The organism is Pseudomonas sp. SWRI68, from assembly GCF_014269165.1.
Taxonomy (GTDB): domain Bacteria; phylum Pseudomonadota; class Gammaproteobacteria; order Pseudomonadales; family Pseudomonadaceae; genus Aquipseudomonas; species Aquipseudomonas capeferrum.
Map to the genome: position 1 here is coordinate 1 of NZ_JABWRU010000019.1, position 57,671 is coordinate 57,671.

The 57,671-nt window shown below is 63.3% G+C and carries 51 protein-coding genes, 1 tRNA gene and 1 riboswitch (1 of these 53 running past the window's edge); of the genes, 22 read left to right on the forward strand and 30 right to left on the reverse strand.

Features of this window, described 5'->3' with window-relative positions; all coding sequences use genetic code 11:
* The coding region (locus HU770_RS21580) for a S24 family peptidase (RefSeq protein ID WP_273028596.1) at window positions 1-462 on the forward strand (462 nt) is incomplete at its 5' end.
* A 287-nt stretch (window positions 463-749) separates the two neighbouring features.
* On the opposite strand, the gene HU770_RS21585 is transcribed toward HU770_RS21580, so the two are convergent.
* Complete coding sequence (locus HU770_RS21585; RefSeq protein WP_238347504.1) at window positions 750-3,689, reverse strand: TonB-dependent receptor; 2,940 nt, start codon at window positions 3,687-3,689, stop codon at window positions 750-752.
* 188 nt (window positions 3,690-3,877) lie between these two features.
* Here HU770_RS21585 and HU770_RS21590 point away from each other — a divergent pair, with 188 nt between their 5' ends.
* The 8 genes from HU770_RS21590 to HU770_RS21625 all read left to right on the forward strand — a co-directional run bounded on the left by HU770_RS21590 (window position 3,878) and on the right by HU770_RS21625 (window position 12,542).
* On the forward strand, window positions 3,878-4,417 hold the full coding sequence (locus HU770_RS21590; protein WP_033703427.1) for a sigma-70 family RNA polymerase sigma factor: 540 nt from the start codon (window positions 3,878-3,880) through the stop codon (window positions 4,415-4,417).
* Window positions 4,410-5,354 (forward strand): FecR domain-containing protein, encoded by a 945-nt coding sequence (locus HU770_RS21595; RefSeq protein ID WP_186665473.1) that lies wholly within the window; start codon window positions 4,410-4,412, stop codon window positions 5,352-5,354. Before HU770_RS21590 ends, HU770_RS21595 begins: the two co-directional genes overlap by 8 nt.
* A 30-nt stretch (window positions 5,355-5,384) precedes the next feature.
* Window positions 5,385-6,275, forward strand: coding sequence for an alpha/beta hydrolase (locus tag HU770_RS21600; protein ID WP_186665475.1), 891 nt, complete (start codon window positions 5,385-5,387; stop codon window positions 6,273-6,275).
* A 162-nt stretch (window positions 6,276-6,437) separates the two neighbouring features.
* A riboswitch (FMN riboswitch) is annotated at window positions 6,438-6,579 on the forward strand.
* A gap of 80 nt (window positions 6,580-6,659) precedes the next feature.
* The gene (ribB, locus tag HU770_RS21605; RefSeq protein WP_047583482.1) at window positions 6,660-7,310 is read left to right on the forward strand and encodes a 3,4-dihydroxy-2-butanone-4-phosphate synthase; all 651 of its coding nucleotides are present in this window, start codon (window positions 6,660-6,662) and stop codon (window positions 7,308-7,310) included.
* 114 nt (window positions 7,311-7,424) lie between these two features.
* A complete protein-coding gene (locus HU770_RS21610; RefSeq protein WP_033703432.1) occupies window positions 7,425-7,667 on the forward strand; it encodes an exodeoxyribonuclease VII small subunit in 243 nt (80 codons plus the stop codon).
* On the forward strand, window positions 7,664-8,551 hold the full coding sequence (gene ispA, locus HU770_RS21615) for a (2E,6E)-farnesyl diphosphate synthase (RefSeq protein WP_033703434.1): 888 nt from the start codon (window positions 7,664-7,666) through the stop codon (window positions 8,549-8,551). The genes HU770_RS21610 and ispA overlap by 4 nt, the downstream gene beginning before the upstream one ends.
* Before the next feature lie 96 nt (window positions 8,552-8,647).
* Window positions 8,648-10,543, forward strand: coding sequence for a 1-deoxy-D-xylulose-5-phosphate synthase (dxs, locus tag HU770_RS21620; protein ID WP_033703435.1), 1,896 nt, complete (start codon window positions 8,648-8,650; stop codon window positions 10,541-10,543).
* 124 nt (window positions 10,544-10,667) lie between these two features.
* Entirely contained in the window at window positions 10,668-12,542 is a 1,875-nt protein-coding gene (locus tag HU770_RS21625) for a TonB-dependent receptor (protein ID WP_186665476.1), read from the forward strand.
* On the opposite strand, the gene HU770_RS21630 is transcribed toward HU770_RS21625, so the two are convergent.
* The 12 genes from HU770_RS21630 to nrdR all read right to left on the reverse strand — a co-directional run bounded on the left by HU770_RS21630 (window position 12,520) and on the right by nrdR (window position 21,253).
* Complete coding sequence (locus HU770_RS21630) at window positions 12,520-13,332, reverse strand: cobalamin-binding protein (RefSeq protein ID WP_186665479.1); 813 nt, start codon at window positions 13,330-13,332, stop codon at window positions 12,520-12,522. The genes HU770_RS21625 and HU770_RS21630 overlap by 23 nt on opposite strands.
* Window positions 13,332-13,751, reverse strand: coding sequence for a hypothetical protein (locus HU770_RS21635; protein ID WP_047583478.1), 420 nt, complete (start codon window positions 13,749-13,751; stop codon window positions 13,332-13,334). Before HU770_RS21635 ends, HU770_RS21630 begins: the two co-directional genes overlap by 1 nt.
* Window positions 13,748-14,365, reverse strand: a complete 618-nt coding sequence (gene ribA / locus HU770_RS21640) for a GTP cyclohydrolase II (protein ID WP_033703440.1) — start codon at window positions 14,363-14,365, stop codon at window positions 13,748-13,750. The genes HU770_RS21635 and ribA overlap by 4 nt, the downstream gene beginning before the upstream one ends.
* 160 nt (window positions 14,366-14,525) lie before the next feature.
* Entirely contained in the window at window positions 14,526-15,269 is a 744-nt protein-coding gene (locus HU770_RS21645; protein ID WP_186665481.1) for a transporter substrate-binding domain-containing protein, read from the reverse strand.
* Between the two features lie 16 nt (window positions 15,270-15,285).
* Window positions 15,286-15,789 (reverse strand): phosphatidylglycerophosphatase A, encoded by a 504-nt coding sequence (locus HU770_RS21650; RefSeq protein WP_033703443.1) that lies wholly within the window; start codon window positions 15,787-15,789, stop codon window positions 15,286-15,288.
* On the reverse strand, window positions 15,786-16,754 hold the full coding sequence (gene thiL, locus HU770_RS21655) for a thiamine-phosphate kinase (RefSeq protein ID WP_186661107.1): 969 nt from the start codon (window positions 16,752-16,754) through the stop codon (window positions 15,786-15,788). Before thiL ends, HU770_RS21650 begins: the two co-directional genes overlap by 4 nt.
* Window positions 16,755-16,772: 18 nt before the next feature.
* Window positions 16,773-17,273: a transcription antitermination factor NusB gene (gene nusB, locus HU770_RS21660; RefSeq protein ID WP_033703445.1), complete on the reverse strand. Its 501-nt coding sequence runs from the start codon at window positions 17,271-17,273 to the stop codon at window positions 16,773-16,775.
* A complete protein-coding gene (ribE, locus tag HU770_RS21665; RefSeq protein ID WP_003255395.1) occupies window positions 17,270-17,746 on the reverse strand; it encodes a 6,7-dimethyl-8-ribityllumazine synthase in 477 nt (158 codons plus the stop codon). The genes nusB and ribE overlap by 4 nt, the downstream gene beginning before the upstream one ends.
* 91 nt (window positions 17,747-17,837) lie before the next feature.
* Complete coding sequence (gene ribBA / locus HU770_RS21670) at window positions 17,838-18,929, reverse strand: bifunctional 3,4-dihydroxy-2-butanone-4-phosphate synthase/GTP cyclohydrolase II (RefSeq protein WP_033703446.1); 1,092 nt, start codon at window positions 18,927-18,929, stop codon at window positions 17,838-17,840.
* 18 nt (window positions 18,930-18,947) lie between these two features.
* Entirely contained in the window at window positions 18,948-19,613 is a 666-nt protein-coding gene (locus tag HU770_RS21675; RefSeq protein ID WP_033703448.1) for a riboflavin synthase, read from the reverse strand.
* 42 nt (window positions 19,614-19,655) lie between these two features.
* Complete coding sequence (gene ribD, locus HU770_RS21680; protein WP_186665483.1) at window positions 19,656-20,786, reverse strand: bifunctional diaminohydroxyphosphoribosylaminopyrimidine deaminase/5-amino-6-(5-phosphoribosylamino)uracil reductase RibD; 1,131 nt, start codon at window positions 20,784-20,786, stop codon at window positions 19,656-19,658.
* A gap of 2 nt (window positions 20,787-20,788) precedes the next feature.
* A complete protein-coding gene (gene nrdR, locus HU770_RS21685) occupies window positions 20,789-21,253 on the reverse strand; it encodes a transcriptional regulator NrdR (protein WP_016393425.1) in 465 nt (154 codons plus the stop codon).
* Between the two features lie 105 nt (window positions 21,254-21,358).
* On the opposite strand from nrdR, the gene HU770_RS21690 reads away from it, so the two are divergent.
* From HU770_RS21690 to trxA, 3 genes are read left to right on the forward strand one after another with little or no spacing between them, the layout of a single operon-like run.
* Entirely contained in the window at window positions 21,359-21,811 is a 453-nt protein-coding gene (locus tag HU770_RS21690; RefSeq protein WP_186665485.1) for a YbaY family lipoprotein, read from the forward strand.
* Window positions 21,812-22,471, forward strand: coding sequence for a 50S ribosomal protein L11 methyltransferase (locus HU770_RS21695; RefSeq protein WP_186665487.1), 660 nt, complete (start codon window positions 21,812-21,814; stop codon window positions 22,469-22,471).
* Window positions 22,472-22,502: 31 nt separating this feature from the next.
* Window positions 22,503-23,375 carry a thioredoxin gene (trxA, locus tag HU770_RS21700; protein ID WP_186665489.1) on the forward strand — a complete coding sequence of 291 codons (873 nt, stop codon included), beginning with the start codon at window positions 22,503-22,505 and terminating at the stop codon, window positions 23,373-23,375.
* Between the two features lie 77 nt (window positions 23,376-23,452).
* On the opposite strand, the gene HU770_RS21705 is transcribed toward trxA, so the two are convergent.
* Window positions 23,453-23,794: a hypothetical protein gene (locus HU770_RS21705; RefSeq protein WP_186665491.1), complete on the reverse strand. Its 342-nt coding sequence runs from the start codon at window positions 23,792-23,794 to the stop codon at window positions 23,453-23,455.
* 133 nt (window positions 23,795-23,927) lie between these two features.
* Here HU770_RS21705 and HU770_RS21710 point away from each other — a divergent pair, with 133 nt between their 5' ends.
* From HU770_RS21710 to HU770_RS21730, 5 genes are all read left to right on the forward strand, one after another.
* Window positions 23,928-24,497 carry a DUF2796 domain-containing protein gene (locus HU770_RS21710; protein ID WP_186661123.1) on the forward strand — a complete coding sequence of 190 codons (570 nt, stop codon included), beginning with the start codon at window positions 23,928-23,930 and terminating at the stop codon, window positions 24,495-24,497.
* A complete protein-coding gene (locus HU770_RS21715; RefSeq protein WP_186661124.1) occupies window positions 24,498-25,208 on the forward strand; it encodes an ATP-binding cassette domain-containing protein in 711 nt (236 codons plus the stop codon).
* Complete coding sequence (locus tag HU770_RS21720) at window positions 25,208-26,473, forward strand: ABC transporter permease (RefSeq protein ID WP_186661126.1); 1,266 nt, start codon at window positions 25,208-25,210, stop codon at window positions 26,471-26,473. The genes HU770_RS21715 and HU770_RS21720 overlap by 1 nt, the downstream gene beginning before the upstream one ends.
* A 68-nt stretch (window positions 26,474-26,541) precedes the next feature.
* Entirely contained in the window at window positions 26,542-27,054 is a 513-nt protein-coding gene (locus HU770_RS21725) for a DUF3299 domain-containing protein (RefSeq protein ID WP_186665520.1), read from the forward strand.
* 109 nt (window positions 27,055-27,163) lie between these two features.
* Complete coding sequence (locus tag HU770_RS21730) at window positions 27,164-27,847, forward strand: OmpW family outer membrane protein (RefSeq protein ID WP_014589498.1); 684 nt, start codon at window positions 27,164-27,166, stop codon at window positions 27,845-27,847.
* On the opposite strand, the gene HU770_RS21735 is transcribed toward HU770_RS21730, so the two are convergent.
* Window positions 27,835-29,058 (reverse strand): MFS transporter, encoded by a 1,224-nt coding sequence (locus tag HU770_RS21735; RefSeq protein WP_186665493.1) that lies wholly within the window; start codon window positions 29,056-29,058, stop codon window positions 27,835-27,837. The genes HU770_RS21730 and HU770_RS21735 overlap by 13 nt on opposite strands.
* 99 nt (window positions 29,059-29,157) lie before the next feature.
* On the opposite strand from HU770_RS21735, the gene HU770_RS21740 reads away from it, so the two are divergent.
* Window positions 29,158-29,601 carry a helix-turn-helix domain-containing protein gene (locus tag HU770_RS21740; protein WP_095065405.1) on the forward strand — a complete coding sequence of 148 codons (444 nt, stop codon included), beginning with the start codon at window positions 29,158-29,160 and terminating at the stop codon, window positions 29,599-29,601.
* A gap of 35 nt (window positions 29,602-29,636) precedes the next feature.
* Here HU770_RS21740 and HU770_RS21745 read toward each other — a convergent pair whose 3' ends face one another.
* The 3 genes from HU770_RS21745 to HU770_RS21755 all read right to left on the reverse strand — a co-directional run bounded on the left by HU770_RS21745 (window position 29,637) and on the right by HU770_RS21755 (window position 32,375).
* Window positions 29,637-30,569 (reverse strand): NAD-dependent epimerase/dehydratase family protein, encoded by a 933-nt coding sequence (locus tag HU770_RS21745; protein ID WP_033703465.1) that lies wholly within the window; start codon window positions 30,567-30,569, stop codon window positions 29,637-29,639.
* Entirely contained in the window at window positions 30,562-31,446 is an 885-nt protein-coding gene (locus HU770_RS21750) for a sugar nucleotide-binding protein (RefSeq protein WP_186661130.1), read from the reverse strand. Before HU770_RS21750 ends, HU770_RS21745 begins: the two co-directional genes overlap by 8 nt.
* Before the next feature lie 119 nt (window positions 31,447-31,565).
* The gene (locus tag HU770_RS21755) at window positions 31,566-32,375 is read right to left on the reverse strand and encodes a helix-turn-helix transcriptional regulator (protein ID WP_033703468.1); all 810 of its coding nucleotides are present in this window, start codon (window positions 32,373-32,375) and stop codon (window positions 31,566-31,568) included.
* 178 nt (window positions 32,376-32,553) lie between these two features.
* On the opposite strand from HU770_RS21755, the gene HU770_RS21760 reads away from it, so the two are divergent.
* Window positions 32,554-33,996, forward strand: coding sequence for a sodium:alanine symporter family protein (locus HU770_RS21760; protein ID WP_033703469.1), 1,443 nt, complete (start codon window positions 32,554-32,556; stop codon window positions 33,994-33,996).
* A 63-nt stretch (window positions 33,997-34,059) separates the two neighbouring features.
* A complete protein-coding gene (locus HU770_RS21765; RefSeq protein WP_186665495.1) occupies window positions 34,060-35,058 on the forward strand; it encodes an asparaginase in 999 nt (332 codons plus the stop codon).
* 78 nt (window positions 35,059-35,136) lie between these two features.
* Here HU770_RS21765 and HU770_RS21770 read toward each other — a convergent pair whose 3' ends face one another.
* From HU770_RS21770 to fdnG, 10 genes are all read right to left on the reverse strand, one after another.
* A complete protein-coding gene (locus HU770_RS21770; RefSeq protein ID WP_186665496.1) occupies window positions 35,137-40,323 on the reverse strand; it encodes an RHS repeat-associated core domain-containing protein in 5,187 nt (1,728 codons plus the stop codon).
* Window positions 40,320-45,470 (reverse strand): hypothetical protein, encoded by a 5,151-nt coding sequence (locus tag HU770_RS21775; protein ID WP_186665498.1) that lies wholly within the window; start codon window positions 45,468-45,470, stop codon window positions 40,320-40,322. Before HU770_RS21775 ends, HU770_RS21770 begins: the two co-directional genes overlap by 4 nt.
* A gap of 134 nt (window positions 45,471-45,604) precedes the next feature.
* Entirely contained in the window at window positions 45,605-45,916 is a 312-nt protein-coding gene (locus HU770_RS21780) for a hypothetical protein (RefSeq protein WP_186665500.1), read from the reverse strand.
* A 208-nt stretch (window positions 45,917-46,124) separates the two neighbouring features.
* Window positions 46,125-46,220: transfer RNA gene (locus HU770_RS21785), tRNA-Sec, on the reverse strand.
* 6 nt (window positions 46,221-46,226) lie between these two features.
* The gene (gene selB, locus HU770_RS21790; protein ID WP_186665502.1) at window positions 46,227-48,149 is read right to left on the reverse strand and encodes a selenocysteine-specific translation elongation factor; all 1,923 of its coding nucleotides are present in this window, start codon (window positions 48,147-48,149) and stop codon (window positions 46,227-46,229) included.
* Window positions 48,146-49,573 (reverse strand): L-seryl-tRNA(Sec) selenium transferase, encoded by a 1,428-nt coding sequence (gene selA / locus HU770_RS21795; RefSeq protein ID WP_186665504.1) that lies wholly within the window; start codon window positions 49,571-49,573, stop codon window positions 48,146-48,148. Before selA ends, selB begins: the two co-directional genes overlap by 4 nt.
* Window positions 49,574-49,717: 144 nt before the next feature.
* Window positions 49,718-50,644, reverse strand: a complete 927-nt coding sequence (gene fdhE, locus HU770_RS21800; protein ID WP_186665512.1) for a formate dehydrogenase accessory protein FdhE — start codon at window positions 50,642-50,644, stop codon at window positions 49,718-49,720.
* A gap of 4 nt (window positions 50,645-50,648) precedes the next feature.
* Window positions 50,649-51,305 (reverse strand): formate dehydrogenase subunit gamma, encoded by a 657-nt coding sequence (locus HU770_RS21805; protein WP_186661160.1) that lies wholly within the window; start codon window positions 51,303-51,305, stop codon window positions 50,649-50,651.
* A complete protein-coding gene (fdxH, locus tag HU770_RS21810; RefSeq protein ID WP_186665514.1) occupies window positions 51,302-52,252 on the reverse strand; it encodes a formate dehydrogenase subunit beta in 951 nt (316 codons plus the stop codon). Before fdxH ends, HU770_RS21805 begins: the two co-directional genes overlap by 4 nt.
* Window positions 52,252-55,320 carry a formate dehydrogenase-N subunit alpha gene (gene fdnG, locus HU770_RS21815; RefSeq protein WP_186665516.1) on the reverse strand — a complete coding sequence of 1,023 codons (3,069 nt, stop codon included), beginning with the start codon at window positions 55,318-55,320 and terminating at the stop codon, window positions 52,252-52,254. The genes fdxH and fdnG overlap by 1 nt, the downstream gene beginning before the upstream one ends.
* Before the next feature lie 822 nt (window positions 55,321-56,142).
* Between fdnG and HU770_RS21820 the strand changes: the two genes are divergently transcribed.
* Window positions 56,143-56,412 (forward strand): hypothetical protein, encoded by a 270-nt coding sequence (locus HU770_RS21820; RefSeq protein ID WP_186661166.1) that lies wholly within the window; start codon window positions 56,143-56,145, stop codon window positions 56,410-56,412.
* A 4-nt stretch (window positions 56,413-56,416) separates the two neighbouring features.
* Window positions 56,417-56,689 (forward strand): DUF3077 domain-containing protein, encoded by a 273-nt coding sequence (locus HU770_RS21825; protein ID WP_033697742.1) that lies wholly within the window; start codon window positions 56,417-56,419, stop codon window positions 56,687-56,689.
* A gap of 93 nt (window positions 56,690-56,782) precedes the next feature.
* On the opposite strand, the gene HU770_RS21830 is transcribed toward HU770_RS21825, so the two are convergent.
* Complete coding sequence (locus HU770_RS21830; RefSeq protein WP_033703478.1) at window positions 56,783-57,556, reverse strand: SDR family NAD(P)-dependent oxidoreductase; 774 nt, start codon at window positions 57,554-57,556, stop codon at window positions 56,783-56,785.
* Between the two features lie 22 nt (window positions 57,557-57,578).
* Window positions 57,579-57,671 carry the 3' portion of a TSUP family transporter gene (locus tag HU770_RS21835; protein ID WP_033703479.1) on the reverse strand. It continues 693 nt past the right edge of the window, so 93 of the gene's 786 nt are visible here — the last part of the coding sequence; its start codon lies off the right edge, out of view — the gene reads right to left on this strand; it ends in the stop codon at window positions 57,579-57,581.

Consider the following 57,671-nt stretch of genomic DNA (forward strand, 5'->3'; position numbering starts at 1 on the left):
ACCCACGACACCCCGCCCTCCCCGCTGTCGGCCCACGGCGGCCGGATGCTGCAAGTGCCCCTGCACGAATTGCATAATGGCCGGCTTGCCCCGGTTGCCAGCAAACACCTGCGCCTGCCCTGCAAGGCACTGAAGACCTTGGGCGTTGCCGCAGACCAGGCGATCTGCGTGGCCATGCCTGCCGCCAACATGGCCCCGCTGATCCCGCAGGAGGCCACCTTGGCTGTGGACCTGGGCATGACCCAGGTAATCGAGGGCGAAACCTACGCCCTGCTGCACAATGGCACGCTCAGGGTAAACAACCTCAGCCTCGGCCAGCATGGCACCCTGTACCTGCACAGCCACGACCGGCGCAACTACGCCGTCGAGCGCTACACCCGCGCCCAACGCCAGGCACAGGGCCTGGAGATTATCGGCTGGGTCTTCCACTGGTCGCATTTCCGCCGGCAGCGCCCCGGCTGAAACACACTGTGCCATTTTTTGCTGGGCATCCTGCGCGAGCCCTTGTATGCTACGCGGCACATTTAGCCCCGACCGGCGCAAGCCGCGGTCCAGAGGGCTCGGCGACACCCCATACGGGCGTTTGCCATCTCTATCAGGTCCTTGTGACCACACAGTTAAGGCGGTTGCGGCTTACCATAAATTAGTCGGAAGCGTCCCCGAGAAGCCGGCCACAAGCCGGCTTTTTAATGCCTGCAGAAAATGCAGGACGATGGCAAAGCCCGCTGCGCCACCACCCTCACCTGCCATCAGAACCGCGCCACCATCCCCATCCGCACCGTGCGCCCCGGTGCCGGCATGAAGCTCTGCGCCAGCGGATCCAGGTAATAGCGATCGGTCAGGTTCTGCAGCGAAACATTCACCTCGGTGTTCTCCAGCAACTTGTACTTGAGGAACAGATCGAACAGTGCCACCGAGCGGTACTCGACCTGCGGCGTGGTGGCGCCGGACTGCCAGGGTTTGTCGAGGGTGCTGGTGGGGCCGGAGGTGTAGGTCACGCGCCCGCCCAGCGTCAACGCCTCGTCGAAGAAGCGCAGGCCGGTGGTCAGGTTGCCTGAGAAGCGCGGCGGGTTTTGGGTGTTGGTGTAGGAGCCCATGAAGCTGCCCGGGGTGCAGTTGGGCGTGTCCTGGGTCTTCTGGTAGGGGTTGGCCGTGGCGCGCAATTTGCTGGCAAACGCCGCGTCGCAGGTTTCGGTCTTGAGGTAGTAAGTGGCCGACAGGTCGGCGAACACGCGGCCGGCGTCGTAGTGCGATTGCAGCTCAAGGCCACGGGTGCTGAAACTGTCGGTGTTGCTGAAGGTCATCTGGCCCCACAAACCTGGGCTTGGGTCGTAGTAGCGGGTGATGTAATTCTTGATGTGGTTGTCGAAGAAGGCCAGTTTGATCGCCGCCGAGTCGTGCGCGGTAAAGAGGTTGTCGCGCAAGGCGCTGACGCCGATTTCCCAGCTCTGCGAGCGTTCAGGCTTGAGGCTTTTGCCGGGGGTGACTTGCTGGGTGCCCTGGCTGGTCTCGAACAGTGAAGGCAGGCGCAGGCCTTGGGTGTAGGTGACGTAGAAGAACGTGTCGGGTATCAGCTCGACATTGATGCCGAAAGCCGGCGCGAAGCCGCCGCCGCTACTGCTGCCCTGCGGGGTGTGGTCGTAGCCTGTGACCACGCTGCTGATGCCTTCTGGGTTGACCTCCACGCGGGTCGCACCGAAGTCGTTGAAGCGCACGCCGTTGAACGGCTCGTTGCTGTTGCCGAAGACGATGCCGTTGTTCAGGCGCGGGTCGGTGGCGTCGGTGTACTGGCCGTTCTGGTCGGGGAACCAGGTCATGCTGCCCCAGCCCTTGGGGCCGCTCGCCGAGATATAGCGCACCTCGCGATCCTCACGCCGGGCGCTGGCCAGCACGGTGTTGTCCTTGGTGCGGAAGTGGCTGTACCGGCCACCACCCCACAGGGTCAGTTGCTCGATCGGCTGGTACTCGAGCTTGCCGTTGAAGCTGAACGCCTGCCTGGATGCATCGCGCAGGGTGCGGTTGGCATCGATGTCGTGCTGGGTGATCAGCACATTCTTCTGCGGTTGCAGGTCTTCAAGCTGGAACGCGCCGCCCAGGTCCAGTGTGAAGTCGCCATGGGCGGTCTGGAATTTGGAGACGTTGCTCAGGTCGCCGCCGATGCGGCGGTTGTCCTGGCGTGTCCAGCTGCGGTCCGTACGAAACAGCTGGGAAACCGGTGCAGTCCATGACGAACTCAACGTGCTGGTCTTGGCGTCGGTCATCCACAGGTTGCTGGTCAGGTCGACCCACGGGTTACCGGCAGGCAGGTAGTGATAGCGCGCGGTGTAGGTATCGATCTTCACCTCGCCCAGGGGGTACTGGTAGATACCCGCAGTGCCGTAGCGGTAGATGTCAGAAGGCATGATTTCGGCGCTACGCCCATCGTAGCGGCGGTAGCCCAAGTCCAAGGTGTGATCGTCGGCGATGCGCCAGGTGGCCTTGAGCAGGTACGAGTCGGTTTTCGAGGAAGAGTTGAGCACTTCCTCGCCCGCGTTGTAGGTGCTCGCCACGCTGGGCTGTTCACTGCCGTACTGGTTATAGATGCGGTAGCGATCCTGGCCCTTCTTGCCGGAGAAATAGTTACCTTGATTGCGGTGCGCATATGCCGCCACCACGTCCAGGCGCTCGCTGGTGAAGGCAAACGCGGCACTGCCAGATTCAGCCTCGGAGCCGAACAGGCTGGCGCGGTTGTCGCGGGGTGGCGCGGTGAGGTTTTCATCCTTGGCGCTGGCGCTGCGATGAGCGGGGGCTACGCCGTTGTCCCAGAGGTCGCCCTTGAGGCGCACGCCGACCTGGTTGCCGTCGACCAGAATGTCCTGCACGCCGATAGTCTGCATTTCAACCGTGCCGCCAATCGCCCCAGACTTGGTCGACGGGCCTTTGTTCACGGTCAGGCTGCTGATCAGGTCGGGGTCGATATAGCTGCGTTGCTGGGTGCCGCCATAACCGCGATAGACGTCCAGGGCCTGCTCCGAACCATCGACCTTGACTGCCACCCGGCTCTGCCCCTGGATACCGCGGATGTTGACGTCCAGGGCACCGCCATTGCGCGTGTCACCGACCTGCACGCCGGGCACGCCGTTGAGCAGATCGCCTGCGGAAACACGGCCGAAGCGGTCGATCTGTTCGCTGTTCAGGTGCACCGAAGAGCGTGGCGCCCTGTAGGTATCCGCCTCTGGCCCCTGGGCGGCGGCCTCGACCATCGTCGGCGATAACTCGGCCGCCGCATTCGGCGCAGCACGCTGGGCGATCAGCACGTAGCTGCCGGTCGAGCTCGGCACCAGTTGCAACCCGGCGTTGGCCAGCAACCGCTGGATACCCTCGCTGACTGTATACCGGCCCTTCAAGGCCGGCGCCGTACGCCCACGGGTCAACTCAGGGTCGTAGGACACCAGTAGCCCGGACTGGCTGGTGAAGCTGCCCAGGGCTGCGCCCAGCGGGCCCGGGGCAATGTTGTAGTCACGCGGTGTGGCATCGTCCAGGCGGGTGGCGGCGAGCGCAGCCGTGCCGGTGTCCTGTGCCAGGGCCAGGCTGCTGTTCAACAGGCCGGCGCCGCAGCAGCCGATCATCGTGCAACGCAGGGCAAACGTGATGGGCGCCAGGCAAAGTCGAGGGCGCGGAGCAGGTGAAGGACAACGTACTGGGAGCATGCTTATCTCGCTCGTAGGGTTTGCGCCCACCACTGGCTGCGGGCTGTTACCTCCTCTGTCGCACGAGATCGAAAAAAGGATATGGGGGCATGAGCACCGGCTGAATTTACCGATTCGGCCTTGTGATCTGAGCAATTCTAGTGATAATGGTTTTCATTTGCGACCGTCATGTACCGATTCAACCGACGATGAATGCGCCCTTTTCCCCGCCGAACAGTACCGAGCCGTGCAGCGTCGAGACGCTGTACATCGAGAATCACGCCTGGTTACGCAACTGGCTCGCCTACCGGCTGAGGTCGTGGGGGCGCGGCGTGGCCGATGATCTGGCGCACGATATCTTCTTGCGGGTGCTGACCAGCCGAGAGGGCGCGCGGGCCGAACCGATCCGCCAGCCGCGCGCCTACCTGACCCGCATCGCCAATTGCGTACTGGTCAGTTGGCGCCGCCGGCAGTCGCTGGAACGCGCCTGGCTCGAAGCCCTGCTGCTGCTGCCAGAACCCGAGCACCCTTCGCCTGAGCTGCAAAGCGTGATCCTGGAAACCCTGCACGAGATCGATGCGCTGCTCGACACCTTGCGCCCACGGGTCAGGCAGGCGTTTCTGATGGCGACGCTGGACGGCATGAAGCAGAAGGACATCGCCGTAGCCCTGAACATCGCATTGCCGACCGTCAAGAAGTACATCCACGAGGCCTACCTCACCTGCCTGACGCAGATGCCCGATGAATAGCGGCACTGCCACGCTTGACGCTGCCATCCCCCAGCAGGTGCTTGCCCAGGCGGCCTCCTGGCTGATGCTGATGCAGGAGGGGCCGTTGCTGCCGGCCCAACAGCGCGAGCTGGAGCGCTGGCGGCTTGCCAGTGCCGACCACGAGCGCGCGTGGAAACGGGCGCAGCACCTGCTCACGCGCCTGGGCAGCGTGCCGCCCACGCTGGCCAAGCAGACCTTGGACCGCCCGACGGGCAGGCGCGCCGTGCTGCGCGGGCTGCTCCTGCTGATGGGCGTCGCCCCCCTCAGTGGGTGGGCATGGCGCTCGCAGGTCGGCGACTACCGGACGTCGCTGGGCGAGCGCCAGCACGCACGGCTGGCCGACGGCACGCAGATCACCCTCAACAGCGACAGCGCGGTGGACGTGCTGTTCGATAGCGCGCAACGCTTGCTGCACCTGCGCCGGGGCGAGCTGTACATCGTTACCGCTGCCGACCCCCGCCCACTCCTGGCGCAGACCCAGCAGGGCCAGTTGCTTGCCCTGGGCACGCGGTTCAGCGTGCGCCAACTGGCCGATGAAACCGTGCTCGCCGTCTATGAAGGCGCTGTGCAGGTACGCCCTGAGCGCGCCAGCGTGGCACCAGGCGAGCACATCATCCGGGCCGGGCAACAAGTGCGCTTCAGCCGTGAGCACCTGGGCAGCATCGAGGCGGTGCGGGAAACCACCCTGGCTTGGCGTAACGGGCTGCTGGTGGCCGACGACATGCCGCTGCGCCAGTGGACCCAAGAACTGACGCGCTACACCGACCAGCACCTTGAATGCGACCCTGCCCTGGGCGAGCTGCGGGTGTCTGGCACGTTCCCGGTCGATGACTTGCCACTGGCCTTGGCCATGCTGGCGCAAACCTACAGGCTGCAGGTTCGCCCGACCGGCCGGCAGGTGTTGATCAGCCGTTGACCACCCTATACGACCGAGCGAGATTCCCCGATGAGCAAGATGCCCCTGTACCTGGCCATGGCCCTGGCCCTGGCTGCGCCCGCCGCTTTGGCCAAGCCGGAACGCGAGCAGAAGATGGACACGTCACTGCTGCAGCGCCAGGACCTGGCCTACCGCTTCAGCCAGCTGGACCTGGATTCGGCCGACGGCCAGCGCCATTACCGCCTGTGGGTCGGCAAACCGGACCGCCCAGCCCCCGCCGCAGGCTACCCGGTGCTGTGGATGCTCGACGGCAATGCCGCGCTGGGCGCGCTGGACAGCGCACAGCTGAGCAAGCTCGCCGCAGGCCAGGCGCCGTTGCTGGTGGCCGTGGGTTACCAGACCGATCAGCGTATCGACCGAGCTGGGCGGACCTATGACTACACCCCGTCGGTACCCGGGCAGGCGCAGCAGCGTGACCCGCTGACCGGCCAACCCAGCGGCGGCGTGGATGCGTTCTTCGACCTGCTGAGCCAGCGCATGCGGCCGAGGGTGGCCGCCGTGGCGCCGATCGACCTGCAGCGGCAAACATTGTGGGGGCATTCCTATGGTGGCCTGGCGGTGCTGCATGCGCTGTTTACCCGGCCGGCCGAGTTCAGTGACTACGCAGCGGCCAGCCCGTCGTTGTGGTGGCGTGACGGGGTGATTGTTGGCGAAGCCCAGGGGCTGCAACAGCGTTTGGGTGATCACCGCCCGAGGTTGCTGCTGATGCGTGGTGGCGACGAGCCTTCGAGCCCGCGTGCATCTATGAAAAGCGATGGGGAGCAGCCGGCGCAGGCGCTGGCAGCGGACCTGGCCGACGTGCAGGGTTTGCAGGTGCGGTTCGAACGGTTTGACGGATTGGGGCATGGGCCGATGTTGCCGGCCTCGCTGAAGAAAGTGATCGACGAGATGTCTCGGTAAACCTGGTCCGGCCTCCTTCGCGGGGCAAGCCCGCGCCTACTGGATCACCACGGGTTCTGAAGGCGACGGAAGCCCTTCTGTTGCTTCGGTTTCACCGCCCACGGTCGCCTAAGGTCTTAGCCGCGCGGGTTGCCAGCAGGGTGGCACTGTGCTGTATGCTTGGCCGGTCTTCAGGGCGGGGTGCAAGTCCCCACCGGCGGTAAATCGAAAGATGAGCCCGCGAGCGCCCCGGCCATGCCGGGGGTCAGCAGATCTGGTGAGACTCCAGAGCCGACGGTCATAGTCCGGATGAAAGAAGGCGTCAGGCAGGGGCCATTCGGGCGCCTCTGCGCGCGCGTTTTGTTCGCCCCGAGACGTTCATCGATCATTCACGAGGAGCGTTTCATGTCACCTATGCTGCAAAAGCAATTCCCCAACCTTTCTGCCGCCATCGCCGCCTTCCAGGCCGGGCGCCCCGTGCTGCTGCTGGACGACGACGACCGCGAGGACGAAGCGGACATCATCGCCGCCGCCGAAAACATCTCGTTGCAAACCATGGCCATGATGATTCGCGACTGCAGCGGCATCGTCTGCCTGTGCCTGGACGAAGCCACCGTGGACGCACTGCAGCTGGCGCCGATGGTGCAGAACAACCAGGCGCGCCACGGCACCGGCTTTACCGTCACCATCGAAGCGGCCGAAGGCATCACCACCGGCGTTTCGGCGCACGACCGGATTACCACCATCGCGGCGGCGCTAAGCTCGACAGCCGAGCAACGCCATATCGTCAGCCCTGGCCACGTGTTCCCGCTGCGTGCGCGCAACGGCGGGGTACTGACCCGTCGTGGCCATACCGAGGGTTCGGTAGACCTGGCGCGCCTGGCCGGGCTGCGGCCGGCAGCGGTGCTGTGCGAGCTGATGAACCCCGATGGCAGCATGGCCCGCGGGGAGCAGGTGGCGGTGTATGCGCGGCAGTACAATTTGCCGGTGCTGACCATTGAAGAGCTGGCGCAGTATCGCGAGGCGATGGTGGCCCGCGAAGCCGAGATTGCCTGATAAACCGGCGGGGCCGCGCTGCGGCCCCAAAGCCTGGCTGACGTTCACAAGTTTGCTCCCCCCGCCCTGCTCTGCTAGTGTCGCGCCGTTAAGAACGCCACCGAGACAGCCGCCATGGCCCGCAAAAAAGCCTCCCTCGATTTCGAGCAATCCCTCGCAGACCTGCAAGCCCTGGTCGAGCGCCTGGAGAACGGCGAGTTGTCGCTGGAAGATTCGCTGGCCGCCTTCGAGCAAGGCATCGCCCTGACCCGCGATTGCCAGGGCGCACTGGCCCAGGCCGAACAGAAGGTGCAGATTCTTCTGGAACGCGACGGCGAGCTGGCAGCCCAACCCTTCGACGCCGAGCCGCAAGCATGATCAACAGCTACCAGGCCAACTGCCAGGCCCGCGTCGACGCCGCCCTCGAACCCCTGTTCGAAGCGCCAACCAAAGAGCTCGAGCGGCTCTATGCCGCCATGCGCTACAGCGTGATGAACGGCGGCAAGCGTGTGCGCCCGCTGCTCGCCTACGCGGCCTGCGAAGCGTTGGGTGCGCCTGCCGAACAGGCCAATGGCGCGGCCTGCGCGGTCGAGCTGATCCACGCGTACTCGCTGGTGCATGACGACCTGCCGGCGATGGACGACGACGACCTGCGCCGCGGCCAGCCCACCACCCACAAAGCCTTCGACGAAGCCTGCGCCATCCTGGCCGGTGACGGCCTGCAGAGCCTGGCCTTCAGCGCCCTGCTCGACACGCGCCTCAGCCCGCAGTCCGACACCCTGCGCCTGGCCATGGTCCAGGCCCTGGCCAAGGCTGCCGGCCCGGCGGGCATGGTCGGCGGCCAGGCCATCGACCTGGGGTCGGTGGGTATCAAGCTGGACCAGCAAGCCCTGGAATTCATGCACCGGCACAAGACCGGTGCGCTGATCGAAGCCAGCGTGCGCCTCGGCGCCCTGGCCAGCGCCCGCGCCGAACAGGCGCAACTGGATGCCTTGCAGACCTACGCACAGGCCATCGGCCTGGCGTTCCAGGTGCAGGACGACATCCTCGACGTAGAAAGCGACACCGCCACCCTGGGCAAGCGCCAGGGCGCCGACATCGCACGTGACAAACCGACCTACCCGGCCCTGTTGGGCCTGGAAGCCGCCAAGGCCTATGCCATCGAACTGCGCGACCAGGCGCTGGTCGCATTGCAAGGGTTTGGGGAAAATGCCGAGCCCCTGCGGGCGCTGGCACGCTATATCGTCGAACGCCGCAACTAAGCACCGACGCCAATCCCGCACAACCCGTGGTCGAATGGGCACTTTTCCCACAATGGGGTAAACTGCCGCGTCTTCACACCTATAACGACTCGCCTGATGCCCACGACGTTTCAAGAGATCCCCCGCGAACGCCCGGTCACGCCGTTGCTCGACCGCGCTGACACGCCTGCCGGCCTGCGCCGGCTGGCCGAAGCCGACCTGGAGACCCTGGCCGACGAGTTGCGCCAGGAACTGCTCTACACCGTGGGTCAGACCGGTGGGCATTTTGGCGCCGGCCTGGGCGTCATCGAGCTGACGATCGCCCTGCACTACGTCTTCGACACCCCGGACGACCGGCTGGTGTGGGACGTCGGCCACCAGGCCTACCCGCACAAGATCCTCACCGGCCGCCGCCAGCGCATGCTCAGCCTGCGCCAGAAGGATGGCATCGCCGCCTTCCCGCGTCGCAGCGAGAGTGAATACGACACCTTCGGCGTCGGCCACTCCAGCACCTCGATCAGCGCAGCGCTGGGCATGGCCATCGCCGCCCGCCTGCAGAACAGTGCACGCAAGTCGATCGCGGTGATCGGCGACGGCGCCCTGACCGCCGGCATGGCTTTCGAGGCGTTGAACCACGCCCAGGAAGTCAACGCCGACATGCTGGTGATCCTCAACGACAACGACATGTCGATTTCGCGCAATGTCGGCGGCCTGTCCAACTACCTGGCCAAGATCCTCTCCAGCCGCACCTACGCAAGCATGCGCGAGGGCAGCAAGAAGGTGCTCTCGCGCCTGCCTGGCGCCTGGGAAATCGCCCGCCGCACCGAGGAATACGCCAAAGGCATGCTGGTCCCAGGCACCCTGTTCGAAGAACTGGGCTGGAACTACATCGGCCCGATCGACGGCCACGACCTGCCGACCATGATCGCCACCCTGCGCAACATGCGTGACCTCAAGGGCCCGCAGTTCCTGCACGTGGTGACCAAAAAGGGCAAGGGCTTCGCCCCGGCCGAAGTCGACCCGATCGGCTACCACGCCATCACCAAGCTCGAACCTGCCGACAAGCCCGCCGCGCCGAAGAAGCCCAGCGGGCCCAAGTATTCCGCTGTGTTCGGCCAGTGGCTGTGCGACATGGCCGCCAGCGACAAGCGCCTGGTCGGCATTACCCCGGCGATGAAGGAAGGCTCTGATCTGGTCGACTTCAGCGAACGCTACCCGGAGCGCTACTTCGACGTGGCAATTGCCGAGCAGCACGCGGTGACCCTGGCTGCAGGCATGGCCTGCGAAGGCAGCAAGCCGGTGGTGGCGATCTATTCGACGTTCCTGCAGCGCGCCTATGACCAATTGATCCACGACGTGGCGGTGCAGAACCTCGATGTGCTGTTCGCCATCGACCGCGCCGGCCTGGTCGGCGAAGACGGCCCGACCCACGCCGGCAGCTACGACCTGTCGTACCTGCGCTGCATCCCCGGCATGCTGGTGATGACCCCGAGCGACGAGAACGAGCTGCGCAAGATGCTCACCACCGGCCATCTGTACAACGGCCCGGCGGCGGTGCGCTACCCACGCGGTACGGGCCCCAACGCGCCGATCAGCAGCGACCTTGAACCCTTGGAGATCGGCAAGGGCGTCATCCGCCGCCAGGGTGAGAAGGTCGCCTTGCTGGTGTTCGGCGTGCAGCTGAGCGAGGCCTTGCAGGCTGCCGAGCAGATCAATGCCACAGTGGTCGACATGCGCTTCGTCAAGCCGCTGGACGAGGCACTGGTACTCGAACTGGCTGCCAACCATGAGCTGCTGGTAACCATCGAAGAGAACGCCATCATGGGCGGTGCGGGGGCTGCCGTGGGCGAGTTCCTGGCCAGCCAGGCGGTGACCAAGCCGCTGCTGCACCTGGGGCTGCCAGACCTTTATGTCGAGCATGCCAAGCCTGCGCAGATGCTGGCAGAGTGTGGGCTGGATGTGGCTGGGATCGAGGCTTCGGTCAAGGCTCGGATGGCCAAGCTCGGGCTGTAATCCTTGGGGCCGCTTTGCGGCCCATTCGCGGGACAAGCCCGCTCCCACAAGTACATCACTCTTCTCGAGAACAGTGACAAACCTGTGGGAGCGGGCTTGTCCCGCGAATAGTCTGGAACTGCCCATGAAAATCCCGAGCTTCACCGCCACCCTCCTGTGCCTGCCACTTCCGCTCCTGGCCGCTGAACGCGACAACGCCCTGAAACTGCCCGACGTCCTGATCAGCGCCAACCGCCAGGTCGAGTCGCGCACCGCCACCAGCGCCGCCAATACCGTCTTCACCCGCGCCGACATCGACCGCCTGCAACCCACCAGCGTCACCGACCTGCTGGCCCGTGTCCCAGGCGTGCAAGTGGCCCCCACCGGCGGGCGCGGCAGCGTGCCCGGCATTTTCATCCGCGGCACCAAGGCGGCGCAGAGCCTGGTACTGGTGGATGGCGTACGCATCGCCAACGCCACCTCTGGCGACAGTGGCCTGCAGTTTCTCGACGTTGACCAGATAGAGCGTGTCGAGGTGCTGCGCGGCTCCCGCTCGGCGGTATACGGCAGCGACGCCATGGGTGGCGTGATCCAGATCTTCACCCGCCGCAGTAGCGGCCCCGGGCTGCAGCCACGCCTGCGCCTGGCCGCCGGCAGCAACCAGACCTGGCAGCGCAGCCTGGGCCTGTCCGGTGGCGACGGCGCCACCCGCTTCAACCTGGGTGCCAGCCTGGACGAGACTGCCGGCATTGACGCCACAGGCCCCTCCTTTGCCAGCGACGGCGATCATGATGCATTCCGTAACAAGTCACTCAACCTGAGCCTCAGCCACACCTTCGGCGAACGCTTCGAGGCAGGCCTGAACCTGCTCGACAGCCGCGGGCGCAGTGAATACGACAATCCGTACGGTGGCTTTGACCCGGTCACTTTCGAAAGCTTCGGGCAAAAACCCTACACCGACTTCAGCGTCAGCAGCCTGGGCACTTACTTCGACGCCCAGCTCAACAACACCTGGCATTCACGCCTGGAGCTTGCCCACAGCGAAAACCGTGACGACAAACGCGACAAGCTCAGCGATGAGCACTCCGTGTTCAACACCTATCGCGATCAGGTTACCTGGCAAAACGACCTGGCCCTGGGTGAGCAGCACAACCTGTTGATCGGCGGCGATTGGTACGAAGACCGCGTGCACGCCAACACCGATTTCAACAAGGACAGTCGCTGGAACCGCGCCGCCTTCATTCAGCATCGGTACAAGGGCGAGCGGTTCTCCACCGAACTGGGGGTGCGCCGCGACCAGAACCAGCAGTTCGGCGGCCAGACCACCTGGAGCGGTAGCCTTACCGTGCCCTTGAACGCGCACAATGATGTGCTGCTGTCCTACAGCGAAGGCTTCCGGGCACCGACATTCAATGACCTGTATTACCCACAGTTCAGCAACCCCGACCTGAACCCGGAGCATTCCCGAAGCTACGAGCTGCAATGGCGCAGCCAGCTTACCGCCGACAGCCGCCTGGAGACCTCGCTGTACCGCACCGACCTGCGCGACGCGATCATCTTTGGCCAGGGCTCGATCCCACGCAATGTCGCCTCGGCGCGGGTCAACGGGTTTGAACTGTCGCTCGACCAGCAATGGGGCGCGTGGCGCAGCCAGCTGGGGCTGGCGCTGATCGACCCACGTGACCGCGACAGCGGCCATACCCTCGCCCGCCGTGCCCGCCGTACCGTGAGCCTGGACCTGGACCGCGCATTCGGGCCGTTCAGCGTGGGCGGGAGCTGGCAAGCCGTCAGCAGCAGCTACGATGACGAAGCCAACCGCAACCGGCTCGCCGGCTTCGGCCTGCTCGGCCTGCGGGGTAGCTGGGCAGCAACGGATGAGCTGAAACTGGAAGCGAAGCTGGACAACCTGCTGGACCACCGCCACAGCCGTGCCCGGTACAGCTACGAGGGCGCCAGCCACGGTTACCGCGAGGAAGGCCGCACTGTGCTGCTGAGCGTCACCTGGACGCCGGCGCTCTAGCGTCGAGCAACGCACACAGGCGCGCGGTGGCCTCGATCATCTGCCCGCTGGGCCGCTCCAAGCCCTTGTCCGGCACCACCAACAGACGATCACTGGCCACAGCTCTCAGACGTGGCCAAGCCTCCCAACTTGCCAGCTGCGCCTGGTCACCCGCCAGAATCACCTGGGGGTCCTGCAGCAATACAGATTCCACGCTCACCTGGGGCGCCGGCTGGCTCAGATCGGCGAAAACATTGCGTGCGCCGCACACGGCCAGGGCATCGCTGACCACCTGCCGGCCACCGAGGGTGTACAACGGCTTGTCCCAGACTTGATAGAACACCCGCAGCGGCTGCTCACGCCGATACTGCTGACGCAGGTGCCGCAGCCTGTCGCGCAAGGTTTGCGCATAATGCCGGCCCTGCTGGTCACGGCCGACGCGCTGGGCGATGGCTTCGATCTGATCGATCAATTGGTCAATGCTATGGGGCTCGGCGCTGAACGTGGCGATGCCCAGGCGCTTGAGCTGATGACGCTGCGCTGGCGCGACACTGCCCGGCCACAGCAGCAGCAAGTCAGGCTTCAAGCTGAGCAGGCGCTCCATGTTCAGTTGCCCCAGACGGCCCACAGAAGGCACATCCTGCAGCGCTGGCGGGCGCTCGCCGCCATCGAGCATGCCGACCAGCAGGTCATCGGCCTGCAGCTCGAGCATGATCTCGCTCATCGAGGGCGCCAGGCTGACCACCCGCAGCGGCTCAGCCGCGCTGGCGGCACAGGCGCACAGCGCCAGCAGCCAGAGGAAGACGCGCATCAGCCCAGCTGACGCGGAATGCGGTACAGGTAGAGCACGACCACCGTGGACAGTGCCAGAAGAATCTGCGGCACCGCCTCCAGCCCCACCAGCACCGACAGCGCGGCGACCCAGGCAGGGAAGCAGGCATACAGCATGGCCAGGCGCCGCACCCGCGCCAGCTCGATCCAGGCTGCCGGCTCCTCGCTGCTGCCGAGCACCTTGGCGGTACTGATCAAGGCACGCTTGTAAGCGCCAAAGCGCGGCAGGCTGAGGAACATGGTCGCCGCACCGGCGATGAACAACGGCATGGCCAGCACCGGGATCAATGGATCACCGCCACCAAAAGCCCAGGCCATTACCGGCAGCGGCACCAGGCCTATCGCCAGGTATTGCCACCAGGCCAGGGCCAGGCGCCGCTTGACCTCGGCGCGGGTCACGCCTGGGGCACCTCGCCCTGGTGTTCGTTGCCCAGCATGTGGCCGAGCTTGCCGGCCTTGGTGGCCAGGTAGTAACGGTTGTGCGGGTTGTGCCCGGTATGCAGCGGCACACGTTCAGCGACGACGATGTTCATGTCGGTCAGGGCCTTGACCTTGCGCGGGTTGTTGGTCATCAGGCGCAGGGCCTTCACCCCCAGGTGCTCGAGCATCGGCAGGCAGATGGCATAGTCGCGCTGGTCGGCGGCAAAGCCCAGGCGTTCGTTGGCTTCGACGGTATCGGCGCCGCCGTCCTGCAGTTCGTAGGCGCGGATCTTGTTCAACAGGCCAATGCCGCGGCCTTCCTGGCGCAGGTACAGCAGCACGCCACGGCCTTCACGGGCGATGGCCTGCAGGGCAGCTTCCAGTTGCGAGCCGCAGTCACAGCGCTGGCTGAACAGGGCATCGCCGGTCAGGCACTCGGAATGCAGGCGCCCCAGCACCGGCTCGCCGTCCGCGATATCACCCAGGCTGAGCACCACATGCTCACGGCCGGTGGCTTCGTCGAGAAAGCCATGCATGGTGAAGGTCGCAAAGGGCGTCGGGAGTTTAGAGGCGGCAACAAAGACGACGGGCACGTTGTGCTCCTGGCATAAGTAGGAAATTTCTGTTGCGGCGATTGTATCAGCAGGTCGGCACCTGTGCGCTGGCTGAATACCGTCGCTTAAGATCGAAAAGTTCGATGCTTAGCAGAGGCCCACCCTCAAGACGCCGAACCTGTATGGGAGCGGGTAGCGCTCACTGCGGCTGGCTGTCGGTGGTGAACGGATACGGCTGTTTCCAGTGCTCGAAAATCGGCTTCAATTCACCGCTGCGCACCAGCTCGGCCATGCGCTTGTCGAACAGGTCGCGCAGCGCCTTGGACTTTTCGTTGTGGGCAAATGCCAGGTACAGCGGTAGCTCGGCGACATGGGTTTTACGAAAACGCGCAGGCTCGGAAGCCTGGCCCAGCACGTAGTCGACTTCGGTCAACGCATCGATGTAGAAGTCCACTCGGTCATGTTCGAGCATCGGCAGAATGCCTTCGCGGCGCTGGATTTCGCGGAAGTTGTGCGCATTGGGCAGATAGCTGGCGTAGTCGTAGCCGCGCACCCAGGCCAGGCGATACTGGCCGACCGTGCTGGGTGTGGGCACAGGCTTGGCGACCAGCCCCAGGGCGTAGATATGGTCCATGTCGAAGTGCCAACGCGGGTAGAGGTTGTCGTCAGCCTCGTCCTTGTAGGAGCCGACCCAGGCATCGGCCTCGCCCCGTTTGACCAGCCCCACCGCACGGCTGTAAGGCGCGCTCTGGGTAACGACCTTGACCCCGGCAGGCTCGAACACCTTGCGCAGTACATCCCAGGCAACCCCGCTACCGTCGGCGTTGGTGTAGTCGAGCCATTCTTCGCTGACCAGATGGACCTGCTTCGGCACACCTCCGGCCGCCCCCACCCAGGGAGCAAAGCCCAGCAGCATTGCCAACAGCACAGTCCTTATGGCCATCTACGCGCTCCCTGCCTCAGGCAACCGCCCACACCAGAACCTGCATACCCAGCCAGGCGAACACGCCGGCCAGGACGTCGTCGAGCATGATCCCGACCCCGCCATGCACATGGCGGTCGATCCAGCGAATCGGCCATGGCTTGAGGATGTCGAAGAAGCGGAACATCAGGAACCCCGCCAGCAACCATTGCCAGCCTTCCGGCACCAGCCAGAGGGTGATCCACATGCCCACCATCTCGTCCCAGACAATGCCCTCATGGTCATGCACGCGCAAGTCATTGGCGACTTTGCCGCACAACCAGAAGCCGAACAGCATGGTCACGCCCAGCAGCAGCCAGTAACCCCAGTCTGGCAGCATCTGCCACAGCGGGATGAACGGTATGGCCACCAGCGAGCCCCAGGTGCCCGGCGCCTTGGGCAAGGTGCCGGAGCCGAAGCCGAAGGCGATGAAGTGCCAGGGGTTGCGCCAGACCGAGGGCGGAACGAACTCCGCAGGCACCTGATTGGGGTGATCGGTCACGGTGTCTCCCTAAAATGTTGATAGCCGCGTTGCCGCGGGGTGATGTCCTGGCCCTGTCGGTCACGCAGGCTGACGCCCTGGCCCTCAAGCACGCGCCCGATGACATGAAACGCCGCCAGGCCTTGCGCCTGCAGGGATGAAAGCTGCGCCGGCGGTAAAGTGAACGCCAGCACATAGTCGTCGCCACCGGTCAGGGCCGCCTGCACCGCGGCCTCATGGCCGAGCAAACCCTGCAGAGCGGATGACATCGGCACCTGCTCCAGGTTCACCTCGAGCGCCACGCGGGAAGCCTTGGCAATATGCCCGCAGTCGGCCAGCAGGCCGTCGGAGATGTCCAGTGCCGCGCTGGCTCGCCCGCGCAACAGCTGCCCCAGGGCGAACTGCGGCGAAGGCGACCAGTAGTGATCGAGCAGCGGCTGGGCCAGTGCGGCCTCGGCCTGGCGCTGGCCCAGGACCAACGGCAAGGCGCCGGCGGCGTTGCCCAGCTCACCCCCCACGCACAGAAGGTCACCAGGGCGAGCACCACCACGGCGCAACGCCTGCCCGGCCGGCACGCGGCCAAACACGGTCATGGTGATACTCAAGGGGCCGCGGGTGGTGTCACCGCCAATCAGGCTCAGCTGGCAACGCCGGGCCATACGGTTAAGGCCGTCAGCGTAGGCTTGCAGCCAGTCGGCGCTGACATCGGGCAAGGTCAGGGCAAGGGTGAAGCCGATGGGGGTGGCGCCCATCGCCGCCAGGTCACTGGCGGCCACGGCCAGCGAGCGCTGGCCAAGCAGCAAGGGGTCGCAGACCGCAGGGAAGTGCACGCCGGCCACCAGGGTGTCGGTGGACACCGCCAGTTGCTCGCCCGCAGGCAAATCCAGCAGCGCGCAATCGTCACCGATGCCCAGGGCCACGCCTTCACCACCTTGCGCACAGGGCGCGGCGGCGAAGTAATGGCTGATCAGCTCGAACTCACCCATGGTCGGCCAGCGCCGGGATCAGCGCTTGTTCGCCTTGGCTTCCGCTTCGCGCAGCGAAGGGGCGAGCTTGTCCAGCACACCGTTGACGAACTTGTGGCCGTCGGTGGCACCGAAGACCTTGGCCAGCTCGATACCTTCGTTGATCACCACGCGATATGGTACATCGACGCGCATCATCAGTTCCCAGGTGGACAACCGCAGCACAGCCAGTTCGACAGGGTCGAGCTCTTCCAGCGCCAGCGCCAGGCAAGGCTTCAGGGCCGCGTCGATCTCGTCCTTCTTGGCCGGGACCCCATGCAGGATCTCGCGGAAGTAGGCGCCATCGACATCGGTGAAATCGTTATCGACCCGGAACTGCGCTTCGATCTCGTTTACCGACTGACGCGCCATGTGCCACTGGTACAGCGCCTGTGTCGCGAGCTTACGGGCTTCGCGGCGCTTGGCGCTCTTCGAGGGCTTGCCGGCATCCGCAGGTTTTGGATCGCGCGGGTTGAAACGATCGCTTTCGTCGCTAATCACTTGGCCTCCAACTGCGCCAGCAGGCTGACCATTTCCAGAGCGGACAGGGCAGCTTCAGCACCTTTGTTGCCAGCCTTGGTGCCGGAACGCTCGATGGCCTGTTCGATGGAGTCGACGGTCAGAACGCCGAAGGCCACCGGAACACCGAACTCCATGGACACCTGGGCCAGGCCCTTGGTGCATTCGCCCGCCACGTATTCGAAGTGCGGGGTACCACCGCGGATCACGGCGCCCAGGGCGATGATCGCGTCGTACGCGCCTTGCTGGGCGACCTTCTGTGCTACCAGCGGGATTTCGAACGCGCCCGGGGCACGGATGATGGTGATGTCGCTTTCGCTGACACCGTGGCGTACCAGGGCATCAACGGCACCGCTTACCAGGCTTTCGACGACGAAGCTGTTGAAGCGGCCAACCACCAAAGCATAGCGACCTTTGGGGGCGATGAAGGTACCTTCGATGGTCTTCAGGGTCATTCCGATGTTCTCATGTTCAAGAGCGAGGCCGCATACAAGCGGCCTCGGCAGGGGTCTGGACTCGAGTAGAGGGCGTCAATGCCGCCTCAAGTCACTCGGAGGGCACGTATTCTACAACTTCCAGATCGAATCCGGATATCGCATTGAACTTCATCGGCGAACTCATCAGGCGCATCTTGCGCACACCGAGGTCGCGCAGGATCTGCGAACCGGCACCCACGGTGCTGTAGGTGGTCGGTACCTTGGTCGGTGCATCGCCCGCGCTTTCGCGGATGTGCGCCAGCAGCACGTCGCCGTCCAGCGGGTGGCCCAGCAGCAGCACCACGCCGCTGCCAGCTTCGGCCACGGCAGCCATGGCGGCGCGCAGGCTCCAGCGGCCCGGTTGCTTGACCAGCAGCAGGTCGCGCAGCGGGTCCATGTTGTGCACGCGCACCAGGGTCGGCTCTTCGGCGCAGATATTGCCCAGGGTCAGGGCCATGTGCACGTCGCCTTCCACCGCATCGCGGTAGGTGACCAGGTTGAACTCGCCCAGCTCGCTCTCCACCGGCTGCTCGGAGACACGTTGTACGGTGCGCTCGTGGATCATGCGGTAGTGGATCAGGTCGGCGATGGTGCCGATCTTCAGGCCGTGCTCGGCGGCGAACACTTCCAGCTCGGCGCGGCGCGACATGGTGCCGTCATCGTTCATCACTTCGCAGATCACGCCGCTCGGCTCGAAGCCGGCCATGCGCGCCAGGTCGCAAGCGGCCTCGGTGTGGCCGGCGCGGGCCAGGGTGCCGCCCGGCTGGGCCATCAGCGGGAAGATGTGGCCCGGGCTGACGATGTCCTCGGCCTTGGCGTCCTTGGCAGCGGCAGCTTGCACGGTACGTGCGCGGTCGGCAGCGGAAATGCCGGTGGTGACACCTTCGGCGGCCTCGATCGACACGGTGAACTTGGTGCCGAAGCCGGACCCGTTACGCGGCGCCATCAGCGGCAGCTTGAGCGTTTCGCAGCGCTCGCGGGTCATCGGCATGCAGATCAGGCCACGGGCATGCTTGGCCATGAAGTTGATGTGCTCAGGCAGGCAGCACTCGGCCGCCATGATGATGTCGCCTTCGTTCTCGCGGTCTTCGTCATCCATGAGGATGACCATTTTGCCCTGGCGGATGTCTTCGACCAGTTCTTCGATGCTGTTGAGCGCCACTCGGCACCCCCTTCTCAATCAGGATTTCAAGAAGCCGTTGGCGGCCAGGAAGCTTTCGGTAATGCCACTGCCCTTGCTCGGTTCGCCAGCCTTGTCGCCCAGCAGCAGACGCTCCAGGTAACGGGCCAGCAGGTCGACCTCAAGGTTTACCCGACGCCCTGCGCGGTAGTCGGCCATGATGGTTTCGGACAGGGTGTGCGGGACAATGGTCAGCTCGAACTCGGCGCCATTGACCTCATTGACCGTCAGGCTGGTGCCGTCGACGGTGATCGAACCCTTGTGGGCGATGTACTTGGCCAGCTCCTTGGGTGCACGCACGCGGAACTGGATAGCGCGGGCGTTATCGCTGCGCGAGATGATTTCGCCGACACCGTCGACGTGGCCGCTGACCAGGTGGCCGCCCAGGCGGGTGGTGGGGGTCAGGGCCTTTTCCAGGTTGACCTTGCTGCCGCTCTTGAGGTCGATGAAGGCGGTGCGCTTGAGGGTTTCGACGCTGACGTCGGCCCAGAAGCCATCGCCCGGCAGTTCGACGGCGGTCAGGCATACGCCGTTGACGGCGATGCTGTCGCCGAGCTTGACGTCACCCAGGTCGAGCTTGCCGGTCTCGACGTAGACGCGCACGTCGCCACCTTTGGGGGTCAGGCTGCGGACAGTGCCGATGGATTCGATGATGCCGGTGAACATGGGGTCTTCCTCAAGAACGGGTTGCGCAGGGCAAGCCTGGCATTATACGCCGGGCGCCGGCAGGGGGATGGCCGTGACCCGCCAGTCATCGCCCACCGCGCGCATTTCGGTAATTTTCAGTCGCGGCGCTTCGCTCATCGTTGCCAGGGGCCACTCCAGCAGCGGGCGGGCCTGGGAGCCAAGGAAGGTACCGGCGACGAACAACTGGTACTCGTCGATCAGGCCTTGCCGGGCGAACGCACCGGCAAGGCTGGCGCCGGCTTCCAGCAGAATCTCGTTGACGCCACGCTGGGCCAGCACACGCATCAACGCGGGCAGGTCGACCTGGCCACCGGCGCCTGGCAGGCTCAGCAGCTCGTGGCCCGCCTCGGCGTACCGCGCATCTGCTGCGGCAGCCGTCACCACCAGGGCCGGGCCGGCCAGGAAGAACGGCGCATCCAGCGCCAGCCGCAGGCGGCCATCGATCAGCACGCGCAGCGGTGGGCGGCTCAATGCCAGGGCACGGGTTTCATCATCCAGGCCTAGCTCTGCGCCACGCACGGTCATGCGTGCGTTATCGGCCAGCACGCTGGCGGCGCTGGTGAGCACCACACTTGAACGGGCGCGCAGGCGCTGCACCGCAGCACGGGCGGCGGGGCCGGTGATCCATTGGCTTTCGCCGCTGGCCATGGCGGTGCGGCCGTCCAGGCTCATGGCCAGCTTGGCCCTGACGAACGGCAGGCCGTGCTCCATGCGCTTTAGAAAGCCTGGGTTGAGGGCCCGAGCCTCGGCTTCGAGCACGCCGCTGTGGACCTCGATACCCACCGCTGCCAGGCGCCGCAGCCCCTGCCCCGCTACCTGTGGGTTGGGGTCCTGCATCGCTGCCACCACGCGGGCCACGCCGGCCTCGACCAGAGCTTCGGCGCACGGCGGCGTGCGGCCATGGTGGCTGCAGGGTTCGAGGGTGACATAGGCGCAGGCGCCGCGGGCACGCTCACCGGCCTGGCGCAGGGCATGCACCTCGGCATGCGGCTCACCGGCGCGCACGTGCCAGCCCTCGCCCACCACCTCGCCATCGCGCACGATCACACAGCCCACGCGCGGGTTGGGGTGGGTGCTGTAGACACCCTTGCGAGCCAGTTCCAGGGCACGGGCCATGTAGTGGGCGTCGAGAATCGCGGTCTGGCTGGGCATGCTCACTCTTTGGCTGGCTCACGGGCCAGGCGGTCGATTTCTTCGCGGAATTCGTCGAGGTCCTGGAAGCGTCGGTACACCGAGGCGAAGCGGATATACGCCACTTCGTCGAGCTTGCGCAGCTCGGCCATCACCAGCTCACCCACCACCAGTGACTTGACTTCGCGCTCGCCGGTGGCGCGCAGGCGGCTCTTGATGTGCGCCAGCGCCGCTTCCAGGCGTTCGACGCTGACCGGGCGTTTTTCCAGTGCCCGTTGCATGCCTGCACGCAACTTGTCTTCGTCGAAGGGCTGGCGCGTGCCGTCTTGCTTGATCAGCCGCGGCAGCACCAGTTCGGCAGTTTCGAAGGTGGTGAAACGTTCGCCGCAGGCGACGCACTCGCGACGGCGGCGCACTTGCTCGCCCTCGGCGACAAGACGAGAGTCGATGACCTTGGTGTCGTTGGCACCGCAAAAGGGACAGTGCATGGTGGCAGGCAACAAAAAAAGGGAGGGCCATGGTAGCGCATCCCACTGGCAAGACAAGCCAAAGGGGTTAACATCCAGGGAAATCTGCCCCTGAAGGATGACCCAATGCACCATCGAGCGCTCGTCGTGCTGTGCTGCGCCGCCTTGCTTGCCGCTTGCGGTAGCGACCGGCCCCAGCCCGAACAGGCCCAGGCGCCCGCGCCAGCAAAATCGGCCAAGAAAACCCAGCCCCTTGGCCCGTTGCCCGCCTACCAGCGCGAACTGAGCGGTACCTTGCTGGAAGTCCCGGCCGGGGCCGATGTGGAGCTGGCCCTGCTGGTCATCGACGAACGCGACCGCCCGCAACGCCTGCTGGCCAGCAGCAACCTGAGCGGCACCGGGCAGGCGCTGCCTTACCAGTTGCGCTTCAACCCCGAGGCTTTTCCGGCCGGTGCCCGGGTAGAGCTGCGTGGCCGTGCCAGCCGCTCTGGCCAGCTGATCATGCACCTTCCGCCGGTACGCATTACCCAGGCACAGACCCAGGCCACCGGGCCGCTGCGCTTCGAGAAGGCACCGTAAGTGGCACCCCTGGCACTGCAACAGGCCCTCAGCGGCCTGATCGGCGAAGCGCGCCTGGTGGCCAGCGAGCTGCCTGAATGCGAACTGAAGCTCTGGCTGATCGACGACCAGAACATGGACCGCGCATTCAGCAGCGAAGAAACCCGGCGCATCCTCGAAGCGCCACCCTACTGGAGCTTCTGCTGGGCCAGCGGCCTGGCCATGGCCCGTTACTTGGCTGCACACCCGCACTGGGTGGCCGGCAAGCGCGTGCTCGATTTTGGCGCCGGCAGCGGTATCGCCGGCATTGCCGCAGCCCGCGCTGGCGCCCTGGAAGTGGTGGCCTGCGACCTCGACCCGCTGGCCCTCGACGCCTGCCGCGCCAACGCCGCGCTGAACGGGGTGGCGCTGGGTTACAGCAGCGATTTCTTCGCCGAGGACGACCGCTTCGACCTGATCCTGGTCGCCGATGTGCTGTATGACCGCGCCAACCTGCCCCTGCTCGACGCCTTCCTCGGCCGTGGTCGCCAGGCCCTGGTGGCCGACTCACGGGTTCGCGACTTCTGCCACCCGCTGTACCGGCAATTGGGCGTGCTCGACGCACTGACCCTCCCGGACCTGGCCGAGCCCCACGAATTCCGCCGGGTCAGCCTGTACCACGCTAGCCGCGAGCCTTTATAGTGGTGCCATTCACGAGTTTGCGAGAGTCGCGATGAGCCAAGACACGCCGTACATTTTCGACGCCACCGATGCCACCTTCCAGCAACTGGTCATCGAGAACTCTTTCCACAAGCCGGTGCTGGTGGACTTCTGGGCCGAGTGGTGCGCCCCGTGCAAGGCGCTGATGCCCTTGCTGGCGAAGATCGCCGAGGGTTACCAGGGCGAGCTGCTGCTGGCCAAGATCAACTGCGACGTAGAACAGCAGGTGGTCGCCCAGTTCGGCATCCGCAGCCTGCCGACCGTGGTGCTGTTCAAGGACGGCCAGCCGGTCGATGGTTTTGCCGGTGCGCAGCCGGAGTCGGCGATCCGCGCACTGCTCGAACCGCACGTGCAAATGCCTGCCGCCCCTACCGCTTCGCCACTGGAACAGGCCAAGGCTCTGTTCGCCGAGAGCCGTTTTGCCGAAGCCGAAGCGCTGCTGCAGGCGCTGCTTGGCGAAGACAACAGCAATGCCGAGGCGCTGATCCTGTACGCCCGTTGCCTGGCCGAACGGGGTGAATTGGGCGAGGCCGAGACGGTGCTGGACGCGGTCAAGACCGATGAGCACAAGGCCGCCCTGGCCGGGGCCAAGGCGCAGCTGACCTTCCTGCGCCAGGCCGCCAGCCTGCCAGAAGTCGCCGACCTGAAAAGCCGCCTGGCGCAGAACCCGGAAGACGACGAAGCGGCCTACCAGTTGAGCATTCAGCAGCTCGCCCGCCAGCAATACGAGGCGGCGCTGGAGGGGCTGTTGAAGCTGTTCAAGCGTAACCGTGGCTATGAAAACGGGTTGCCGCAGAAGGCCATGCTGCAAGTGTTCGAGTTGCTGGGGAGTGATCATCCGCTGGTTGGGGTGTACCGCCGCAAGCTGTCTTCAGCCATGTTCTGACCCGTAGCAGCTGCGAGGGCTCCGCCCTCGTTCGCGGGGCAAGCCCGCTCCCGCAGGCAATGCTGCACGCCTGCGGGTCAGCCGATCCAGTGATAGACCGGCGCATCCGCGCCGCTTTCCACCTTCACATCACTGCTGTGGCGCAACCGCACCAACAGCCGCTTACCTGCCGCCGTACTGCCCGCCAATCCCTCAAGGCGGTCCAGCAACTCCGGTCCGTTCATCTGCCCCGCCTGGCGCAAAACCTGGCGCGCTGCCGCCCAATGCCCGTCATCCTGCCTCGGCGCCGACGATGGGGTGGCCGCTGCTTCAGCCACAACCGGAACCTCGATCTGCCGCCCCAACTGCGCCCACTCGGCCGGGTCCATCTCGATGGTCAGGTCCACTGGCCAGTCACCAATCTGTCCACGAATTCTCACGATCTTTTCCTTGAGCACAGTTCAATGTGGCCATGCTACAGCAACATGAAACCTGCACCACACAGGCTGGCGGCGCAGAGAAAAGTTGTTATAACATTACCAAACCATCCCCAGCCTGCTCCTGGAGCCTTCCATGCGTCGTCTGCTGCTCGCCTTGCCCTTCGCCCTGCTGCCCCTTTCCATGGCGCATGCCCACGATGACCATGACCACGCCCATGGCACCCTCGGTGCCCACGAGCACGGCGTGGCCAAGCTCAATGCCGTGCTGGATGGCAGTACCCTGGAGCTGGAGCTGGACAGCCCGGCCATGAACCTGGTCGGCTTTGAACATGCCGCCAGCAGCGATGCCGACAAGGCCAAGGTGGCCGCCGTGCGCCAGCAACTCGAACACCCCTTGCAACTGTTCGGGCTGGCCGCGGCTGCCGGCTGCAAGGACGATGCACAAGCGCTGGAAAGCCCCCTGTTCGGCGACGCGCCGAAAGCCGACGACGATGGCGACGAACATGAGCACGGCCACCAACACAGCGACATCGGTGCGCATTATCAACTGACCTGCGCGAACCCGGACACGCTCACCCAGATCGACCTCGCCCCCCTGTTCAAAGCCTTCCCGGCAACCCAGAAGATCAACGTACAACTGATCGGCCCGACAGGCCAGAAAGGCGTGGAAGCAACGCCTGCCAAGGCTGCGGTCGCGTTCTGAATGGGCCAGCCGCTGATCGAACTGCATGACCTTGTCTTCGCCTGGCCAGGTCAGCCGGCCCTGCTGGATATTCCCGCCTTTCATCTGGCGGCCGGCGAGGCGCTGTTTCTCAAAGGCCCAAGCGGCAGTGGCAAGACCACCCTGCTGGGCCTGCTGGGCGGGGTGAACCTGCCTGGCCAGGGCAGCATTCGCCTGCTTGGCCGCGACCTCGGCAGCCTCGGCCAGGGCGCGCGCGATCGCTTCCGGGTCGACCACACCGGTTACATCTTCCAGCAGTTCAACCTGCTGCCGTTTCTTTCGGTGCGCGAGAACGTCGAGCTGCCCTGCCGCTTCTCGCGTAGCCGAGCCACACGGGCGGCCGAGCGCCATGGCAGCGTCGATAACGCTGCCGCCACGCTGCTTGCCCATCTGGGCCTGGGTGACCCGGCCCTGCTCGCCCGTCGCGCCGACAGCCTGTCGATCGGCCAGCAGCAACGGGTTGCCGCCGCACGGGCGCTGATCGGCCAGCCCGAACTGGTGATCGCCGACGAACCGACCTCGGCCCTCGATGCCGACACCCGCGAAGCGTTCATCCGCCTGTTGTTCGACGAGTGCCGCGCGGCCGGCGCCAGCCTGTTGTTCGTCAGCCATGACCAGAGCCTGGCCCCCCTGTTCGACCGGCACCTTTCCCTGGCCGAACTCAACCGCGCCGCCAAGCCCCGGGAGGCCTGATGTACCTGCTTCGTCTTGCCCTGGCCAGCCTGGCCAACCGCCGTTTCACCGCCTTCCTTACCGCCTTCGCCATCGCCTTGTCGGTGTGCCTGCTGTTGGCCGTGGAGCGGGTACGCACCGAGGCCCGCGCCAGCTTCGCCAGCACCATCAGCGGCACCGACTTGATTGTCGGCGCCCGCTCGGGGTCGGTGAACCTGCTGTTGTATTCGGTGTTTCGTATCGGCAACGCCACCAACAACATCCGTTGGGACAGCTACCAGCACTATGCCCAAGACCCACGGGTAAAGTGGGCGATCCCCATTTCGCTCGGCGACTCGCACCGCGGCTATCGCGTGATGGGCACCACCGGCGACTATTTCAGCCATTACCAATATGGCCGCAGGCAGCACCTGGAACTGAGCCAGGGCCGTGCGTTCGCCGATGACCCGTTCGAAGTGGTGCTCGGCGCCGAGGTGGCCGAGGCGCTGCACTACCGGCTCGGCGACAAGCTGGTGCTGGCGCATGGCGTGGCGGCCATCAGCCTGGTCAAACACGACGACAAACCCTTCACCGTGGTCGGTGTGCTGAAACGCACCGGCACCCCGGTCGACCGCACCCTGCACATCAGCCTGGGCGGCATGGAGGCCATTCACATCGACTGGCACAACGGCGTGCCGGCCCGTGGCGCGGGGCGCATCAGCGCCGAACAGGCCCGTACCATGGACCTGCAACCCGCCGCCATCACCGCGTTCATGCTCGGCCTGAACAGCAAGATCGCCACCTTCAGCCTGCAACGGGAAATCAACGAGTACCGCAACGAACCCTTGCTGGCGATTTTGCCCGGGGTTGCCCTGCAAGAACTGTGGAGCCTGATGGGTACCGCAGAGCAGGCGCTGTTCGTGGTTTCGCTGTTCGTGGTGCTGACCGGGTTGATCGGCATGCTCACAGCCATTCTTACCAGCCTCAACGAACGCCGGCGGGAGATGGCGATCTTGCGTTCGGTAGGTGCCCGCCCCTGGCATATCGCCGGGCTGCTGGTACTCGAGGCGCTGTCGCTGGCAGTGGTGGGGATCGTGGCCGGGCTGGGGCTGTTGTACGCTGGCATCGCCGTGGCGCAGGGCTATGTGCAGGCCAACTACGGCTTGTTCCTGCCACTGGCCATGCCCAGTGCGCACGAGTGGACGCTGTTGGCTATCATCCTCGGCGCAGCATTGCTGATGGGCAGCGTGCCGGCCTGGCGTGCCTACCGGCAGTCGCTGGCCGATGGCTTGTCGATTCACCTTTGAGAACCGTCATGACCTCAAACCTCACCGCCTGCTTCGCGGGTTTACCCGCGAAGCGGCCAGTGCACGCCGTGCACATCGTCCTGCTTGTGCTGCTCACGCTGGCGTTACCTGCCTGGGCCACCGACCCTCGCGAACTCGACTGGCCCGCATTGATCCCCGAAGGCGCACCCGTCATCCCGCCGCAGCTGGCGCCACTGCATGACCTGTCACAACTGAGCGACGCCCTGTCTGCCGAGTCGGCCCCCGCCGCCCACCAGCAGGCGCCGAATGCACCGGTGGTGCAAAGCCTGGACGGCCAGCAGATCAAACTGCCCGGCTACATCGTGCCGCTGGAAGTCAGCGAGGAAGGCCGCACCACCGAGTTTCTGCTAGTGCCCTACTACGGCGCCTGCATCCACGTACCCCCGCCGCCGTCGAATCAGATCGTGCATATTTTCAGCGAGATGGGCGTGCGCGTCGAAGACCTCTATCAGCCCTACTGGATCGAGGGAAAACTGCAGGTCAGAGCCTCCAGCAGCGAGCTGGCCGACGCCGGATACCAGATGGAAGCCGAGAAAATATACGCTTATGAGCTGAAGTGAGAACTGTTTCGAATTCGTTACGACGCTTCTTTGAGCTGGATCAAACTTTCTGTTTAGACGCCTCCGTACCATTGGACTACTCGATTATTAATGTCCTCTGGGAGCTTCCATGAACAAGTCCTTGCTTGGCGCCTCGCTTGTGGCCCTCGCCCTTGCCGCCCCTGCCGCCCACGCCTACCAGGCGGGCGATATGATTCTGCGCGCCGGCGCCATCACTACCGCACCGAACGAAAGCAGCGGCGACCTGAAGTTCGATGGCAACAAGGTGTCGGGCACCAAGGCGACCCTGGACAGCGACACCCAGCTGGGCCTGACCTTCGCCTACATGCTCACCGACCACATCGGCCTGGAGCTGCTGGCGGCCACCCCGTTCAAGCACACCGTCGGCGTCAAGGGCCTGGGCGGCGGCCTGGACGGCAAGCTGGCCGACATCAAGCAACTGCCACCGACTCTGTCGCTGCAGTACTACCCGATGGAGCCCAACTCCAGGTTCCAGCCGTATGCCGGCGTGGGCATCAACTACACCCTGTTCTTCGATGAAGACCTGAGCAGCGCACGCAAGCAACAGGGCTTCAGCAACCTGAAACTGCAGGATTCGGTGGGCATCGCTGGCCAGTTGGGCATGGACTACATGCTGACCGACAACCTGCTGGTCAACGCCTCTGTCTGGTACGTCGACATCGACACCAAGGCCAGTGTCAACGGCCCGACCGCACTGGGCTACAGCAAGACCAAGGTCGACGTCGACGTTGACCCGTGGGTGTACATGGTCGGCCTTGGCTACAAGTTCTGATCCCGGGCCGGGAGGGCGGCCACGGCCGCGCTCCCGGTGCTCGACACTAGCCAGCAGCCCAGCGCTGTGGCACTGATCCCCGCCCCCAACCCGCACACCGCAGCCCATCCCCAACGGGCATAGACCCAGGTCGCCAGTACCGCACCCAGGCCGCTACCCAGCGAATAACAGCACATGTAGGCGCCAATCAGCCGGCTCGCCAGGGCGCTGCGCCCGGCCAACAACAGGCTCTGGTTGGTGACATGCACCGCCTGCACCGCGAAATTGAGCAATACCACGCCCAGCAGAAACGCCAGTAGCGAGTGCTCGACGAACGCCGTCGGCAGCCACGACAGCGTCAGCACGCCCAAGGCCAGACCGGTGGTGCGATCGCCCCGCCCTTGGTCGGCCAGGCGACCGGCCCGGGCAGCGGCCAAGGCCCCCGCCACACCCGCCAGGCCAAACAGCCCGATCTGGGTATGGTTGAGCGCCAGGGGTGACGCACTCAGCGGCAGCACCATGGCGCTCCACAGCACGCTGAAAGCGGCGAAGATCAATAATCCATACAACCCTCGCTGGCGCAGCAGCGGGTCTTGTCTGAACAAAGCAAACAGCGAGCCGATCAGCGCCAGGTAACTGCACCGCTGCGCCGCAGGCCGGGTGCCAGGCATGCCGTTCCAGAGCAGCCCGGCCATCAGCACCAGCACCCCGGCTGCGGCAAGATAGACGACGCGCCAGCCGGCCACGTCGGCGACCACGCCAGACACCAGGCGCGCCAACAGAATGCCCAGCACCACCCCGCTGGTGACGGTGCCCACCGCCTGCCCCTGTTGCGCGGGGGTGGCCAGGGTCGCGGCATGCGCCACCATCACCTGCACCATGACCGCCATCAGCCCGACCATGGCCAGCGCCACCAGCAGCACCGCCCAGCCCCAAGCCATGCCGACCGCCACCAACGCCAGCGCCGAAACCAGCAATTGGCCGATGATCAGGCGCTTGCGGTCGATGAGGTCGCCTAACGGCACGATCAGCAGCAAGCCCAGCGCATAACCCGCCTGGGTAGCACCTACCACCCAGCCGATGCGCTGCTGCCCTACCCCAAGGTCCAATGCCATCGACTCAAGCAGTGGCTGGGCGACGTACACGGTGGCCACGGCCATGGCACAGGTGAGCGCCAGCAACAGGGTCATCGCTTGGGTCAGACGAGGGGGTGAAGTGCTTGAGGCGTGCATGGCGTATCCCTCCGAACTGGTTTCAAATTAAAACCACATGTGGCTTTCTAGCAAATGTGGTTTTAATCTGCAACCAGAACAACCGAAGAGTCTTCGCTGATGCTTAACGAAACAAACGCACAATGCCCGGTAGCCCGAGCCCTCGAAGTGCTCGGTGACCGCTGGGCGCTGATGATCTTGCGCGATGCCTTCGATGGTTTAGGCCGCTTCAGCGAGTTTCAGAAAAACCTGGGGCTGGCCAAGAACATCCTGGCGTCACGCCTGAAGTTGCTGGTCGAGAGTGGCTTGCTGCAGCTGCAGCCGGCGTCGGATGGGAGTGCCTACAAGGAATACGTGCTGACCGAGAAGGGCCGTTCGGTGTTTCCGCTGGTGATTGCCTTGCGCCAGTGGGGTGAGCGCTTTTTGTTCGAAGCGGGTGAGGCGCGCTCGGCACTGCTGGAGCAGGCCACAGGGCAGGCGATCGCTCCGCTGCAAGTGCGCACTGAGGATGGCCGGGTGTTGCGGCCGGAAGATTGCCAGCGCAGGTTGGTGCGCCACGGATAACTCCGTGACCACCTTCCCACAGCGTCAGGCGGCTTTCAGGCCTTGCCGAGCAGCCGGGACAAACCTTCGACCAACGGCGTTGCCTGCGGGAAGTCGAAGCGCGCCAGCAAGCGCTGATTATCCGCCCGTGAGTGGCGGATATCGCCCGAGCGCGCCGCGCCATAGCTGATCGCAGGCAGGCTGCCGATCACCTTCTCCAGCGCCGCCAGCAGTTGGTTGAGCGACGTGGCCTGGTTCAGCCCGATATTCACCGCCCCCTCCTCGACCTGCTGCTGCTCCAGCGCCTGGATCATCACTTGCACCAGGTCCCCGACATAGAGGAAATCGCGGGTCTGCTCGCCATCACCGAACACCGTGATCGGCAGCCCTTGGGTGGCGCGCTCGCTGAAGATGCTGATCACGCCGGAATACGGCGAGGAAGGGTCCTGGCGCGGGCCGAAAATATTGAAGAAGCGGAAAACCACCGGCTCCAGGCCATGCTGACGGCGGTAGAAATCCAGGTACTGCTCACTGGCCAGCTTATCCACAGCATAAGGCGTCAGCGGTGCCTTGGGCGTGTCTTCGGCTATCGACTCGCCTTCGCCGTTGTTGCCGTACACCGCAGCACTGGACGCGAACAGTACCCGGCGCACACCGTGCACGCGCATGGCTTCGCAGACATTGAGGGTGCCAATGAAATTGCTCTGGTGCGTCTTTACCGGGTCTTCGACCGAGGCCTGCACCGACGCCACTGCCGCCAGGTGCACCACTGCGCTGCAGCCCGCGGCCGCACGCGTGACCAGGCCGGCATCGGCGACATCGCCTTCGATCAGTTCCAGGCGCGGGTGCGCGATCTGCAGGTTGTCCCGCCTGCCGGTGGACAGGTCGTCGAGAATGCGTACGGCGTAACCCTTGTCCAACAGCGCATCGCACAGGTGAGAGCCTATGAAGCCGGCACCGCCGGTGATCAGGATGGGGGCGTCAGCCATGGCGGTAGAAACGGTCCAGTAGAGGTGGCAGGCCAGCGCGCCAGGCGCGCGGCTTGATACCGAAGGTGTGAAGGATTTTCTTGCAGGCCAGCACTGCGTGCTGTGGCTCTTCGCTGGCATCCGGCCGTGCGGCATGGGCCTGCGGCGTGGGGGCCTGCACCGCCAGCTGACGGTACTGGCCGGCCTCGGCAAGAATTGCCTGCCCCAGCGCCAGCGGCGTGGTCGCCTCGTTGCCAGCGTAATGGTAGGTGCCCCACAGCGGTGCGCTGCAATCGAGCTGCTTGAGCACCGACAGGATCACCCGGGCCGCATCGTCGACCGGCGTCGGGTTGCCGCGCCGGTCATCGGCCAGCAGCAACTCCTGGGGTTGCTCGGCACGGGTCAGGAAGCGCCCGAGCGTGCCGTCGACGCTCTCGTCGAGCAGCCAGCCAAAGCGCAGCAGCACATGTTGCGGGCACGCCGCACGCACGCTCTGCTCGATACGCCAGAGTGCCTGGCCACGCAGGCCCAGCGGCACCGGCTCGTCCTTCTCGCTGTAGGCCGTAGCCCGCGAGCCATCGAAAACCCGGTAGCTCGAAGGCTGCACCAAGGTGATCTGGTGGTGCTGGCACAACTCTGCCAGCCGCTCCACCGCCCGCTCCTGCTGGGCCAGGCGCTGTTCGCTGACCGACTCGGCCTGGAACCAGTCGAAGTAATAGGCCAGGTTGACCAAGGCATTGGGGCGGTGATCGTCGAGCAGCTGAGTGAGGCTGGCCGGGCCCCAGCCGTTTTCCGGCGGGCGCGGTGCCAGGAATGCGATGTCCTCTTCAGCCCCGAGACGAATCAGCGCTTGCCCGAGGGCATTGCCACCACCCAACAGCATTAGGCGCATACGCATAGAGTCAGCAGATCCGGAGAGGTTGATTGAGGGAAAGGGGTCATTTTGCGGTTTCCTGCCCGGGAAGTCCAACACGGGTGGGTAGCTGCCCTGACGCCCTCCCCTGCCCTTGCCAAAACCTATTCGATCTCGAACAACCCATTACTCAACGGCCCCACACTCAACCGTTCGCGCACGTCGTCATCGATGCGCGGGTCATCCGGCCGGTACAGCTTGACCTGGCGATAGGCATTGATGCGGTTGATCTCTTCGCCCAGGTACTCCCACACCACGCGAGTGCAGGCCGGGTTGCGCCGGTCGCCGCTGGAGACACCGGTCTTGAGGCCGTTCAGGCGGGTGATGCGGCTCTTGAAACTGGGGATGAGGATGGTCTGGCTCATCTCGTTGAGGGTCAGCGACTCGTAGTCGATCAGGAACATTCGGTCTTGCAACTGAAACGCCGCGCCCAGGTAGCGACAACGCACCTCGGCGTGCAGGTCGGTGGCGCTGCTGCGCTCCTGACGCTCCTGGCGTTCGAACAGGAAGCGGCCGCGCTCTTCGCGCAGGTGCACCAGCGACAGCAGCACCGAGCCCGGTACCGACATGCAGTTGGAGTACTCGAAGTAGTAACCGCAGTAGCGCGACAGGTTGCCGGCGTGCTCGTGCAAGGGCCGGAACAATTCACTGATCGGGTCGCTGGGCTGGTCGGCCACGGCCGACACCCGCGCACCGATCAGCCGGGAGAACTGCTCGGGGGGCACGTTCAGTTCGTAATCCTCGACGCCGAAGAAATCGCCGATGCGCTTGAGGTTGAACGCCGTCGGACGGCTCTGGCCGCTCAGGTACTTGTTGAACTGGGCACGGTTGATCGACAGCTGCCGGCAAACTTCCGAGATAGAGCGGTAGTGGCTGCAGGCCAGTTTGAGGTTGGTAGCGAAATGCTCGCTCATGCAGAAGCTTCCAGGTGACGCGAATGGCGCAAGTGTAGCATCAAGTCGCATCAACTCAGAACAAAATGCGAAATTGTAACCACTCTTGTCATAGCCAACCATGCGCCCCAACGCATAGCGGCGCGCCTGCCGCCCGCTGTCTTTCCACACGAAGAATAAGAATCGAGGTCATTTCCCAATGCTCGAAGCACTCAACGATTTCCTCTCGGGGAAACTACTCATCGTGCTGATCGTCGGACTCGGCAGCTACTTCACCATCCGTTCGCGGTTCGTGCAGTTCCGTCATTTCGTGCACATGTTCAGTGTGTTCAAGGAATCGCTGCGCGGCCAGGCAGGCCAGCTGAGTTCGTTCCAGGCCCTGATGCTGAGCCTGGCCGGCCGCGTTGGCGCCGGTAACATCGCCGGTGTCGGTATCGCCGTGACCCTTGGCGGCCCGGGTGCCGTGTTCTGGATGTGGGTCACCGCACTGGTGGGCATGTCCAGCAGCTTCTTCGAATGTACCCTGGCCCAGGTGTACAAGCGCGCCGATGGCGATGGCCTGTACCGGGGTGGCCCGGCCTACTACATTCAGCACGGCCTGAAACTGAAAAGCATGGCCGTGGTGTTCTCCATCCTGCTGCTGGTCACTTATGGCTTCGCCTTCATGGGCTTGCAGTCGTACACCGTGACCCACTCGCTGGAAAACGCCTTCGGCTTCGCGCCGAGCCACACCGGTATCGCCCTGGCGGTGCTGCTGGCCGTGGTGTTCATCGGCGGCATCAAGCGTATCGCTGCCGTGTCGGACCTGTTGGTACCGATCAAGACCCTGGCCTACATCGGCGTGACCCTGTACGTGATCGGCACCCAGATCGAACACGTACCTGCCATGCTGGAAACCATCTTCAAGAGCGCCTTCGGCCTCGACCCCGCGTTCGCCGGCCTGCTCGGCAGCGCCATCGTCATGGGCGTGAAGCGTGGCGTATTCGCCAACGAAGCGGGTCTGGGCAGTGCACCGAACGTTGCCGCGGTGGCCGCGGTGAAACACCCTGGCGCCCAGGGCGTGGTCCAGGCGTTCAGTGTGTTCCTCGACACCTTCGTGATCTGCACCTGCACCGCGCTGTTGATTCTGCTGTCGGGCTTCTACACCCCGGGCTTCGAAGGTGATGGCATTGTCCTGACCCAGAACTCGCTGGCCGCCGTGGTTGGTGACTGGGGCCGCCTGTTCGTCAGCGTGGCGCTGTCGCTGTTCGTGTTCACCTGCATCCTCTACAACTACTACCTGGGCGAGAACAGCCTGCAGTTCCTCAGCCGCAACCGCGTGGTGCTGCTGGTGTTTCGCGCCTTGGTACTGGCGTTGGTGGTGTGGGGTTCGGTGCAAGACCTGTCGACCGTGTTCGCCTTCGCCGACATCACCATGACCTGCCTGGCCTTCGTCAACCTGGTGGCCCTGGCCCTGCTGTTCAAGGTCGGCCTGCGCGTGATGCGCGACTACGACGACCAGCGCAAAGCGGGCATCAAGCAGCCGGTGTTCGACTCTGCCAAGTTCGCCGACCTGGACCTGGACCGCGACGCCTGGCCTGCCAACCCGCAGGTGGAAACAGCCACTGACAAAGCCGTTGGCCAAGCCCAGCCGCAGCGCTGATACTCTGCCCTGCCCAGCCGCCCCACCTGCGGGCGGCTCTTCTTTCTCCGCTCACCGCTACGGATGTTCTCCATGCGCGCAGTAAAGAATCTTCTCGTCCTGTACACCGGCGGCACCATCGGCATGCTCGAAACCCCTGAAGGCCTGGCGCCAGCGGGCGGCTTCGATGCGCGGATGCGCGAGCACTTCGCGCAAATGGCCGATGCCCCCCAGTTGCAGTGGACATTGCAGGAAATGAACCCGCTGCTCGACAGCGCCAACATGCAGCAGCACAACTGGCTGGCCATGCGCGATGCCATCGTCGAAGCGGTGGACGTTGCCGGCCACGATGGCGTACTGGTGCTGCATGGCACCGACACCCTCGCCTACAGCGCGGCAGCGTTGTCGTTCCTGCTGCTTGGCTTGCCGGCGCCGGTGCTGCTGACCGGCTCGATGCTGCCAGCCGGCGTGCCCGGCAGTGATGCCTGGGACAACCTGTGCGGCGCGCTGCGCCAGTGCGAGCAAGGCCTTGAAGAGGGCGTGCAGCTGTACTTCCACGGCCAGTTGCTGCATGGCTGCCGGGCTTCGAAGCTGCGCAGCGAGGCCTTTGATGCCTTTGCCGCGCTGCCGCGTCATCGCGACGGTGAGCGTGCCACTGCCCTGCCTGCCGAGCTTGGCTACAAGCACCCACGCCAGCCGGTCAACCTGGCGCTGATGCCGGTGTTTCCTGGCTTGCAGGCCGAGCATTTGCGGGCGCTGCTAGACAGCGGCGTGCAAGGGCTGCTGCTGGAGTGCTATGGCAGCGGCACGGGGCCATCGGATGACCAGGCCTTGCTGGAGGTGCTGCAGGCGGCCCGTCAGCGGGGTGTGATGCTGGTTGCGATCAGCCAGTGCCCGGAAGGGTCGGTGGTATTCGATACCTATGCAGCGGGCAACCGCCTGCGTGGCGCAGGCCTGGTCAGCGGTGGCGGCATGACCCGTGAAGCGGCGTTGGGCAAGATGTTTGCGCTGCTGGGGGCGGGGCTGGATGCAGAGGCGGCTGAGCAATGGGTTGCGCAGGATCTGTGTGGTGAGCGGGCCTGAGCCCCCTGCCCACTTACCCACCTGCACAGGCGCGACCGTCTGGGCAGGTGGATAAGCCCCTGGAACAGGCCGCCGTTTTTACGTCGGGAAGAAATGCTTCATATTATATTGAATGCCCCAGTCTGTTTTGTAAAAACCTTCCATGTTCGGTTGCTTGCTAATAGCAAACCCGGAATTCGGAGCCGCAACGAATGTCCGGAAATAGTCGTTGAAGCTGCCCTTGAAGCCAAGTTTTTTGAAACGCTTGAACAATGTCGAGTTATCAGGCGTCGAGATGAACAATCTACTCACTGAGGCTTTAACCGGCTTGCGTGTCACGTCGCTGAAACCTTGCGCAAACGAACGCCCGTTGAATTCCAACCCCAAATTGCAGGACAACAGGCGCGCGCAGTCGTACCGCTTCATTGACAAGTGGCTCCACTCGACGGCACTGATCTCGCCCCAGCGCTTTCTGGTCAGTTTCTTCAACTCGCCGGGGGTGTTCTTCATTCGTTTTTGCAGGTCTTCCCCTAGCAACTTATAGAACTTCTCAGGGCTAGTCCTGACGGGTTTGTAATGGCCCGCTCTCCCCGTGGGTTCATAGCGGACCAACGCAGCGCCCGCACCTTCCGCAGCATAACCATGGGCAAGAAAATTTGCTCTGAGCTTGGGGCGAACGTACTCAGGGACCGGTTGAAGTACCAGACCAGAAAGTTGCTTCTTTTTAATAAATGTGTTCAACGCTTTTTTACAAGCACTGTGCGCTTTCCTCAAGGCAGGCAACGTCGTCTTTTCATAGACGACGAACGCGTCGCCAATTTTCTTGTTGATCGCCTTTATCTTGGTGATCTCCGCACTGTGCGTTATTTCCAGCGCGGCCGCCCTCGCCTGAAGTTGTTTACTGATATCCTTGGCCACTTCCTGCCAATGGCTGACCCCTGCGGCACCGCTTTGCGGTGCCTTCTTCAGCAGTGCTTTATCGATGATTGACGTAGCGCCCAAGTAGACACTTTCGTCGCTGAATTTATAGCGAAGCTCATGCAGTTGGTTGGAAAACTCATCGACATTGTCTGGCGTTACGCGGTTTACGGCAATGGTATCTATCCGGTTGCCCTGCACGGTCACCTGCCCGGCCAACATAGCGTCCAACTCGTCGCGGGCCGCTTGCACCGTGCGGTACTCCTTATCAAGGACTGTATTAAAGTTCCGTTTCAAGATAACCGACTCGTCACGCAACTTCAGGAAATTCTTGTGCGACTTTTCAACGTCCTTCAAGGCAGCCTGGTAACTGTCGACCACGGAAGACTCGAACTTTTTGACGCGTGCAGCTTTGAGGGTTTTGTCCTCCTGCTCGATAAACTCCATCATTGCGGTGGCATTTTTGGTTATCGCTGGCTTGACGTCGGCGAGGTCCTCAAAGAATCCCACGCCAGGAATGATATCCGGTTTCTGCGAAATGACCCGCGCACTTTTCATGCTGCCGCCGAGTTCGATTCCTCCGAGATGCGTGGCCTCCTCAAGCATCTCTGCGGCGCGCGTGTTTTTTACCAAGTACGCTGAACGGCGCGACGCCTTGAACAACGACTTCAATCCGTGCAGTTTTACGCTCTGTCTTAGTCCGCGAATGGCCTGAACCCCATAGCGAGCGCCTGTCGTGACCTGGCGACCGACTTTGGCCAGGCCTTTGCCCGAGGCATCAAACAGACTCGTGGCTAACGCGGCCCAGCCCAACTTCTCAGATAACGCGGGATTGCTCTTGCGTAGCACAAGCTCTCCCACAGTCAATCCGAATGACACACCCGCAATGAACAGAAACAGCACTCCAAGCATTCCCCCCGTCGCAATAGCACCCATGACCGCAAAGGCGGTCGCCACACCCAGCAATGCCCACTCCCACCACGCAGCGCTATCATGATGAGGCGGGGTAGTATCGCGGATCATTTCATCCAGCGAAGCCAGGCTTTCAGCCTGATCTCGGCGGCTGATCATGATATGGCCGCTGGGGTCGTGCCAATTAACCGGATCACGGCCCGCGCAATAGGCGCGATCGTTCAGGCCGCCCTCACCGAATGGGCTCAAGCTGTCACTCTGGTAGAAGGCTTGATGCCTTGGGTCATACACCCGATAGCCATTACCCAAGTGATAACTGCCCGTCACAGGGTCCACGCGTTGACCGTTGTAAGCCGTGCCACTGTTGAACGTATTCAAGCGCGCCAAGGGTGCCTCGCCCCACGGGGTAAACCCGATCGAGCGGCTCTGCCACTTGCCTTCAGCGCTGATCGAATACTCCTCTGCCCCCCCACTTTGCGGATCGGCCAGGACGAAGTAGGTTTGCAAGACCTCGCGCGCGCTTTCGGCCGAAATGCAGTCCACAACCAAGCCCGCCTCTTCATCGAGCAGGCGGCGCCGGAGCACGCTGCCTTCAGCATCCAACCACACCTCCCCACACAGCTGATGGTCACTGTACTGAAGCACACGGCGCTGCTTGCCAGTTTCATCCCATTGAGCCGCCAGGCGGCCCAACTCATCGTATTCATAGGTGGCAAGCGTGCTACCCGCAGCGCTGACAGAGCGCAGTTGCCCACTCTGGGTATAGGTCAGCGTCTGACCCAAGGCATTTTCAGACAGGTTGCCATTGGCGTCACAGCTAAGTACCGCCTGCTCCTCACTGGCATCTGCTTGCGTCACGGTTGCGTGGGTGCGCCGGGTGGGTTGCGACGCATCTGTGTACTTGTAGCTGCGCGTCTCGGTCTTGTTATCGCTGAATGTTGTGGTACAGCTCACAAGATTACCCAGCGCATCGTAGCTGTAACGCTGCTGTTTGAGGCTTCTGGCGTGCGCATCCTCGATTGCATACCCCTCCTTGGCCTCAACGCACCAGCACTCGAGCTCATTTCGCAATGAGTGGTAGGTGTAGGTTTCAGTACGTGTTGCCGTCTGCTCTGCATTGCGGTACCAGGTCTTGCTCAACAATTGACCGCTCAATGACCAGCTCTGCACGTAGCGACTCTTGATTACACCGTCCAGCCGATAGGTCCTTTGTGTTTCCCGGCTCAAGTCATCGTAGGCCATGGAGACCGTCATGCCTCTACCGCTGCGAAGGTCCTGCACGGTCAATTGTTCGATTTCGCCTAACGTGCCGTATCGATAACGATACTCAAGGCGTCCACGCCGCACACGGGAACGCCGATTCCAGCCATCCTGCCAAGCGCGAGTCGACATGCCGTTAGCATGCCTGATCGCGCTGACATCACCGCGTAGAGACTGCTGGTAGCATTGTTGCTGGTGCCCCCCACGTACCCATCGGTTGGATTGAACCGCCCCCATCAGAAGCGGCAGCGTGCAGTCGCTTAGAACCCTGCTCTGCACCTGCTCTGCCGCCTCGGGCCGCTCTGTATACAACGTACGGGTGATGTCGTTATAGGCGAATGACGCGACCAGGGTTTTAGGTACACTGACGTCTTTGCCGGCTCTGTCGGTATACCAGCACTGCGCATCGCCATCTTCATTGGGCTCACTCCACAGGCGTGTGCCATCTGGGCGCTTGTAGCGTGCACCTTCTTGTGAATAAGTCAGCGACGACGTCGGGCCACCTACCGTTCGTGAGGCAATCTCGCCACTGTGATGACTTGAACCCAACAGCGTCTGATGGCCAAGCTGCTGCTCTGTACCCTTTTGCGGTTTCAGGCTGACGCTGACTGGCGTCTCGCTCAGGCCTTGGTACGTCCACTTCAACACCGTATTGTCCGGCGTGGTGATCTGGATCCTACGCCCGAGTTCGTCGTACGCATACGCCCACTTTCGGGCAACTTCTGCATTGTCGATGATCACGGTTTCGGTCGATTCGATACGCTGACCGCGAGCATTGTGCTTATCAACGTGAGTGCGCCCGGTGCTGCTCAAGTGGGCAGAGGTGTCACGCCGCCGCTTGAGAAGCTGAGTGATCGAGACCTGGCCGTCATTGTGATTGTGCTGCGTCGTGTGCTGGCCGTGCAGCACCCCTTTAGACAGATTACCGGTCAAGACCTCGGTAGTCAGAATCTCGCTCTCGTCAGCGTCCCGTGTCAGCGTTCGGGTTTCTGACTGCCAGAACCAGCCCTGCAAGTTGTCCGGCAGGGATGCCCCCTCGTTACGCAGGCACAGCCCTCCGGGAAGATAGTCAAAGACGCATTGGTGCTGCACCTCTCCGTCAGCGCCGTAGGCGATCTCTTCAAGGCAAACATAATTGCTCGCGCAGTGATCATCACCGGCAAGGCGTTGGAGCTCACGGCGCACCGGCCGCTGCAAACCGTCGAAAAATGTCCGCCCTGACCGCCCATCCGGTCCTACTGTGCGCACCGAAGTGCCATTTGACGTTTCCGACCATTCGACACTCAGGGTAGCCAGCGGCGCTTCGCTAACCTCTCCGGCCATGAATCCCGTCTCGTCCCAGCCATAGGTGCTGCTGGCCACCGAGCGGTCCCTGGCGTCATATCGGTAATACAGCATGGTTGCCGGCCGCCCCAAGTCATCCTGCTCGGTCTCGCGCAGCACCCGGCCGCTTCTGGCTGAGCGGATCTGGTGAGAAAGCGTCGCGGTAAGGTTGAGGTTGCCATACTGCAACGGCGTGGCGCTTTTGCTAGCCACGGTACCCGCCGCGGCATCCACATCGGTGACCTGGGTGACCTTGCGCGTCTGGCGGGCAGTATTGTCCTTATACCAGCGGGTCCAGGTGGTCTGCGCCCTGGACTGCCCATCGATCACCGTCGTCATGAGCTGCTGCAGGCTGACTACCACACCCACCCGGTCAGATGCTTTGCCAACGGTCCAGGGCGTACCGCCGGTGTCAACCGTGACGCCTTCAATCGTCAAGATTGTATCGGGTACCAGCATCCCCTTGCTGTCTATCCCTGCGCTCTGATAGCCATACAGGGTGAGTGTCATGTCTGACAGAGTGCCATCAGGGAACTTGACATAGCTGCAATGGCCCATCAGCGGCGGGGAGCTCGGGTCCGGGAGGTTCGGACACGCCAACCCCAGCGTGCTGACGATACCCGTGCCTTCCTCCAGCTTCAGGCCTTGCAGCACGCTCCGCACTGTGGGCACCTTATCGCTGCGGTCGGGTTTGTCGTTACTGGCCGTCACCGGGTAATAGCAGAAATGCGAGGTCCAGCCGTCATCGGTCTCGGTTTTGGTCAGCATTGCGCAGAGCGGGTCATAGGTGAACCGAGTCGTTTCCGTTGCAGCGCGGAGCACAGGTGCCATCGGCGCTGTCGATTGGCTGCTGGTGGTCGTTTTTGTGCTCATGACCGGCTCCCATCCTTGGCTGACTCGGCAGCGCTGTCGGCGACAGTGGCGCCCCTTGATGGCAGGCGCAGGTCCTCGGTGGTGACGGTCGTGCTCACGGGCTGGGTGGCCAGGCGGAACTTCAGGTTGGGGTCGGTGCTGGTAATCGAATCGGGGTACACCATCGTTGTGGTTTCCCGAACTACACCCGGGGTTTCCTGGATGACTTGAGTTTCCAAAAGGAAGCCGTTCTTCAATGCCCAAGTGCGGCGGGTCAACGGCCCACGCGCAGCGCTGCCGGTCTCGAGCGAGCAGGTGGCTGAATACGTCTGCCCGGGCTTGCCCATCTGGTTGATGTTGCCTTCATACTCCCAGATATGGCTGATCGTCTGCTGCCCTGCGCCTGGCACCAGGGTGTGGCGCAGCACCCTTGACAGGGGGATGGCGGCGTCGCTCAGATCCCAGTTCTTCCAGTTAGGGGCATAACTCACGGCCTCAATGGACCCGTCCTCTTCAGCTACCCAACACAGCACACGGTCCAGGACCGGTTCGCGTTCGTAGCCGAACTTTACGGTCTGCACTGGCGCGCTGGCATCCTCGCCTTTACGGGTAAGGCAGGTCAGCAGGCAGTCGTTGATGGTGAGGGTGACCTCGTATGCTTCGTCCGTTTCTGGCCAGACAGTGAAGGTGCTGCTGTAGCTGCCTTTTGCCACTGGGGTGCCATGCGCGGCCTTGAGCAGTGTGGTTTTACCGTCAGCGATGGACGTCAGGAGGATGTGGCCTTCTTTACCTTGCCACTTCAGTGTCAGCGTGCCGCCCTGCGGGGAAGTGATGCTGGTGGGCACCAGGGTATAAACCTTGCGGTTCTTGTCTTTTTGGATCGCATTGATCTCCTCCAGCTTCGCATTGAAGTAGGTTTTATGTTCTTCCGTAATGCCCGGTTCCTTGAGCCATTGTTCAAGGTTGTTCTTGATTGAGCCAATTTTGGTCAAAAAGGCCTTTTTGTAGTTCTCGTTCGGCTCTTTACCATCATACGGATGGGGTCTTGCCAAGGTTTCGGTGCGCCCGGAAGGGAAGGTTACGGTCAACCCTGTCAGCTCGTTGAATGTGCCCTTGGCGCCAGTCAAAGTTACGCCGTTGATAGACAGCCCTTCGGCCTTCCTGGCCTGAGTAGCCAAGGCATCCGTCAAGGTGATGGTCTGGCCGTTACTGAGCGTAAGGCGGTGCGCGTAGTTGTCATAGGCGCTGAAGCGGAACGCCCAGCCGTCGCCCAGGGCACTTTCATTGGCCCGAGTAGCGGAGTAGTGCAGGGTCAGGTCGATTTCCGGGCCTTTGCCACTGAGGCCGCGGATCACGCCGACCGGGTAATGGGCATGGAACAGCCCGGTTTTTGGGTCCACGCCGTTTTCGCTGGCGCCACTGACATCGTAGACCTCGGAGCCGAGGGTGCCGGCGTAGTCTGCGCACAAAGTATCAGCAACGACGAACTTTTTGCCCTCGAATGGCCGTTGAATGGTCGCGGTGGCCCTAGAGTGAGGATTGGGCTGCGCATCCCCGGTCCTGCATACGGAATGAATGCCCGACCTGCTGACATAACTCACTGCACAGAGCTCTGCGTCACCGCTGATTTTTTCTTCATCGGGAATGTGCAGACGGATTCCGCCATATCCAGCCCTATTTGCTGCAGCGAGAATATCCGGCGCATAGTCCGACGTGAAGGAAATGTACCGAATTCCTTTATCCAATGCGCTCCGTGTTAACTGCAGGTGAAGGTATGAGCTGAACTCTGTGGGCTGAGCGCACATCAACCTTCTGAGTGTATACGTGTCACGGGCCTCTACGGCCTCTACAACTCCTGGGCGAGCCAATAACGGATCAAATTCCCCTGACTTAACATTCAGCATATGCTTTTTCACTTCAGCAACAGCTTTTTTTATTTTCCCCTCGAATTCTCGTGATACTGAAAGACGCGACATATCGTACTGCATCTCTGACAACTGTGAATAGACCGATGTGACTTCCTTAAGCCCATGAGAACCTAAAGCGCCATCAAGTTCCTGAACAATACCATTAACTACGACTTTCGACGCAACATGGTAGCCGCCATAGTCATAGTAGTGATGCTTAATTTGTTCTAAAGCGCCTATGGGAGCGTCGAAACCCACCTTAATCACGCCACGCTCAATGTCATCGAGATCGTCTATGGGAGCGTAGAAATCTTCCTCAAACAAGACACGCAGAAGAATGATTTTCGCGACCAAATCGAGAGCAGCCTCCGCTAATACCCTTAAGCATTTGACATCCGCCACAAACAAGTTCATCACCTCTAAATCTCTCAAACTGCTATACACACTCAGATCTCGCAGAGCCGGTATAAACCGAGACTTCAGCTCAAAACTATCTTGCAAGAAATCCCCAGGCTTTATTACAACTTCACCAGCCCTATAAGCCATCAGCAATAGAAGTGCACGCACCTGCTGTTCGAAATCATTAGGCTGTACATACTTGAGAGCCAGCTTACTTTCCGTGCACGACAAGCACTCCAACACATATTTTTCTTTACCATGAAACCGAAACTCCCATACATCTTTCTGTGGATACGAAATATCATCTGCTGCCAGTTTAGAACATAGAAGTGCCGCAGTATCGGCCGAGGGGGCTTTGAAATCAAAGTCCTTATAAGTCGCTGTTTCAGGATTATACCCAACCCCACCAATCCGCATCTGCATTTGATCACAATCACGCTCGTTCAAAACCCCCCCACCCCAACTTATTAACTTGGCATAGGTCTTATTGAAGCCCGAGCTATTACTCCACGCCTTTGCAGTCGCGTAGCCGACTGCTTCTTGCCCAATCCTCATATTACGCACAGATATTAGCCGGGGCTTTAATTTGGGCACTTCCACTAATTCCGATTTTTTTTCCTGCAATTGTTTCGCAATCACCACCCATTCGGCATCCTGGGGCAACCACAGGAAGTGCTTCGAAAAATCCGTAGTCGTTTCGCTCGGCATTGTGGCTCGAGTCTTTGCTTCGCCCCACTCTGGAACAGAAGATGCCACCTTCCCGCCCAACGCTTTAAGCCACTGCGCTTGGGTTTTCGCTTGTTCCTGGCTGGGCGTGAACGTCCATGTTTCTACCGAGTGCCCACTCCAGCGATCGGTCAAGGTCAAGGCCACTCCATCCTTGTACCCGTCATAAAGCTCACTGAGACTCAGCGCTTTACCGTCAGACGTCTCCAGCGCTTTTTCGTAGTCCCCGGTCAGCCCAGGCACACCAATCACAGTCAACCTGACAGGTAACGGCATGAGCCACAATGCCCACTCACTGGCGGTGGTCGGTGTGACGCCAGGGTTCTTGGCAGCGGCCAAGCACAAGTAACTTCCCAGTGGCGAGGCCGCCAGCGCTTTTTTCAGTGAAACCAGGCACTTCTGCGCATCGCTATCGGTTTTCTTGACGGTGTAACTGAACGGTGAACCCGGTAGTTGCCCCGTGCTGTAGCGGTCGTATAGATGAAACTGAATGACCGCCCCTTCGATGGGCTTGAACGCAGCCACGGCGCGGTGCTTTTGCCAGGTCAGTGCATCAAGCTCTACCGACAGGTTCGAATGTTGCGCCACCCACAACGCATTGCCACTGTCCGCCGACGTCACAGTGACCTTGTCGTCGTCAAGCCCCCCGGCGCGCAGCATCCCGTATTGCCCATCCTTCGCTTTGGCGTTGATGGCATCGCACAGCCCCTTGGACCATGCACTCACTGACGTATCATCGTGCACTGCTGGCGGTGTGTAGAGGTAGGTCTCGTACAGGTGCAGGGAGGTGCGGTCGCGCACCTGCACGCTAACGCTTTCGCCGGCCGGTGGCGCTATGTCAGGCACCCGCCCGGCAATGACCTGGTTGGCCTGGAACGGGGCATTGGTGAACAAACGGCAGCCGCTGCCGTAGTGCCACAACCGGTTGATCGCATCTTTATCGGCGTCAGACAGCGCGGCAAACGCCTCAGTTGTCGGGCTCCCTGCCTTGTTGATGTCCAAACCGCCTACGTCGGCCAGGTGGCCGGCGCAGATCCATTTGTAACCGTCGATGGCAGGTGCCTTGTCGACCGCCGTCAAGAAGGCTTTGGGCCACTCCGCCTTGGCCTTCTCGGTGGCCGTCGCCTTCCAGGCAACCGTCTTGAGAATCCGCCCATCTTGTTCACTGACGAGCCAGGCATGCACATGCTCACCTACGCTCAAGTCGCGGTCGGCCAACAGGTACGCAGAGCTGAACCACGTGTGCTCGCCGGCACCGAGGGTGGCGGGCTCGAAACCTGTCATGTTCGGCAGGATATCGTTGTCGAGCGCGCTGTCTGTTGCGTCGCTCCACATCGGCCCAAACGAAGCCTGGGCAACACCTGTGCCCGTACTTGTGCCCGTACTTGAGCCGCCTTCGCCAGGCAGGCCACCGGTGCTCTCGCCGGCCTGCCCAGAGCCGGGCTGCTGGCCTGCACTGCCGTCGTTGCGCTTGATGGCAACGCGCCCGCTGTTAGCCTGCGTCACTGCCCAATCACCCGGGCGGTAGAGATCCCCCAGCAACTCTTTCAGCCTGGTCGTATGCGTATCGATGCCGCCAATGCCTTCGGGTTTCTTCTCTCCGGGCGCAAGGTAACGGAAAATATGACTGGTATAGCCCCAGGGTATGGATTCGTTATGCGTTTTCTCAGTAATAGCACGTTTGATGAAATAATTATCGGCGTGTGCAGGCAGCTTGGCGAGATCACCGTCAGGCTTCCAGCCGAATTCGCCCATTATTGGGTTACGATAAAAGTGCCCGTAATGATAAACCGTATCAAGTGAACTTTGCTCCAGCGTCCAGCGAATGAGAAATGGCCCAGGTTCATCATAAAGGTAAGACATAGGGGCTTCTCGCTCGATCAAGACCCACCCCAGCGCCAACAGCGCCGCAAACTCCTTTGCCAATTGCGCCTGTTTGGCAGGCAGTTCCGCAACGGTCTGTATGTCTTTCCAGGCAAATGAACGGCGCTTGCCGTCTACTTTCACCTCGGCCTCAGTTTTAGAGCTCCCTTGCCAGACCCCGCGCGCACCATTGATCGTGATGGCATCGCCTTCCTGGAAGTATTCGGCAATCTCTTCCCGGCTAAACACTTTAGTCCCTTTTACCTCAGTCATGACACTTACCTCTGTATTAGGTTAGGTGCGTAAAGCCCAAAACCGGCGTGCTGGGAGGCCGGAATAGCCACGGGCTAATCTGGTAGTGATCACTGTCAAAGGGCGCCGGCTATCACTGACAATAGCGTCAGTTATCAACTAACCGGACGGCCCCACGGTTGCGCGAATAGCAATAGGTAGTTACTCAATTGTTGCAGGGTAATGATCGGTTTTAAGCGCTGCGCGGCTTTGATGTATGTGAATGCATCGTATCTATGGAACGCGAGGTTATTGAACGTGTTTACGGTGAGCCGGGTGATACCTGTGGGCATTTCGCTTGAGTAGTCGCGCAGTTGCGTGACTTGCCCATCGTCAGTGATGGCTCTGCTCGGCATACCCCACGTATCGAGTTCGACGCGGTTGGTGTCGACCATCGGGGTATAAGCCTGTTGTGCCTGTGTCGTCATGCTAGGTGCTCCATGCTGGCGCGGCCCTCTGGTCCGTGGCGACGCTGTGCCAGCCCCCTGGGTGTACTCATTAAGCAGCCGGAACAACACACCGACAACTGACAAAAATGACAGGTGACATTGCCACAATTTCGCCGTAGGCCTGCGCTGCGCACGGCATTGCTGCGCGGGCAAACATTGGCTGGGCATAGGGGAAGTCAGGGGGAAATGGCGGAAGGCAGCGGGAGTCGAACCTGCCCGGGAACGGCTGCCGTCCCCAACCGGGTTTGAAGCCCGGCCGCGCCACCGGGCGCGATTGCCTTCCTTGAACTCAGTGCCTGGCCTGCTGCTGGGCCAGGGCGCTGTCGGCGCGGATGTAACGCTGGTCGGCCACCCTGCGGGTCAGGCCGATGCGGTCGAAATACTCCAGAATCTGCACACTGCGTTTGCGACCGATGCCCAACATATCGCGAAACGCTGCCACCTGCACTATCGGCGCTTCATTCGCCTGGCCAAGCAGCAACGCGGCCATGCGCTGTATCGTCGCCGCCGGGTAAAACAGGTCGCGTACAACCTGGTGCACCAGCCCGAGCCTTGCCAGCTTGCGCAACAGCAGGCGTACATCCGCTTCGGCGCAGCCCGCTTCATTGGCCAAGGCCCTGACCCACGGGGGGTCGAATTGCCCCTCCAGCAAACGTGGCTCCAGCCTCGCCCACAATGCGTTGTCGGCCTCGCTCAACTGCACCTTGTGATCGGGCAGATGCAACCAAGGCCCGCTGCTGGAAACCTGCCCTTCATCGAGCAGTTCATCCAGCAGGCTGACAAACGCCGGGCGCTCCAGCGGCAAAGCCGCAAAGCGTCGCAAGCGGTCGCGGTCCGGGCCGAGCTGGTCGGGCTCCTGCTGGTGAAACAGCGCCAGCTGCGCCAGCAGTTGCTGCTTGAGGGCGCACCACTGGGCGTTGGCAAACAACAACGGCCCCTGGCGCGTGGCTATCACCTGCACATCCGCCGGCAACTGCCAGCTGGCCCGCAGGCGGTTGAACTGCCGCTCCAGCCGCTGCGGGTCAAGCCCTCCGGCAGCGGTGGCAAGCAAGGCCGGTAACGCCTGCTCCAGATCCTCGGCATCACGCAGCACCTGCAACTGGCGCAGCCGGGGCTCGCTGCGACGCTGCCGGCTGGGCGCAAACGGGTCGAGTACCCGCCCGCCCCCCAGCGTGCGCTGGGCGCGCTGATCGCGCAGCACCAGCCGATCGCCATGCACGGCCTGCAGCGGCGCGTTGAGTAGCAACTGGGCATACATGCGCTGGCCTGCCTGCAGTACTTCGCCTTCGAGCAATGCCACGCGGGCAGTCACATCCTGGGTGCCCAGGTGGACGTGCACGGCGCTGAAATGCTCGAACGGGCGGGGTTCGCCGGGAAGCAGCGTGAGCTCGATATCCACCCGGACACTGGGCGCATGCAGCCACTCGGGCACCAGCCAGTCACCCCGGTGTACCTGCTCGACCGCCAGCCGCTCGGCCGCGATGTTCAACGCCACCCGCTGGCCCGCTTCGGCCACCAGCGCCGCTTGGCTCTGCGCATGCAGGCCACGCACGCGCACGGGTTTGCCCGCTTTGCCCAACAGCAAGGTATCGCCGGCACGGACCTGGCCGGCCAATGCCGTGCCGGTGACCACCACGCCGGCACCGGAGACGGCGAAGGCACGGTCGATGGCCAGCCGAAAACCACCGCGCACACTGCGCTGCCGCACGCGCCCTTGAGCCTGCAGCAGCGCCTGGCGCAACGCCGCCACCCCCTCGCCCGTGACGCTGGAAAGGGCAAATTGCGGCGCGCCCGTATATGGCCCCGGCGCCAGCAGCGCGGCAACCTGCGCTTGCACCTCGGCCACCCGCGCGGGCGCTACCCGGTCGCACTTGCTGACCGCCACCAGTGCCTGGGGGATGCCCAGCAATTGAATGATCGCCAGGTGCTCGCGGGTCTGCGGCATGACGCCGTCGTCTGCGGCCACCACCAGCAACACCAGGTCGATGCCGTGGGCACCGGCGAGCATGTTGTGGATAAAACGCTCGTGGCCGGGCACGTCGATGAAGCCGGTCAGCGGCGCACCTTCGGCCAGGGCTGCATAGCGGTAGCCGAGATCGATGGTCATGCCGCGCTCGCGCTCTTCCTGGCGATGGTCACCCGCCTGCCCGGTCAGGGCCTGCAGCAGCGCGGTCTTGCCGTGGTCGATATGGCCGGCGGTGCCAACGATCACTGCACCGGCCCCAACTGCAGGGCCGGCAGTTGCGCCAACCACTGGGCTTCGTCGTCCAGCTGGCGCAGGTCGAGCCACAGCGCATCGTCGTGGATGCGCCCGAGCACCGGTACCGGAAGGTTGCGCAAGGCCCGCTCCAACACATGCAGGCTACGCCCGCGCAGCTTCTTCGACACCCGCGGGCGCAGGCACAGCGCGGCGCTGGGCAGGCGTGCAACCGGCTGGCTGCCACTGCCGATCATGCCCAATGCTGGCTCCACGCTGACGGCCCACTGTGCGTCGAGGCGAGCCTTGAGTTCCGGTGCCAGGCGCTCGGCCTGGGCCTGGATTTCGGCCTGGCTGCGGGTCAGCAGGCGCAGGCTGGGCAGGCGCTCGGCCAGCCGGTCGGGGTTGCGGTACAGCGCCAGCACCGCCTCAAGCGCGGCGAGGGTGATCTTGTCGACGCGCAGCGCGCGTTTGAGGGGGTTTTTCTTGATCTTGGCGATCAGCGCCTTGCGCCCGACGATGATCCCGGCCTGCGGGCCGCCCAGCAGCTTGTCGCCGCTGAAGGTGACGATATCGGCGCCGTCGGCCAGGGCCTGGCGCACGGTCGGTTCGGCGGGCAGGCCCCAGCGGGTCATATCGAGCAGGCTGCCACTGCCCAGGTCTTCGAGCAGGGGCAGGTCATGTTGGTGGGCAATGTGCGCAAGTTCGGCGGTGGGCACCTGAGTGGTGAAGCCCTGGATGCTGTAGTTGCTGCAGTGCACGCGCATCAGCAGGCCGGTACGCGGGTTGATCGCGCCTTCGTAGTCGCGGGCATGGGTGCGGTTGGTGGTGCCGACTTCGTGCAGGCGCACGCCGGCGCGGGCCATGATGTCGGGGATGCGGAAGGCACCGCCGATCTCGATCAGCTCGCCCCGGGAGATGATGCCCTCCTTGCGCGCGCCCAGGCTGTTAAGCGCCAGCAGCACGGCGGCGGCGTTGTTGTTGACCACGGTGACGGCTTCGGCGCCGGTCAGCTCGCGGATCAGCCCTTCGATCAGGTCGTCGCGGTCACCGCGCTTGCCGGTGGCCAGGTCGAACTCCAGGTTGAGCGGGTAGCGGGCTGCGGTCTGCATGGCTTCGATGGCCTCTTCCGGCAACAAGGCGCGGCCGAGGTTGGTGTGCAGCACGGTGCCAGTGAGGTTGAACACGCGGCGGACCTGGCTGCGTTGCTGGGTGGCCAGGCGCTCGCCGGTGCGGCCCAGCAACACGTCTGCGGCCAGTTCGGCGGTGCTGAGTTGGCCTTGCCGGGTGGGTTCGCGCAGGTCGTCGAGCAGTTGGCGCAGCGTATTCAGCACGGCGTCGCGGCCATGCCGGTCGATCAGCGGGAGGCAGGCCGGGTGGCGCAGGAGGGTATCGATGGAAGGCAGGCGTGGGGCGTTATCGGCGAGGCTTGAAGACATCAGGTACTACCTTGAGCTGGTCCGTTGTCTGTTCTGACCCTTTCGCGGGGCAAGCCCGCCCCCACAGTTCTCGGAAAAAGCGCAGTACCTGTGGGAGCGGGCTTGCCCCGCGAAAAGGGCGACTCGAACTTGCAGTGTAGACACTCAGCCACCACCCGGCGCCAGCATCAGGTTCGGTGCCAGGCGTTGAAAGCCTTCCTCATCCAAGCGCATATCCAGTGCCAGGCTGGCCAAGTCATCGGCCAACGGCTCGGCCGCCGCATCGTTCTCCAGGTAACTCTGCTTCAGGTAGCTGTTGCACCCCGGGCAGCACTCGGCCCGCAGCGGCGCCTTGCCCGGCGCGTGGCGATCATCCTCCAGGCTGGTATAGCGCAGGCCCTTGCTCGACTCGCAGTACACGCACTTGACCCGCACCACATGCCACTCGCAGGCACACAACGAACACGCCAGGTAACGCAGGCCGTTGTGCTTGCCACGGTTGCGCACCACCCCGGCCATCGCCGGCGAGCCGCAGGCCGGGCACTGGGCCTGGCTGCCAGAGGGCTTGAGCTCGGCGGCCGGCAGCGCCAGCAGCCAGCTGAACCACGCGGCTTGTAGCGCGGCGCCGAGGAACGGCACCAACGCTGCCGGCACGGCGTCGAACTGCCCAGCCAGCAAGGCGATGCCCCACCCTTTGCGCTGGCTGTCGTCACTGTCGCGCAGTGCCTGCAACGCCACAGCCAACGGGCCGCTGGCCTCTTCGTCAAAGTGCTCGATCAACGCCTGCATCCACACCAGCCACGGCCCTTCGCGCACCAGGCTGTCGGCTGCAAGGGGCGGCAGACCATGGCTTATGCACAGGCGCTGACGCGCTTCGGCCACCGGTAAACCACTGGGCGGGTTATCCACAAGCTGCTGCTGGAAGCGGCACAGCCAGGCGATCAGGCGCAGGTAATCGCCAAGGGCATTACCCACTGCCAACTGCTCCAGCCGCTCGGCACGCTGGGCGAACAAGTCCTTGGGCGGCAGATGAATGAACGGCGGCGCCACCGCCGACGCTTCGATCTGCCCGGGTTCGAGTATCGTGCTCACACGCTCATCCTTCTTTACGTCCGTGATCGCCCGGCGTCTTGTCGCCAGTCACGTCGCGGTACCACAACTGATGGTGTTTGCGCGCCCAGGCGCGGCTGACCCAGCCATGCAGCATGGCGCCGATCGAGCCTTTGATCCAGATACCGGCGTAGATGTGCACGATGATGCTGAGGATCAGCACGAAGCCTGCCAGTGCATGGGCAAGCGACGCCACGCGTATCGCGCCAATATCGAAGTAATGGCTGAAATACGCGCGCCAGATCACCACACCGCTGATCAACAGCACCAGCATGCACACCAGCAGCGTCCAGAACAGCAGCTTCTGCCCGGCGTTGTACTTGCCAATTGGCGGCACGCCATCTTCCCGGTTGACCATCACCCGGTCGATGCGGCGCAGCCACAGGCGGTCGTTGGCGGTGATGAAATTGGCGCGCCAGAAGCGCACTACCAGGCCAAGGAAGAACACGAACATCGCCACGCCCATGAACGGGTGCAGGATGCGTGTCCAGGGCCCGCCGCCGAACAGGTGGCTGAGCCAGAACAGCGCCGGGTGGAACAGCGCCAACCCGGAAAGCCCGGCCAGGAAGAACAGGATGGCGACGATCCAGTGGTTGGTCCGTTCGTTGGCGTTGTAGCGCAGGATGGGTTTGTTGTCGTTCATGGCCGCTGCTCCCCTTGCCCACCGGGCTGCTTCGGATCGTAGACATGCACTGCCGGGTCCACCTGGTGCACGCTGTCATCGGGCGGCGTGGGGTGTTCGTCCTCTTCGACCCGCTGCGGGCCGACCCGCACATAGTGGAAGAACCCGGCCAGCACCGCCGCGCCCATGGCCAGTAGCGCCAGCGGTTTGGTGATGCCCTTCCACAAGCCCACCAGCGGGCTGATCACCGGTTGGTCCGGCAGGCCGGCGTACAACGTAGGCGTGTCGGCATGGTGCAGCACGTACATCACGTGGGTGCCGCCGACGCCGTCCGGGTCATACAGCCCGGCGTTGTCGTAGCCGCGCGACTTGAGGTCGACGATACGCTCGGCGGCGTGCACCTTCATCTCGTCCTTGGTGCCGAACACGATCGCCCCGGTCGGGCAGGTTTTCACGCAGGCCGGCTCCAGGCCCACGGTCACGCGGTCGGAACACAGGGTGCATTTGTACGCCTTGTGGTCCTTCTGCGAGATGCGCGGGATATTGAACGGGCAGCCGGTGATGCAGTAGCCGCAGCCGATGCAGTGGTCTTGGTTGAAGTCGACGATGCCGTTGGCATGCTTGATGATTGCCCCCGGGCTCGGGCACGCCTTCAGGCAGCCTGGTTCGGCGCAATGCATGCAGCCGTCCTTGCGGATCAGCCACTCCAGGTTGCCGTCGTCGCGCTCGTGCTCGGTGAAGCGCATCAGGGTCCAGGTCTCGGCGGTGAGGTCCTGGGGGTTGTCGTAGGTGCCGTGGTTGTGGCCGACCTCGTCACGCAGTTCGTTCCACTCCGAGCACGCCACCTGGCAGGCCTTGCAGCCGATGCACTTGGTGGTGTCGATCAGCTTGGCGACTTCCTGCTGCTGGCGTACCGACGGCGGTACGGTGGTGGTGGCCGAGCGGGCGATGATGTCTTGGCTGGCCATCAGAGTTTCTCCACTTTGACGAGGAACGACTTGGACTCCGGCGTCTGGGTATTGCCATCACCCAGGAACGGCACCAGGGTGTTGGTCAGGTAGCCGTGCCGGGTCGCCCCGGTGAAGCCCCAGTGCAGTGGGATGCCGATCTGGTGCACGGTCTGGTTGTTGACCTGCAGCGGGCGAATCCGCTTGGTCACCACCGCCACCGCATCGATATGGCCGCGCTTGCTCGACACCCGCACCCGGTCACCCGCCTTGATGCCTTTCTCGTTCGCCAGCACCTCGCCAATCTCGACGAACTGCTCGGGCTGGGCGATGGCGTTGAGCCGGCAATGCTTGCTCCAGAAGTGGAAGTGCTCGGTCAGCCGGTACGTGGTCGCCGCGTAGGGGAATTCATCATGGGTGCCGAGGGTGTCCCACACCGAATCGAAGATCCGCCCGGCCGGGTTGCTGGTGGCCTTCTTGTTCTGCGGGTGCAGTGGGTTGATGCCGATCGGTGTTTCAAACGGCTCGTAGTGCTCGGGGAACGGGCCTTCGGCCATCTTGTCGATGGCGAAGAAGCGCGCCACGCCCTCGGGGTTCATGATGAACGGGTTCATCCCGGCTTCCGGTGGCGAGTCGACCTTGAAGTCGGGCACGTCGGTGCCGGTCCAGGCCTTGCCGTTCCACCACACCAGGCGCTTCTTCTCTGGGTCCCATGGCTTGCCTTGCGGGTCGCTGGAGGCACGGTTGTAGAGGATGCGGCGGTTGGCCGGCCAGGCCCAGGCCCAGTTCTGAACCTGGTGCATGCCATACGGGTCGCTGTTGTCACGGCGGGCCATCTGGTTGCCTTGCTCGGTCCAGCAGCCGGCGAAAATCCAGCAGCCCGACGCCGTGCTGCCGTCGTCCTTGAGCTGGCCGAAGCCCGACAACTGTTGCCCGCCCTTGAGCACGGCGCCGGTCGGGTCGGTGACGTCGGTCACGGCCCAGCCGTTCATTTCCTTGGCCAATTCCTCCGGGGACGGCTCTTCAGGGATTTTGTATGGCCAGCTGATGTTCATCAGGGGATCGGGGTAGGCGCCGCCCTCGGCCTGGTAGCGTTGGCGCAGGCGCAGGAACAGTTCACTCATGATGTGCACGTCGGTGCGGGTCTGGCCTGGGCCGTCGGCGCCCTTCCAGTGCCACTGCAGCCAGCGGCTGCTGTTGACCAGCGAGCCGTCCTCCTCGGCAAAGCAGGTGGTGGGCAGGCGGATCACTTCGGTCTGGATGTTGGCCGTGTCGACGTCGTTGAACGGCCCGGCGTTGCGCCAGAACTCCGAGGTTTCGGTGGCCAGCGGGTCCATGATCACCAGCCATTTGAGCTTGGCCAGCGCTGCGGTGACGCGGTTCTTGTCCGGCAGCGCGGCGATCGGGTTGAAGCCCTGGCAGATGTAACCGTTGACCTTGCCCTGGCTCATCATCTCGAACATGCGCAGCACGTCGTAGGCCGGCACGTCGAGCTTGGGCAGCCAGTCGTAGCCCCAGTTGTTTTCTGCCGTGGCATTGGCGCCATACCAGGCCTTCATCAGGCTGACGTGGAACTTGCCGTAGTTCTGCCAGTACGACAGCTGCCCCGGGCGCAGCGGCTTGGAGGCGCGCTTGTCGATGAAGGCGGCGTAGTCCTGTTCGGCATCGCCGGCCAGGGTCAGGTAGCCCGGCAGCGAGTTGGACAGCAGGCCGAGGTCGGTCAGGCCCTGGATGTTGGAGTGCCCGCGCAGGGCGTTGACCCCGCCGCCCGGCATGCCGACGTTACCCAGCAGCAACTGGACCATGGCCGCACTGCGGATGATCTGCGCGCCGATCGAATGCTGCGTCCAGCCCAGCGCATAGAGAATCGTCATGGTCTTGCCCGGTGCCGAGCAGGTGGCGATCTCTTCCCAGATCTTCATCATGGCGTCCTGCGGCATGCCACAGGTCATGCTGGCCAGTTCCGGGGTGTAGCGGCTGTAGTGCTGCTTCATCAACTGGAACACGCAACGCGGGTGTTGCAGGGTTGGGTCGACTTTGGCAAAGCCGTCCTCCCCCAGCTCGTAGCCCCAACCGGACTTGTCGGCATACACGCGCTTGGCGGGGTCGTAGCCGCTGAACAGCCCGTCCTCGAAGCCATAGCTTTCTTTGACGATGAACGACACGTCGGTGTAGTTGCGCACGTATTCGTGCTGGATCTTGTCGGTGCTCAGCAGGTAGTTGATCAGCCCGCCCATGAAGGCGATGTCGCTGCCGGTGCGAATCGGTGCGTAGTAGTCCGCCACCGAGGCGGTACGGGTAAACCGCGGGTCGACCACGATCAGCCGCGCCTTGTTGTGCGCTTTGGCCTCGGTCACCCACTTGAAGCCGCACGGGTGCGCTTCTGCTGCGTTGCCACCCATCACCAGGACCAGATTCGCGTTGGCGATATCGGACCAGTGGTTGGTCATGGCGCCACGGCCGTACGTCGGGGCAAGACTTGCCACCGTCGGGCCATGTCAGACACGTGCTTGGTTATCGAACCCCAGCATGCCTGTTGCGCGGATGACCTTGTGGGTCAGGTAGCCAGCCTCGCTGGAGGCGGCGGAGGCAGCGAGAAAACCGGTGGTGAGCCAGCGGTTGACGGTTTGCCCCTGGGCGTTTTTCTCGATGAAGTTGGCGTCACGGTCCTGCTTCATCAGGTGGGCGATGCGGTCGAGCGCCTCGTCCCACTCCACCCGCACCCACTCCTTGCTGCCCGGCTTGCGCACTTCGGGGTACTGCAGGCGGCTCGGGCTGTGGATAAAGTCCAGAAGGCCTGCGCCTTTGGGGCACAGCGTGCCGCGGTTGACCGGGTGGTCGGCGTCGCCTTCGATGTGGATGATGTTCTGTTTGACGTTTTTGCCCGCATCGCCCTGGCTGTACATGATCAGGCCGCAGCCGACCGAGCAGTAGGGGCAGGTGTTGCGGGTTTCGATGGTGTGCGCCAGCTTGAAGTGGCGTACCTGCTCGGCGAAGGCCGGCGTCGGGGCCATGCCCAACGCCGCCAGGCTAGAGCCTCCAAGGCCGACGGCGGCGACCTTGAAGAATTGCCGACGGTTGAGGTCCATCGTGCACTCCTGATCAGGTGGTGGGCGCACGGAACATGGCCGGCGCCTTTTGGTAGTCACGGTGACGGTTTTGACGGCCGCCAAGGGGTAAGACTAGTCAAGAATTGGGAAGGTGCGATGACATGGGTCAGGGGAGGTGTTGGGGATCGGTGTGGGGGCTGACAGGTGCTCGCCACAACAGCTTCAGCGCCTGTGAGATCGAGCGCCGCCCGCGCGGCGCATCGCGACGCAAGGCCGCTCCTACATCTGTTTCGGGCCAATTATTCCTGAGGCATTGGCGCGCGCCCCCTTGGTGTTCGCCTCGATATTGCGTCGTGCGAACAAGGCGGTCGCGCGCAAATGTCACAGACCTCATTGGCCCGAAACAAATGGAGCGGCCTTGCGTCGCGATGCGCCGCGCGGGCGGCGCTCGATCTCATAGGCGCTGAAGCTGTTGTGGCGAACACCCCGTGCCCACCCTTTTCTCCCGACATGCACCTCACAGCCAACAAACCCATCCGCCGTAAGACATTTCTGAACCTGAAACCAAATGCTACAGGTTACAGCCACTTAGGAATTACCCTACACGCACTGCTGAAGTATCGCTGTTGTCGGGGAAATGCCTCAGGGATAACGTTTTCGGGTCGCTTCGGCGGCCGGGCATGAGAACCCGATCAATTAGCTAGCAGCACCGTTATGGTGGCCGTACGTGGGCGGGCTTTCGCCTGGCCGAGTGTTTGCTAGCTTCTATCGGCTTTCTCACACCTGCGTATGGCTGCCACCTTCAATCCATGAGAAAGATTCAGGTGGTAGCACCCTTCGACGAGAAGCTGGAGTTACCCTATGAAAAAGATCGTCCCAGACCCACCCCGCCGCAAACCGATCACCACCCCATTCTTCACCGTCCAATCCGACATGTACCCACCCCATGCCCTCGCCCACGTTAGCGAGCTGCTACGCGGCGTCATCGAAACCATCGACGACCATTGCCGCGCCCACGCCAGCGAACCTGGCCTGAACATGCTGAGCAATGCCTTGCATGCCAGCGAGATCGCCCGTTCGCTGGTAGAGCACGTACACAACCGTCTCTATGGCCAACAGGCCGAGGAGTGAGCCCATGGCCGACGAACCCAAGCCCCTCACCACCGCGGGCCTGGCAACCTTCCTTGATGTGGGCAACCCATCGTTGAACTTGCTGCGTGTGCAGCCTGGCATCCCGATTGATGTGGCATATGAGCAGGTGTCGGTGCTGCTGGGCTACATCAAGCACCTGGTGCGTGAAGGCGATATGGACGATGACCACAAGTTGCTCGGCGCGGCTGACTACCTGAGTGTCCTGGCCAAGGCGTTGATGGACGATATCGAGTTAGCCAAGAACCGGTTGCATTGATCTCACTGGCCTCTTCGCGGTAAACCCCACAAGATCCCGCAAAGAGGCCATCAGCCGTCAGGGCGCCAGTTGGCCCAAACGATAACGGGGCAATCAAGCAGCGCCCAACGGCCTAGGCAGATCGCGCACCACATTAAGCGCCGCACTGCTCTGCGCCACCGGCATGATCTCGATGGTGTTGATATTCACATGCGCGGGCTGGTCCGCAATCCAGGCCACCGTGGCCGCGATATCCTCCGGCAGAATCGCCTCCACATCACGGTACAGAGCCTGCACGGCCTCCACATCGCCCTTCAGGCGCACCAGCGAAAAATCGGTACCCGAGCACAGGCCCGGTTCAATGTTGCTCACCCGAACACACGTACCGGCCAGGTCGGCACGCAGATTGAGGCTGAACTGGCGAACGAATGCCTTGCTGGCGCCATACACGTTGCCGCCTGGGTAGGGGTAAGTGCCGGCAATGGAGCCGATGTTGATGATCATCCCGCTGTCCGCCGCCACCATCTGCGGCAGGATCTTGTGGGTGACCATGGCCAGCCCGGTGACATTGGTGTCGATCATCCGCTGCCAGTTTTCGGCGCTGCTGGCCTGGGCGCGATCGACGCCCAGCGCCAGCCCGGCGTTGTTCACCAGCAGGTCGATCTGCAGCGACGCATCACGGATCTGTTCGACAGCCGCTTCAAGCGACACCGGGTCGGTGACATCCAGGGCCAGCGGGATGAAATTGACCCCCAGTTCACCCTCCAGTGCCTGCAGTTTATCCATGCGCCGGGCGCCACCGATCACGCGGTAGCCCTTGGCAACCAAGGTACGACAGATGGCACGGCCGAACCCCGAGGAGGCGCCGGTTACGAATGCGGTTTTCATCAGTTATCTCCGGTTGGGTAAGTCAGACCAGGTACTTCACGCCCAGGCTGGTGAACAGGCACAGCATCGAGAACACCAACACCTTGCGCACCACGTCGTTGCCTTTGCGCAAGGC

Bases quoted from the DNA above. Each gene is read 5' to 3' on its own strand.
- HU770_RS21585 (WP_238347504.1), bottom strand. From the start codon at position 3,689: ATGCTCCCAGTACGTTGTCCTTCACCTGCTCCGCGCCCTCGACTTTGC.
- HU770_RS21590 (WP_033703427.1), top strand. From the start codon at position 3,878: ATGAATGCGCCCTTTTCCCCGCCGAACAGTACCGAGCCGTGCAGCGTC.
- HU770_RS21595 (WP_186665473.1), top strand. From the start codon at position 4,410: ATGAATAGCGGCACTGCCACGCTTGACGCTGCCATCCCCCAGCAGGTG.
- HU770_RS21600 (WP_186665475.1), top strand. From the start codon at position 5,385: ATGAGCAAGATGCCCCTGTACCTGGCCATGGCCCTGGCCCTGGCTGCG.
- ribB (WP_047583482.1), top strand. From the start codon at position 6,660: ATGTCACCTATGCTGCAAAAGCAATTCCCCAACCTTTCTGCCGCCATC.
- HU770_RS21610 (WP_033703432.1), top strand. From the start codon at position 7,425: ATGGCCCGCAAAAAAGCCTCCCTCGATTTCGAGCAATCCCTCGCAGAC.
- ispA (WP_033703434.1), top strand. From the start codon at position 7,664: ATGATCAACAGCTACCAGGCCAACTGCCAGGCCCGCGTCGACGCCGCC.
- dxs (WP_033703435.1), top strand. From the start codon at position 8,648: ATGCCCACGACGTTTCAAGAGATCCCCCGCGAACGCCCGGTCACGCCG.
- HU770_RS21625 (WP_186665476.1), top strand. From the start codon at position 10,668: ATGAAAATCCCGAGCTTCACCGCCACCCTCCTGTGCCTGCCACTTCCG.
- HU770_RS21630 (WP_186665479.1), bottom strand. From the start codon at position 13,332: ATGCGCGTCTTCCTCTGGCTGCTGGCGCTGTGCGCCTGTGCCGCCAGC.
- HU770_RS21645 (WP_186665481.1), bottom strand. From the start codon at position 15,269: ATGGCCATAAGGACTGTGCTGTTGGCAATGCTGCTGGGCTTTGCTCCC.
- thiL (WP_186661107.1), bottom strand. From the start codon at position 16,754: ATGGGTGAGTTCGAGCTGATCAGCCATTACTTCGCCGCCGCGCCCTGT.
- ribE (WP_003255395.1), bottom strand. From the start codon at position 17,746: ATGACCCTGAAGACCATCGAAGGTACCTTCATCGCCCCCAAAGGTCGC.
- HU770_RS21675 (WP_033703448.1), bottom strand. From the start codon at position 19,613: ATGTTCACCGGCATCATCGAATCCATCGGCACTGTCCGCAGCCTGACC.
- ribD (WP_186665483.1), bottom strand. From the start codon at position 20,786: ATGCCCAGCCAGACCGCGATTCTCGACGCCCACTACATGGCCCGTGCC.
- nrdR (WP_016393425.1), bottom strand. From the start codon at position 21,253: ATGCACTGTCCCTTTTGCGGTGCCAACGACACCAAGGTCATCGACTCT.
- HU770_RS21690 (WP_186665485.1), top strand. From the start codon at position 21,359: ATGCACCATCGAGCGCTCGTCGTGCTGTGCTGCGCCGCCTTGCTTGCC.
- trxA (WP_186665489.1), top strand. From the start codon at position 22,503: ATGAGCCAAGACACGCCGTACATTTTCGACGCCACCGATGCCACCTTC.
- HU770_RS21710 (WP_186661123.1), top strand. From the start codon at position 23,928: ATGCGTCGTCTGCTGCTCGCCTTGCCCTTCGCCCTGCTGCCCCTTTCC.
- HU770_RS21715 (WP_186661124.1), top strand. From the start codon at position 24,498: ATGGGCCAGCCGCTGATCGAACTGCATGACCTTGTCTTCGCCTGGCCA.
- HU770_RS21720 (WP_186661126.1), top strand. From the start codon at position 25,208: ATGTACCTGCTTCGTCTTGCCCTGGCCAGCCTGGCCAACCGCCGTTTC.
- HU770_RS21730 (WP_014589498.1), top strand. From the start codon at position 27,164: ATGAACAAGTCCTTGCTTGGCGCCTCGCTTGTGGCCCTCGCCCTTGCC.
- HU770_RS21735 (WP_186665493.1), bottom strand. From the start codon at position 29,058: ATGCACGCCTCAAGCACTTCACCCCCTCGTCTGACCCAAGCGATGACC.
- HU770_RS21740 (WP_095065405.1), top strand. From the start codon at position 29,158: ATGCTTAACGAAACAAACGCACAATGCCCGGTAGCCCGAGCCCTCGAA.
- HU770_RS21745 (WP_033703465.1), bottom strand. From the start codon at position 30,569: ATGGCTGACGCCCCCATCCTGATCACCGGCGGTGCCGGCTTCATAGGC.
- HU770_RS21750 (WP_186661130.1), bottom strand. From the start codon at position 31,446: ATGCGTATGCGCCTAATGCTGTTGGGTGGTGGCAATGCCCTCGGGCAA.
- HU770_RS21755 (WP_033703468.1), bottom strand. From the start codon at position 32,375: ATGAGCGAGCATTTCGCTACCAACCTCAAACTGGCCTGCAGCCACTAC.
- HU770_RS21760 (WP_033703469.1), top strand. From the start codon at position 32,554: ATGCTCGAAGCACTCAACGATTTCCTCTCGGGGAAACTACTCATCGTG.
- HU770_RS21765 (WP_186665495.1), top strand. From the start codon at position 34,060: ATGTTCTCCATGCGCGCAGTAAAGAATCTTCTCGTCCTGTACACCGGC.
- HU770_RS21770 (WP_186665496.1), bottom strand. From the start codon at position 40,323: ATGAGCACAAAAACGACCACCAGCAGCCAATCGACAGCGCCGATGGCA.
- HU770_RS21775 (WP_186665498.1), bottom strand. From the start codon at position 45,470: ATGACTGAGGTAAAAGGGACTAAAGTGTTTAGCCGGGAAGAGATTGCC.
- HU770_RS21780 (WP_186665500.1), bottom strand. From the start codon at position 45,916: ATGACGACACAGGCACAACAGGCTTATACCCCGATGGTCGACACCAAC.
- selA (WP_186665504.1), bottom strand. From the start codon at position 49,573: ATGTCTTCAAGCCTCGCCGATAACGCCCCACGCCTGCCTTCCATCGAT.
- HU770_RS21805 (WP_186661160.1), bottom strand. From the start codon at position 51,305: ATGAACGACAACAAACCCATCCTGCGCTACAACGCCAACGAACGGACC.
- fdxH (WP_186665514.1), bottom strand. From the start codon at position 52,252: ATGGCCAGCCAAGACATCATCGCCCGCTCGGCCACCACCACCGTACCG.
- HU770_RS21820 (WP_186661166.1), top strand. From the start codon at position 56,143: ATGAAAAAGATCGTCCCAGACCCACCCCGCCGCAAACCGATCACCACC.
- HU770_RS21825 (WP_033697742.1), top strand. From the start codon at position 56,417: ATGGCCGACGAACCCAAGCCCCTCACCACCGCGGGCCTGGCAACCTTC.
- HU770_RS21830 (WP_033703478.1), bottom strand. From the start codon at position 57,556: ATGAAAACCGCATTCGTAACCGGCGCCTCCTCGGGGTTCGGCCGTGCC.